The following is a 50,838-nucleotide window of genomic DNA, read 5'->3' on the forward strand; positions in this document are numbered from 1 at the left end:
CCCTGGTGTGGCAGGCCGCCGACCGCGAGAACTTCGTCCCGGACGTGCAGAAGATGCGCCGCCGGGTGGTGGAGAACATCCCCGTCACCGAGGTCGACCGGCAGCTCAAGCTCGGGCCCGGCGGCCTCCGGGACGTCGAGTTCGCCGTGCAGCTCCTCCAGCTGGTGCACGGACGGGCGGACACCTCCCTGCACAGCGGCACGACGCTGGACGCGCTGGCGGCCCTCGCCGCGGGCGGCTACGTCGGCCGCGCCGACGCCGCCCAGCTCGACGAGGCGTACCGGTTCCTGCGCTCCATGGAGCACCGCATCCAGCTGCACCGGCTGCGCCGCACCCACCTGGTGCCCGAGGAGGAGGCCGACCTGCGCCGCATGGGTCGCTCCCTGGGCCTGCGCAACGACCCGGTGACCGGGCTGCTGCGGGCCTGGAGGCGGCACGCCGCCGTCGTCCGCCGGCTGCACGAGAAGCTGTTCTACCGGCCGCTGCTCGACGCCGTCGCCCAGCTCGCCCCCGGCGAGGCCCGGCTCAGCCCCGAGGCGGCCCGGGAACGCCTGGTCGCCCTCGGCTACGCCGACCCGGCCGCCGCCCTGCGGCACCTGGAGGCGCTGGCGTCCGGCGTCACCCGCAAGGCGGCCATCCAGCGCACCCTGCTGCCCGTGCTGCTCGGCTGGTTCGCCGACTCCGCCGACCCGGACACCGGACTGCTCAACTTCCGCAAGGTCTCCGACGCGCTCGGCACCACCCCCTGGTACCTCAGGCTGCTGCGCGACGAGGGCGCCGCCGCCGAGAACCTCGCCCGAGTGCTCTCCGCCGGGCGGCTCGCCCCCGACCTGCTGATGCGGGCCCCGGAGGCCGTCGCGCTGCTCGGCGACGGCGTCGCCGGGGGACTGCGGCCGCGCGGCCGGGCCCAGCTGGAGCAGGAGACCCTCGCCGCGGTCCGGCGCGCCGACGACGCCGTACAGGCCGTCACCGCGGTGCGCGGCGTACGGCGCCGGGAGCTGTTCCGCACGGCCGCCGCGGACATCGTCGGCTCCTACGGCACCGAGTCCCAGCCCGTCGAGGCCGACCAGGGTGCCCTGGTGGACCTGGTCGGCGGCGCGGTGTCCGACCTGACGGCGGCGACGCTCGCGGGCACACTGCGGGCGGTCGTGCGGGACAAGTGGGGCGACGTCCTGCCGACCCGGTTCGCGATCATCGGCATGGGCCGCTTCGGCGGACACGAGCTGGGCTACGGCTCGGACGCGGACGTGCTGTTCGTGCACGAGCCCCGCGACGGCGTGAACGAGCGGGAGGCGGGCGACGCCGCCAACAAGGTCGTCGCCGAGATGCGCCGCCTGCTCCAGGTCCCGAGCGCCGACCCGCCGCTGCTGATCGACGCCGACCTGCGTCCCGAGGGCAGGTCCGGGCCGCTGGTGCGGACCCTGAAGTCCTACGAGGCCTACTACCGGCGCTGGTCACTGGGCTGGGAGTCGCACGCCCTGCTGCGGGCCGAGTTCGTCGCCGGGGACGAGGAACTGGGGCGGCGCTTCATCGGGCTGATCGACCCCCTGCGGTACCCGGCGGGCGGGCTCGGGGAGGACGCCGTACGGGAGATCCGGCGGCTCAAGGCCCGCATGGAGTCCGAGCGCCTGCCGCGCGGGGCCGACCCCAAGCTGCACGCCAAACTGGGGCCGGGCGGTCTCTCCGACGTGGAGTGGACGGTGCAGCTGATGCAGCTCCGGCACGGGCACGAGATCGCCGGGCTGCGGACCACGGGGACGCGCACGGCGCTGGCCGCCGCCCGGGACGCCGGGCTGGTCTCGGAGGAGCACACCGCCACGCTCGACGAGGCCTGGGTACTGGCGACCCGGGTCCGCAACGCGGTGATGCTGGTCCGCGGGCGGGCGGGCGACACCTTCCCCACCGACCCGCGCGAGCTGGCGGCCGTGGGCCGCTACCTCGGCCACGGCTCGGGCCACGCGGGCGACATGCTCGACGAATACCGCCGCACGGCCCGCCGGGCCCGCACGGTGGTGGAGGAGCTGTTCTACGCGTAACGGCTACCGCCCCCCTTGCCGCAGCTGCGGGCAATCGTGCCGCAGGGCGGCACGGGTGGGCGCAGCGGCACCCCGCTACGCCGGGCTGCGCACCGACCACCGCCGACGCCGCCGCACCTCCGGGACCACCCTGGGCAACCGGTACGGCATCCGCCCGTACCAGACGTAAGCCACCCCGTACCCGAACGCCAGACACAGCACACCCCCCACCGCGTCCAGCCAGAAGTGGTTCGCCGTCGCCACGATCACCACCAGCGTGAGCGCCGGATACACCAGCCCCAGCACTCGCACCCACGGCACCGACGCCAGTGCGAAGATCGTCAGCCCGCACCACACCGACCACCCGATGTGCATCGACGGCATCGCGGCGTACTGGTTGGACATGTTCTTCAGGTCCCCGGACGCCATCGACCCCCAGGTCTGGTGGACCATCACCGTGTCGACGAAATGCCCGCCGGTCATCAGCCGGGGCGGAGCGAGCGGATACAGGTAGTAGCCGACGAGCGCGACACCCGTGGTCGCGAAGAGCACCAGCCGGGTCGCCGCGTAGCGGCCGGGATGGCTGCGGAAGAGCCACACCAGGACACCCAGAGTCACCACGAAGTGCAGCGTGGCGTAGTAGTAGTTCATGCCCACGACCAGCCAAGTCACCGAGTTGACCGCGTGGTTGACGGACTCCTCGACGGCGATGCCCAGTTGCTGCTCGACGCGCCAGATCCAGTCGGCGTTGCGCAGCGCCGCGGTCCGCTGTTCCGGCACCGCGTTGCGGACCAGGGAGTACGTCCAGTAGCTGAGCGCGATCAGCAGGATCTCGAACCACAGGCGCGGCCGGCGCGGGGTGCGCAGCCGGGACAGGAGGCTCTTCCCCGTCGTCCCGGCGACGGGGTGCGGAACGCCCTCTTCCAGGCGTTCCCGAGTCCTCACGGTCGCGTCACCCATAGGCCTGAAGTCTGCCAGAAAAGCCTTCTCCCACCGATCATCCCTCAGGTGGAACCGACCCGCATCCGCCCCGGACCCGGCACCCCCACAGGCGTCAGGGGCGGCCGCGCTCGCCCGGCGCCGACGCGGTCGAACCGCGCACCACCAGCTCCGGCATGAACACGAACTCGCTGTGCGGCGCGGGCGTCCCGCCGATCTCCTCCAGCAGCGTGCGCACCGCCGCCTGACCCATCGCCGGGACCGGCTTGCGGACCGTGGTGAGCGGCGGGTCGGTGAAGGCGATCAGCGGCGAGTCGTCGAAGCCGACCACCGAGACGTCCTTGGGCACGTCCAGGCCCAGCTGCCGGGCCGCGCGTATCGCGCCCAGCGCCATCATGTCGCTGGCGCAGACCACCGCCGTGCAGTCCCGCCCGATGAGCGCCGAGGCAGCAGCCTGGCCGCCCTCCAGCGTGTACAGCGAGTGCTGGACCAGCTCCTTCTCCACCGTCTCGGCGCTCAGCCCCAACTGGTCCTGGACGGTGCGCACGAAACCCTCGATCTTGCGCTGCACCGGCACGAACCGCTTGGGCCCGAGGGCCAGTCCGATCCGGGTGTGGCCGAGCGAGACGAGATGGGTGACCGCGAGGCTCATCGCGGCCCGGTCGTCGGGCGAGATGAACGGCGCCTGCACCTGCGACGAGAAGCCGTCGACGAGGACGAAGGGCACGCCCTGCGCGCGCAGCCGCTCGTAGCGCTGCATGTCGGCGGTGGTGTCGGCGTGCAGCCCCGAGACGTAGATGATGCCGGCGACCCCGCGGTCGACCAGCATCTCGGTCAGCTCGTCCTCCGTGGAGCCGCCCGGCGTCTGGGTGGCGAGGACGGGCGTGTAGCCCTGGCGGGTCAGCGCCTGCCCGATGACCTGGGCCAGGGCCGGGAATATCGGGTTCTCCAGCTCCGGGGTGATCAGGCCCACCAGGCCCTCGCTGCGCTGCCGCAGCCGCACGGGGCGCTCGTAGCCCAGCACGTCGAGGGCGGCGAGCACGGACTGGCGGGTGGTGGCGGCGACGCCCGGCTTCCCGTTGAGGACCCGGCTGACGGTCGCTTCGCTCACCCCCGCCTGCGCGGCGATGTCGGCAAGCCGTGTGGTCACAGGGGTGGACTGTACCTGTCGGCCGCTCCCTTGCACACCGATCGGGCGCCGTGGGCGGCCTGTTGGACGGCCCGTCGGACGGCCCGGCGCGGGCTGCTGCGTCATCGCGCTCCCTCAAGAAAGTGGCGGCAAGAGCTTGCAGAGTCTTGCACAACCCGCCCGATACCGCTCGGGCCCCGTAAACAAGCGTCTCATGACGGTCGCCGAGAGGTCACGCCCGGATAACTTCGGAGATCTCTTGCACATTTTTGCAGCAAGACCTTTCGCCGGGCTTTCAACGCTGTTACGTTCACGTCGCCCGACGGCAGCAACGAAGCGGTCGGCGGTCGGCAGGAGCGGCGGACGGGCCCGCACCCTGCACCACACGGGCTTTCACCCTCAAGGAGAACTCATGCGGCGTGGCATAGCGGCCACCGCGCTGGTGGCGTCCCTCGCCCTGGCGGCGACGGCGTGCGGCGGAGACGGCGACAGCGACAGCGAGTCGGGCGGACCGGTCACCATCACTTACTGGGACACCTCCAACGCGACCAACGAGGCGCCGACCTACAAGGCCCTGGTCAAGGAGTTCGAGGCCGCCAACAAGGGCGTCAAGGTCAACTTCGTCAACGTGCCCTTCGACCAGGCGCAGAACAAGTTCGACACCGCCGCAGGCTCCAAGGGCGCCCCGGACGTGCTGCGCTCCGAGGTCGGCTGGACGCCCGCCTTCGCCAAGAAGGGCTTCTTCCTGCCGCTGGACGGCACCGAGGCCCTCGCCGAGCAGGACAAGTTCCAGCCCAACCTGATCGAGCAGGCCAAGTACGAGGGCAAGACCTACGGCGTCCCGCTGGTCACCGACACCCTCGCCTTCGTCTACAACAAGGCGCTCTTCGAGAAGGCCGGCGTCGAGGTCCCGGGGACCTGGGACGACCTGAAGAAGGCCGCCGCCACCATCAAGGACAAGACCGGCGCCGACGGCTACTGGGCCTCCACGGCCGGCTACTACGCGCAGCCGTTCCTGTACGGCGAGGGCACCGACACGGTCGACGCCGACGCCAAGAAGGTCACCATCAACTCGGCCGAGGCGAAGAAGGGCTACGGCACCTGGCTGAGCCTCTTCGACGGCAAGGGCCTGCACAAGGCCGACACCACCGCGGACGCCTACGCCCACATCCAGGAGGCGTTCGTCAGCGGCAAGGTCGCCTCGATCATCCAGGGCCCGTGGGAGATCACCAACTTCTACAAGGGCTCGGCCTTCAAGGACAAGAACAACCTCGGCATCGCCACCGTCCCGGCCGGTTCCACCGGCAAGGCGGGCGCCCCGACCGGCGGCCACAACCTGTCGGTCTACGCCGGTTCGGACAAGGCGCACCAGGAGGCGGCGCTGAAGTTCGTGAACTTCATGACCTCGGCGAAGTCCCAGGAGACCGTCGCCCTGAAGAACTCCACGCTGCCGACCCGCGACGACGCCTACACCGCGAAGGTCAAGGCCGACCCGGGCATCGCCGGCTTCCAGACGGTCCTGCCCGCCGCCCAGCCGCGCCCGGCGCTGCCCGAGTACAGCTCCCTGTGGACGCCGCTGGACGACGAGCTGCCGCAGATCGCCGGCGGCAAGAAGTCCCTGGACGACGGGCTGGGCGACGCCGAGACCGCGATCGCCAAGCTGGTGCCGGACTTCAGCAAGTAGCAGCACCGACCGCCGGGCCCCGCAGTGGGGGGAGGGCCCGGCGGTCACCGGCCGTGCGCCGCGTCCCGACCGCACAACCCTGACCTTCCCGATGCTCCCGAAGGTGTCGAACCATGACAGTCGCCATCGACCGCGCGACCGGCAAGCGCCGCGGTGACCGCACCCCGCGGCCCGGCCTCGGCCGGCGTCTGAAAGACGGCTACCAGAAGCACTGGTACGCCTACGCCATGATCGCGCCGGTGGCCGTCGTGATCGGCGTCCTCGTGCTGTACCCGCTGGGCTACGGCCTCTACCTCACCCTCACCGACGCCAACAGCCTCAACACGGGCCGCACCATCGGCGTCAACGAGATCGAGGCCACCTACAAGTTCGTCGGCCTGGACAACTACGCCGACATCCTGTGGGGCCCGACGGCCTACGACCGCTTCTGGTCGCACTTCATCTGGACCATCGTGTGGACGGCGGTCTGCGTCGGCCTGCACTTCTTCATCGGCCTCGGGCTCGCCCTGCTGCTCAACCAGAAGCTGCGCGGCCGGACCTTCTACCGGCTGATCCTGGTCCTGCCCTGGGCCGTGCCCACCTTCGTCACCGTCTTCGGCTGGCGCTTCATGCTCGCCGACCAGGGCATCATCAACTCCGCCCTGGACTGGCTGCACCTGCCGACGCCCGCGTGGCTGGAGGACACCTTCTGGCAGCGCTTCTCCGCGATCATGGTCAACACCTGGTGCGGCGTGCCGTTCATGATGGTCTCGCTCCTGGGCGGCCTGCAGTCCATCGACAACAGCCTCTACGAGGCCTCCGAGATGGACGGCGCCAACGCCTGGCAGCGCTTCCGCTACGTCACCCTGCCCGGTCTGCGCTCGGTCAGCTCCACCGTCGTCCTGCTCGGCATCATCTGGACCTTCAACCAGTTCGCCGTGATCTTCCTGCTGTTCGGCAACACCGCCCCCGACGCGCAGATCCTCGTCACCTGGGCGTACCAGCTCGGCTTCGGACAGCAGCCGCGCGACTTCGCGCAGTCCGCCGCCTACGGCATCCTGCTGCTGGCCATCCTGATCGTCTTCACCTCCTTCTACCGCCGCTGGCTGAACCGCAATGAGCAGCAGCTCGCGAACTGAGGCAGGAGCCGCCATGAGTACAAGCACCGCACCCATCAAGGCCCCCGCCGAGCAGGTCACCGCGTCCACCGCGCCGCCGCGCAAGGTCCGCGGCCGCGGCGAACGCAGCCGCGCCGCGTCCCTCGCCTCGCACGGCGTGCTGAGCCTCGCGAGCCTCGTCGCGCTCTTCCCGGTCGCCTGGCTGGTCTACCTGTCCCTCGGCCCGGACAAGAACGACTACCTGCACCCCGGACGCATCTGGTCGAAGATGACCTTCGACAACTATGCGTTCGTGCTCCAGGACACCAACTTCTTCGACTGGCTCAAGAGCTCGCTGATCGTCTCGCTGGGCACCACCGTCATCGGTGTGCTGGTCGCCGCGACGACCGGCTACGCGGTCTCGCGGATGCGCTTCCCGGGCTACAAGAAGCTCATGTGGGTCCTGCTGGTCACCCAGATGTTCCCCATCGCGGTCCTGATCGTGCCGATGTACCAGATCCTGTCGAAGCTCCAGCTCATCGACAACTACTTCGGCCTGATCCTCGTCTACTGCTCGACCGCGGTGCCGTACTGCGCCTGGCTGCTCAAGGGCTACTTCGACACCATCCCGTTCGAGATCGACGAGGCCGGGCGGGTGGACGGGCTGACCCCGTTCGGCACCTTCTTCCGGCTGATCCTGCCGCTGGCCCGGCCGGGCCTGGCGGTGGCCGGCTTCTACAGCTTCATCACCGCGTTCGGCGAGGTCGCCTTCGCCTCGACGTTCATGCTGAGCGACACGAAGTACACCTTCGCCGTCGGCCTGCAGAGCTTCGTCAGCGAGCACGACGCCCAGCGCAACCTGATGGCGGCCACCGCCGTGCTCGTCGCGATACCCGTCTCCGCGTTCTTCTACCTCGTGCAGAAGAACCTGGTGACCGGCCTCACCGCGGGCGGCACGAAGGGCTGACCGCCCCCCGGAAACGTCCGGCCGCGGTGCCCATCCGACCCCGCTGCACCGCGGCCGGCCGCTCTTCCCCCACCCACGCCTCCACTCCGTTCCGTTACGTACCAAGGACGACATGAGCCAGCAGCCTTCCGCCGCACCGGCCCCCACCTCCGCCGTCGCCACCGTCTCCGAGCGCCACGACTGGTGGCGGGACGCGGTCATCTACCAGGTGTACCCGCGCAGCTTCGCCGACAGCAACGGCGACGGCATGGGCGACCTGGAGGGTGTCCGCACCCGCCTGCCGTACCTGCGCGACCTGGGCGTGGACGCCGTGTGGCTCAGCCCCTTCTACGCCTCCCCGCAGGCCGACGCCGGCTACGACGTCGCCGACTACCGGGCCGTCGACCCCATGTTCGGCACCCTCCTGGACGCCGACGCGCTGATCCGCGACGCCCACGCGCTGGGCCTGCGCATCATCGTCGACCTGGTGCCCAACCACTCCTCCGACCAGTACGAGTGGTTCAGGCGCGCCCTCGCCGAGGGCCCCGGCTCCCCCTCCCGGGACCGCTACCACTTCCGCCCCGGCAAGGGGAAGAACGGCGAACTGCCGCCCAACGACTGGGAGTCCATCTTCGGCGGCCCCGCCTGGACCCGGGTCACCGAGCCCGACGGCACGCCGGGGGAGTGGTACCTGCACCTCTTCGCCCCCGAGCAGCCCGACTTCAACTGGGAGCACCCGGCCGTCGGCGACGAGTTCCGCTCCATCCTGCGGTTCTGGCTGGACATGGGCGTGGACGGCTTCCGCATCGACGTCGCGCACGGCATGGTGAAGGCCGAGGGCCTGCCCGACCTGGGATCCCACGAGCAGCTGAAGCTGCTGGGCAACGATGTCATGCCGTTCTTCGACCAGGACGGCGTGCACGAGATCTACCGGCAGTGGCGCCGCATCCTCGACGAGTACAGCGGAGAGCGCATTTTCGTGGCGGAGGCGTGGACTCCGACCGTCGAACGCACCGCCAACTACGTGCGCCCCGACGAGCTGCACCAGGCGTTCAACTTCCAGTACCTGGGCACCCACTGGGACGCCGAGGAACTGCGCACCGTCATCGACCGCACCCTCGACGCCATGCGCCCGGTCGGCGCCCCCGCCACCTGGGTCCTGTCCAACCACGACGTCACCCGGCACGCCACCCGCTTCGCCAACCCGGCGGGCCTCGGCACCCAGATCCGCCTGGCCGGAGACCGCGCACTGGGCCTGCGGCGCGCCCGTGCCGCGACCCTGCTGATGCTGGCCCTGCCGGGCTCGGCCTACGTCTACCAGGGCGAGGAGCTGGGCCTCCCGGACGTCGTCGACCTGCCCGACGAGGTGCGCCAGGACCCGGCGTACTTCCGCGGCGCCGGCCAGGACGGTTTCCGCGACGGCTGCCGCGTCCCGATCCCGTGGACCCGCGAGGGATCGTCGTACGGCTTCGGCGACGGCGGCAGCTGGCTGCCGCAGCCGGCCGGCTGGGGCGAGCTGAGCGTCGAGGCGCAGACCGGCGAGTCCGGCTCGACCCTGGAGCTGTACCGCGAGGCCCTGGCCGTCCGCCGGTCCACCGCCGATCTCGGCGCGGGCGACGCGGTGGAGTGGCTGCGCGCCCCGGAGGGCGTCGTCGCCTTCCGGCGCGGGGACTTCGTGTGCGTCGCCAACACCACCGGCGAGTCGGTCGCGATGCCCGCGTACGGGCGCGTCCTGCTGGCCAGCGGCGAGATCACCGAGGCGGCCGGCGAGGCGAAGGTGCCGGCGGACACGACGGTGTGGTGGACCCGCGCCTGACGCTCCCTCCGTACCGCTGAAGGGCCCGCCGCTTCCCCAGGGGAGTGGCGGGCCCTCGCGCGTCCGCCTGCCCGCCGGGCGACCCGGGCAAGTCCTGTGAAAATCCTTTCCGTTACTTTCGCAAGTCTTGCCGCAAGACTTGCGACAGCGCTACGGTCTCGCCGGGGTCGGACCCGATCGAGCCGTCAGCACAAGGAGTTCACGTCCGTGATACCGAGATGGCCGGTGCCTGCCACGCGCCGTACCGCACGAGTGAGACGGGTCGCGGCCGTCACCGTGACCGCGCTCGCCGCCGCCCTGCTCCCCCCGCTCGCCGCCCGGGCCGACACCCCGCCCGCGCCCCCGTCCGACGCGAAGCTGGCGAAGACCGCCGCTCGCCACGACCTGACGCGTGAGCAGTTCTACTTCGTCCTGCCGGACCGCTTCGCCAACGGGGACGCCGGGAACGACCGGGGCGGCCTGACCGGCACCCGGCTCACCACCGGCTACGACCCCACCGACAAGGGCTTCTACCAGGGCGGCGACCTCAAGGGCCTCACCGAGAAGCTCGACTACATCAAGGGGCTGGGCACCACCTCCATCTGGATGGCGCCCATCTTCAAGAACCAGCCCGTCCAGGGCACCGGCAAGGACGCCTCGGCCGGCTACCACGGCTACTGGATCACCGACTTCACCCAGGTCGACCCGCACTTCGGCACCAACCAGGACCTCAAGAACCTCATCTCCAAGGCCCACGCCAAGGGCATGAAGGTCTTCTTCGACGTCATCACCAACCACACCGCGGACGTCGTCGACTACGAGGAGAAGTCCTACGACTACCTCTCCAAGGGCGCCTTCCCGTACCTGACCAAGGACGGACAGCCCTTCGACGACGCCGACTACGCCGACGGCGAGCGCGGGTTCCCGCGGGTGGACGGCGGCTCCTTCCCGCGCACCCCGACGGTCCCGGCCGCCAAGAAGAACCTCAAGGTCCCCTCCTGGCTCAACGACCCGGCGATGTACCACAACCGGGGCGACTCCACCTGGGCCGGAGAGTCCGCCACCTACGGCGACTTCTCCGGCCTCGACGACCTGTGGACCGAGCGTCCCGAGGTCGTCGGCGGCATGGAGAAGATCTACCAGCGGTGGGTCAAGGACTTCGCCATCGACGGCTTCCGGATCGACACCGTGAAGCACGTGAACATGGAGTTCTGGACCCAGTGGGCGACCGCGCTGGACGCCTACGCCGCCAAGAAGGGCCGCGACGACTTCTTCATGTTCGGCGAGGTCTACTCCGCCGACACCTCCGTCACCGCGCCCTACGTCACCGAGGGCCGCCTGGACTCCACCCTGGACTTCCCCTTCCAGGACGCGGCCCGCGCCTACGCCTCCCAGGGCGGCAGCGCGCAGAAGCTCGCCTCCGTCTTCGGCGACGACTACAAGTACACGACCGACAAGGCCAACGCGTACGAGCAGGTCACCTTCCTCGGCAACCACGACATGGGCCGCATCGGGACCTTCCTGAAGCAGGACGACCCCGAGGCAACAGACGCCGAACTGCTGAAGAAGGACAAGCTCGCCAACGAGCTGATGTTCCTCAGCCGCGGCAACCCGGTGATCTACTACGGCGACGAGCAGGGCTTCACCGGCGCGGGCGGCGACAAGGACGCCCGCCAGCCGATGTTCGCCTCCCGCACCGCCGACTACCTCGACGACGACCAGCTCGGCACCGACCGCACCCACGCCGAGGCCGCCTACGACACGAGCGCCCCGCTCTACCGGCAGATCAGCGCCCTCGCCGAGCTGCGCAGGGCCAACCCCGCCCTCGCCGACGGCGTCCAGACCGAGCGGTACGCCGCCGACGGCGCCGGGATCTACGCCTTCTCCCGCACCGACGCCAAGACCGGCACCGAGTACGTCGTCGCCTTCAACAACGCGGACGCCGCGAAGTCGGCCACCTTCGCCACCGGCTCCGCCGACATGACCTTCCGCGGCATCTACGGCACCGACGCCACCGTGAAGTCGGGCGCCGACAACAAGGTCACCGTCACCGTCCCGGCCGGGTCGGCCGTCGTCCTCAAGGCCGCGGGGCGGCTCGCCGCGCCCGCCGCCCAGCCGACGATCACCCTGCACGCCCCGGACCCCGGCGCCACCGGCACCGTAGAGCTGAGCGCCGACGTCGCGGGCGGACAGCTCAACCGCGTCGTCTTCGCCGCCCAGACCGGCGACGGCAAGTGGCGCACCCTCGGCACCGCCGACCACGCCCCCTACAAGGTCACCCAGGCCATCGACGCGGACACCCCGGCAGGCACCGCCCTGCGCTACAAGGCGGTTGTCGTCGACTCGGCGGGCCGCACCGCGAGCGCCACGGCCGCGTCCACCACCGGCACCCCGCCCGCCGAGGAGGTGCCCACCGCCGCCTCCCGCGACTACGCGGTCGTGCACTACAAGCGCGCCGACGGGAACTACGACGACTGGGGCCTGTACGCCTGGGGCGACCTCGCCGACGGCGAGGCGACCACCTGGCCCGAGACCCACCCCTTCACCGGCCGGGACGCCTACGGAGCCTTCGCCTACGTCAAGCTCAAGCCCGGCGCCTCCGACGTGGGCTTCCTCGTCATCGACAAGGACGGCAACAAGGACGTCGCCGCCGACCGCACCATCGACGTCACCGAGACCGGCGAGGTGTGGATCGAGCAGGGCAAGGAGCAGGTCGCCACGGAGCGGCCCGAGTACCCCGCCCAGGACACCACCAAGGCCGTACTGCACTACAAGCGCGCCGACGGCAACTACGACGGCTGGGGCCTGCACGTCTGGGGCGACGCCGCGAACCCCACCGACTGGGCCAAGCCGCTCCAGCCGGTCGGGACCGACTCCTACGGCGCGGTCTTCGAGGTGCCCCTCACCGACGGCGCGAGCAGCGTCAGCTACATCGTCCACAAGGGCGACGAGAAGGACCTGCCCACCGACCAGGCCCTCGACCTCAAGGCCGACGGCCACGAGGTGTGGCTGCTGAGCGGCCAGGAGGACTACCTGCTGCCGCAGCCCGCGGGCTCGGCCGCGGCCGTCGACCTCACCACCTCCAAGGCCATCTGGATCGACCGGAACACCGTCGCCTGGAACGGCTCCGACGGCGCCGCCTCCACCCAGCTGCTCGCCTCCCGCACCGGCTCCATCACCGCCGAGGGCGGCCGGCTCACCGGCGACGACCAGCAGTGGCTCCGCCTCACCAAGAGCGCCCTCACCGACGCCCAGAAGGCGAAGTTCCCGCACCTGAAGGAGTACACCGCCTGGTCGGTCGACCCACGCGACCGCGACCGGGTCCGCGAGGCCCTGCGCGGCCAGGTCGTCGCCGCCCAGCGCACCGCCACCGGCGCCCTGCTCGCGGCGACGGGCGTACAGACCGCGGGCGTCCTGGACGACCTGTACGCGGGCCGGGCGACCGGGGCCGACCTCGGCCCGGTCTTCCACCACGGCCGCCCCACCCTCTCCGTGTGGGCGCCGACCGCGCAGGACGTGAAGCTGGAGATCGGCGGCCGCACCGTGCGGATGCGCCGGAACGACGCCACCGGCGTCTGGTCCGCCACCGGTCCGAAGTCCTGGAAGGGCAAGGCCTACCGGTACGCCGTCAAGGTGTGGGCGCCCACCGCGGGCGAGGTCGTCACCAACAAGGTCACCGACCCGTACTCCCTCGCCCTGACCACCGGCTCCGAGCGCAGCCTCGTCGTCGACCTGGACGACCGCTCCCTCGCCCCGCGCGGCTGGGAGCACTACCGCAAGCCCGAGGCCGTCCCGCTGCGGGACGCGCAGATCCAGGAGCTGCACATCCGCGACTTCTCCGTCGCCGATGCGACCGCCGACGCGGACCACCGGGGCACCTACCTCGCCTTCACCGACGAGAAGAGCGACGGCTCCAAGCACCTGCGCGAGCTGGCCGAGGCCGGCACCTCCTACGTGCACCTGCTGCCCGCCTTCGACATCGCCACCATCCCCGAGAAGAAGTCCGAGCAGACGGCGCCCGACTGCGACCTCGCCGCCCTCCCGGCCGACTCCGAGAAGCAGCAGGGGTGCGTGACGAAGGCCGCCGCCAAGGACGCCTTCAACTGGGGCTACGACCCGTACCACTACACGGTCCCCGAGGGCTCCTACGCCACCGACCCGGAGGGCACCGCCCGCACCGTCGAGTTCCGCAAGATGGTCAAGGCCCTCAACGACGACGGCCTGCGTGTCGTCATGGACGTCGTCTACAACCACACGGCCGCGAGCGGCCAGGCGAAGACCAGCGTCCTCGACCGGATCGTGCCCGGCTACTACCAGCGGCTGCTCGCCGACGGCTCGGTGGCCAACAGCACCTGCTGCTCCAACACCGCCACCGAGAACGCCATGATGGGCAAGCTCGTCGTCGACTCGGTCGTCACCTGGGCCAAGGAGTACAAGGTCGACGGCTTCCGCTTCGACCTCATGGGCCACCACCCGAAGGCCAACATCCTCGCGGTCAGGAAGGCGCTGGACGAGCTGACCCTCAAGAAGGACGGCGTCGACGGCAAGAAGATCATCCTGTACGGCGAGGGCTGGAACTTCGGCGAGGTCGCCGACGACGCCCGCTTCGTCCAGGCCACCCAGAAGAACATGGCCGGCACCGGCATCGCCACCTTCTCCGACCGGGCCCGCGACGCCGTGCGCGGCGGCGGCCCCTTCGACGAGGACCCCGGCGTCCAGGGCTTCGCCTCCGGCCTCTACACCGACCCGAACTCCTCGACGGCCAACGGCACCGAGGCCGAGCAGAAGGCCCGCCTGCTGCACTACCAGGACCTGATCAAGGTCGGCCTGACCGGCAACCTCGCCGGCTACTCCTTCACCGACACCGACGGCAAGGAGGTCAAGGGCTCCGAGGTCGACTACAACGGCGCCCCCGCCGGATACGCGGCGGCACCCGGCGACGCCCTCGCCTACGCCGACGCGCACGACAACGAGTCCCTCTTCGACGCGCTGACCTTCAAGCTGCCGAAGGACACGTCCGCCGACGACCGGGCCCGCATGCAGGTCCTCGCCATGGCGACCGCCGCCCTCTCGCAGGGCCCGGCGCTCTCCCAGGCGGGCACCGACCTGCTGCGCTCCAAGTCGCTGGACCGCAACTCCTACGACAGCGGCGACTGGTTCAACGCCCTGCACTGGAACTGCGCCGACGGCAACGGCTTCGGCCGGGGACTGCCGCCCGCCGCCGACAACCAGGACAAGTGGTCCTACGCCAAGCCCCTGCTGGGCGCGGTGAGCGTCGGCTGCCCGCAGATCAACGGCGCCTCGGCGGCGTACCGGGACCTGCTGAAGATCCGTACCGGCGAGCAGGACTTCTCCCTCGCCACGGCCGCGCAGGTGCAGTCCCGGCTCTCCTTCCCGCTCTCCGGCAAGGACGAGACACCCGGCGTGATCACCATGCGCCTCGGTGACCTCGTCGTCGTCTTCAACGCCACGCCCGAGCGGCAGGAGCAGCGCGTCGGGGCGGCGGCCGGAACCGGCTACCGGCTGCATCCGGTGCAGGCGGCGGGGGCGGACGCGGTGGTGAAGGAGTCGGCGTACGCGGCGAAGACCGGCACGTTCACCGTGCCGGCCCGTACGGTCGCCGTCTTCCAGCGGGCCGGCTGACGGCAGGAGGTCTGCGGTTAGGGTGAGCCCTGCTGTCCACGCCAACGGGAGGGCTCATGCCGCAGATCACCGTCGACTACTCCGACCGGCTCGCCGGCGACTTCGACCGGCCCGCCTTCGCGCGGGCCCTGCACGAGGCCGTCGTCGAGATCGCGGCCGCGAAGCCGCCGGCCTGCAAGACGCAGTTCCGCCGCACCGAGGACACCGTGGTCGGTCCCGACGCCGAGGGGCACGCCGTCGTGCACGTCACGCTCGGGCTGCTCGCGGGCCGCACCGACGAGACCAAGGTGCGGCTGACCGAGGCCGTCCTGGAACTGCTGCGGCAGTACGCAAAGCCGGGCGACGGCCTCGCCCTGCACGCCTCCGCCGAGGTCCGCGACCTGGACCCGTCGTACCGGAAGTTCGAGAGCTAACCGGCGAGTGCGATCAGCCGGCCGACCAGGTCCTCGAAGGGGCCGTCGGCCGGCTCGTCCGCGAGGACGCGGCGCAGAAGCGCGCCCATCTCCTCGTCGTAGGCGGCGCTCACCGCCAGCAGCGCGGCGAAGTCGTGCACGAGCTGCGCCTCCAGCTCGGCGCGCGGGATGCGGCGCCCGTCCAGCCAGAGCAGCGCGGTCGACTCGGCGAGCGAGATCCAGGAGCGGACGACCAGTTCCAGCCGCGCGGGCGGCTCGGTGACGTCCAGGTGCGAAAGGATCTGGACATACGCGGCCTGCCGTACGGAGTCCACCAGCGCGTTGGTCGTGGTCGAGCCCACGGCCGGGCCGCCGCGCATCAGGGCCGAGAAACCCGGGCCGTGCTCGTCGACGAAGTCGAAGTAGCGGCCCATCACGCGCAGCAGCCGGGCGCCCAGCGGGCCCTGGCGCGGCTCCGCGAACCGGTCCGCCAGATCGTCCGCGGCGCGCTGCAACGCGGCCTCGTACAGGCTGAGTTTGCCGGGGAAGTAGTGGTAGACCAGCGGGCGCGAGATGCCCGCCGCCGACGCTATCTCGTCGATGGAGACCTCGTCCGGCGAGCGGCGGCTGAACAGATCGAGCGCGACGCCGATCAGCTGCTGCCGCCGCTCCTCGACGCCCATTCTGCGGCGCACCCCGGTAGTCATACGAACACCTTACCGATCGAATCCGGCCTTGAACGGGCCGGACCGGGCATCGGCATTCTTCGGTGTTCAGATGTCGAGCACGAGCCGGGTGCCGAGGCACCGGGACACGCAGATGAGCATCGAGTCGCCGCGTTCCGAGTCGGTGAGCAACTCGTCCCGGTGGTCGATCTCGCCCTCCAGTACCTTCTGTTGGCAGGTCCCGCACCAGCCCTGCTCGCAGGAGTACGGGGTGTTCGGCAGCTCGGTGCGCACGGCGGCCAGCACCGAGGAGCCGCCGGGCACGGTCAGCGTGCGCCCGCTGCGGCGCAGCTCGACCTCGAACTCCGTGTCGCCGTCCGCCGTCGTACGCGGCGCGAACCGCTCCAGGTGCAGTGCGGCGCCCGCCGGGAGGCGTTCCGCCACGGCCGCCATCAGGCCCTCCGGACCGCAGCAGTACACGGCCGCCCCCTCGGGGAGGTCCGCCAGGAAGGCGTCGAGACGCGGCCGCCCGTCCTCCTCCTCGGCGACGACGGTGACCCTGCCGCCGTCCGGGTCCAGCTTCCCGATCTCCTCCAGGAACGGCATCGACGCCCGCGTCCGTCCGCCGTACAGCAGCCGCCAGTCGGTGCCCTCGGGCAGGGCCCGCAGCATCGGCAGCAGGGGCGTGATGCCGATGCCCCCGGCGACGAACGCGTAGGCGGGCGCCCCGACCAGCGGGAAGCGGTTGCGCGGTCCGCGCACCTCCAGTTCGGTGCCCTCCCGCACCTGCTCGTGCACCTCGCGCGAGCCGCCCCGCCCGTCCTCGACCAGCCGCGCGGCCACGGTGTACGACGAGGTGTCCTCCGGGTCGCCGCACAGCGAGTACTGCCGTACGAGCCCCGAGGGCAGCACCACGTCCAGGTGGGCGCCCGGTTCCCAGCGCGGCAGACCGGTCCCCTCCAGGCGCAGCCGCACCACCCCGTCGGCCACCCGCTCGTGCGCGGTCACCAGCAGGGTCAGCGCGCGGGAGCGGGGCCGCCCGGAGACCGGCGGGTCCAGCGCGGGCAGCGGCCACAGCGGCGAGCCCTGGACGCGGCGCCGCAGCGCCCGGCGGACGACGAGCGCGGCACCGGCCGTACCGGCGGCGAGGAGCAGGGCCGTCGTCCGCCTCGGAGTCGGCCTCGGGCTCGGGTACGGGCTCGGGTACGGGCTCACGCGGCACCTTCCTGGGACTTCTCGGCGGCCGAGGCGGCCACGGCGGCGGGGGAGGTGGCGAGGTAGGCGACGGCCTGCTCGGTGGAGCACTCCTTGGAGGGGTGGTAGGCGCGGCTCAGATAGCCGGGTATGGAGCGCGTGATCGCGCCGGTCGAGGGCAGCAGGCCCTGCCGGCCGCGCCGGTGGAAGTCCCGGAAGCCGGCCCTGCCGTCGACGAGCGTCGGGTCGTTCGCCATGAAGAACCGGGTCCCGCGCTGCCACAGGAACACCAGCGCCGTGAACGCGGTCGCCCAGGTCCGCACCCGCCGCGCGTAGTCCCCGTCCACGTGCACGAACAGGTCGAAGGCGACGGACCGGTGCTCGACCTCCTCGGCGCCGTGCCAGCGCAGCAGGTCCAGCATGGTCGGATCGGCGCCCCGCCGGTCGAGCGCCTCGGCGTTCAGCACCCAGTCGCCGAGGAAGGCCGTGTAGTGCTCGATCGCCGCGATCAGCGCCACCCGCTCCATCAGCCACCAGCGGCGCGGGCGGCCCGGCGGCAGGGTGCGGTCGCCGAGCAGCTTCTCGAAGAGCCAGTCGACCTGCGCGGTGTACGGCGTCGGGTCGAGCCCCTGGTCCCGCAGGTGCGGCAGCACCTCGTCGTGGGCCTGGGAGTGCATCGCCTCCTGCCCGATGAACCCGATGACGTCCTCGCGCAGCCGCTCGTCCCGGATGTACGGCAGCACCTGCTTGTAGACGTGCACGAACCACCGCTCCCCGGCGGGCAGCAGCAGGTGCAGCACGTTGATGGTGTGGGTCGTGAACGGGTCCCCCGGCACCCAGTGCAGCGGGGTGTCCTCCCAGGCGAAGGACACCTTCCGGGCCTTGAGCGGGACATGCTTGTTAGACATGGCGTCAATGTACTGACGGGTAAGGCCCGGCGGAACCCTCCTGCCGGTACTTGTTGACGCCAGTGTCAGCTCAGTCGGTGGTGGGGGCGGGTACGGGGGAGCGGGTCCTAGCGCAGGCCGCCGATCGTCCGGCCGCCGTCCAGCGTGCCCTTCAGCTCGGCCCGCGCGCCCTGCTCGGCCTTCGCGGTCAGCAGGTTGCCGTCGGCGGAGTCGCTGATGCCGCCCGTGGCCTCGATCGACTCGGTGTCGGGACCGCCCGCCGCCAGCAGGTACCAGTGCCCGCCCTCCGACTTCCACAGCACCCCGGCCAGCACCTGCGGATCGCGCTCGCCGCACGCCGGCACGTCCTGCGCCTTCGCCGCCACCGCGCCCTGCACGCCGCCCGGCGTCCGGAACTGCGCCAGCACCCGGGCCCCTTCGCCGCGCCAGGTCTCGGCGCGGGTGCACACCCACGCGCCCGACCCCGTCCCGTCGGGCAGCGGCTGCGTCGCGAACTCCCAGGCGTTCACCGACCGCACCCCCTGCCCGCGCACCGCGCCCAGCGAGCACGCGTACGGCGCCCAGGCATCCAGCGCCTTCGCCCCCGACGCGTCCTTCGCCGCGCCGGGGCGCCCGCTGGTGAGCCGGGCCGGCACCAGCTCGCCCAGGTCGGTCACCACCCGGGTGTCCGAACCGTCGGTCAGCTCCAGCGCGTTCCACGACGTACAGGCCCCGGACTGCTGCTGCACCGGGCTGGCCAGCGGGGACGTCACGCCGTCGGTGAGCGTCAGCTCCCTGGCACCGGAATCCGGCTCGACGAGGTCGCGCGCCGCCGCCTTGGTCACCCAGGGCGCCGTCAGATACCGCACGTTGCCGTCGGCGCGCCCCAGCACCACCGCGGTGGCCGCGGCCCGGCCCGCCCCGTCGGTCCGCGCGAAGTCCAGGGCGGCACCGGCGGAACCGTCCTTCGGCTCGGCGTACCGGACCAGGCGCAGACCGTCGTGCAGGATCACCACCCGCGCGGTGTCGACCTCCCCCGCGTACAGCAGCTGCGGCGGACCGGCCGGACCCCCGGTCTGGGTCCCCGGCGTCGCGGACACCCCCACGCTCTCGCCGGGCCGGGCCCAGACGGCCAGGGCGCGGCGCAGCAGTTCCTCGTCGCCGGTGAGGCCGCCCCGGGCCGGCCACACCGAGAAGTCCGTGCGCGCGGACGTCTCCCAGGCGGCCGGCGCGGCCTTCGTCAGCCTGCCCGGATCGAGCGCGGCCTCGGCCGCCGGGTTCTGTGCGTACGGCGGCGCCGCGGCACCGTCCGGGCCCCAGCCGTCCCCGGGCAGGCCGAGGAGCGCCCCGCACACCACCAGCGCCGCCCCGGCTACCAGCGCGGCCTTCGTGTGCTGCCGCCGGCGCAGCAGATCGGTCGGCCGGGCCTGCAACGAGCAGGGGTCGAACTCGGGGGAGCCGAGCAGCCCGTACTGACCCGGCACCCCGTCGGCCTCGCGCAGCGCGCCGTCCGGGTCGGCGACCCCGGCGGCCCGCAGCACCTGCCGCACCCCGTCGTCGGGGAGCCGCTCGAGACCGCGCAGCACGTACGCCGCCCGGCCCGGACCGGAGAGCTCGGACAGCCGCTGGTCCAGGGCGAGTTCGTCCGCGCCGCCCGAGCGCGGGAAGAGCTTGAGGCCCCTGACGTGCGGCAGCAGCGGCGGCAACTGGGACCGCCGGGGCCACGCCCGCCGCCGCAGCGGGAGCCCCGCCTCCAGCGCCGTACGCACCACCCGCAGCCGGACCAGCGCGTACCCGGGGTCGACCTCGCGGCCGGTGGACTGGGCCGGGATCACCGGGGTCGTCGTCCGGTTCCGGGGCAGGGCGCGCTGGGTGAGGGCGTGCGCGGACAGGACGCGGCGGCCCCGGCCGAGACCCGGCGGCAGCACCAGATAGGCCAGCCGCGCCAGGCGCGGATAGTGCTCGACGAGCGCGGCCTCGGCCTGTTCGACGTCGACGACCGGGTCGGCCGAGGAGGCGGAGGACGGTGCGGGGCGCGGGGCGACATCCTGTGGCTGCACGTTCAGCAGAACGAGCGAACGGGGCGATGGTCACCGTGCGAGGCCGCCCCGGGGCGCGGGGGTGCGGGACTCCGCTACTCCTCCGGCTCCACCAGCAGCCGCGCGTAGTTGGCCATCGACCTCTGGTAGCGCGGCAGATGGGGTGCCAGCGCGCCGAGCACCAGGGACAGGCCCTCGCGGTCGCGGCCCATGCTCGACAGGCAGAGCGCGAGCGCGGCGCGCACGGCGTCGTCCAACTCGTCCGACGGGGCGACCAGTTCCGGCGAGAGCAGCTTCACGCCCTCCTCCGGATGCCCGGTGTTGCGCAGCGAGCTGGAGAGCTGGATCTTCGCCCGGCGCCCCTTGTAGGCGCTGGCCTCGCCGAGCCCGCGCTCCAGCGCCTCGCGGTACAGCGGCACGGCCCTCTCGGAGTGGCCCGTCGAGTCCCAGGCGCAGGCCCGCTCGAACAGGCCGAGGGGACTGTCCGCGGGCAACTCGTCGGCGAGGGCGTCGACGACCGCCCGGAAGTCGGCGGCGTCCTCCTCGGCGTAGTCGTCGAACGCCGCCCAGGCGGCCGTCACACGCTCTTCCCAGTCCTGGTCCACGGGGCCACTCTCGCACGGCGTCCGCTCGACGGCACCCGGGTTACTGAGTGCTTCGCGCCCCGCGCCCGTATCGATGGCGGGAGCCCCTCGCCGGGGCTCCGTGCGGCATGTCGCCGAAGCGGACCGGAGGAACACATGAGGCTGACCCGACCGATGCTCGCACCGGCCGCCCTGGCGGCGGTCCTGGTGCTGACGGGCTGCGGCGCCGGCGGGGACGGCGCGGACACCGTGCCCGCGACGGCGACCGGCAGCCTGGAACACCTGGCCGCCGAGGCCGAGTGCACCCCGAACATGCAGACCGACGCCGACACCATCCGCCAGGCCCTGTGCGGGAAGGGCGACGAGAAGTACGTCCTGGCCACCTTCTCCACCGACCGCGGACAGCGCGAGTGGATCAACACGGCCAAGGACTACGGCGGCTTCTACCTCGTCGGCCGCAAATGGGTCGCCGTCGGCCACGAGGACGTGGTGGCCGACCTGCGCGGCACACTCGGCGGAACCCTGGAGCAGGGCGTCCAGCACGGGGGCGGCGGCGCCGGGCACCCGGCCGGGCACGGCGAGCACGCCGGGCATTCCGGCTGACCGGACGCGGACGCGCGAAGGGGGCCGGTGACGGAAATCCGTCACCGGCCCCCTCCTTGCCGTCGGGCCGGTACCGCTACTGGCAGTCCTCGCCGCGGTTGATGCAGTCGACCACCTCGTTCATCAGGTCCTCGTCCATGACGTTGATGAAGTCGTTGTGATCCGTGATCGGCTTGTGCAGCTGCTCCGGGAAGCTGTCCACCGCGTACGGGTTCTGCACCTGGCCGTTCTCGACGGTCGGGGTGGGAATGTCGTACGCGAGGCGGATCTGCAGCTGGGGCACGGCCTGGAAGCCGTTCGCGCAGCTGCCGTCCTCCTGGACGAACGCCATGTGGTCCCGGTGGTTGGCGCTGTCGATGTTCTGGCCGTCCCAGCAGCTCTGGAAGTTGACCGTGCGCAGCACCTGGCTGCCGTCGGGGCACAGCGGGTACTTGTCCGTCACCTGCCGGTCCTCGAAGCCGGAGCAGCTCCACGAGGTGTTGGCGTTGGCGTCGCCGTTGGTGAAGGACTTGGCGTCACCGGTGATGACACGCAGGAACTTCGGCATCGCGACCACGTCGCCCTGCCGGCTGCCGACGAACCTGATCTGGGCCTCGGCCGGCTTGAGGATCTTGCCGATGTTGCCCTCGGCGCCGCCGCCCTGGTCGTTCGCGTCGAACTCCTGCGTACCGTCCTGGAGGCGCAGCACCGGCCAGTAGTACGTGGACTTGTCGCCCTGGTTCTGGCACGAGGTGTCCGCGTTGGCGAGATCCTCGTCGCTGGAGAAGGCGTCGTTGTCCTGGTTGCCGACGTAGTCGTGCGTGTGGTGCGCGCCGTTGTCGACACCCGGGGCGGCGATCAGGTTGTCGCTGTTGAACAGGTTGTTCTCGTTGACGCCGCAGTCCGTGGTGAAGCTGCCGGTGGAACCGCCGTCGCCGTCGGCGGCCAGACCGTTGCGGCTGTTGCGGGAGTTCGGCTGGACGTCGTTGATGTCGACGAAGTCCTCGGCGACCGGGCCCGCGACGCCGTTGCCGTTGTCGTCGTTGCCCTCCTGGTCCTGGCCGTCACCGTTCTGGCCGCCGTTCTGGCCGTCGTCCTGACCGCCGCCGTTCTGGCCGCCGCCGTTCTGCTGGTCGGCGGGACGCCCCTGGCAGCCCGCCAGCTCGTCCAGGTTGTCGTCGGCCTTGCCGCCGGCCCGGTTGATCTCCAGCTGGATCCGGTCGATGATCGCCTTCCGCCGGTCCTTGAGCGGGCCCAGAATGGTGTTCTGGACGAACTGCGCGTCACCCGCCTGCGCCCGCCGGGTGGTGGCGAGGCGCTGGTAGGCGTTGGTGATCTGGCTGTCCATCGTGGCCAGTTCGCCGTCCACCTCCCCGCGCGCCCGGTCCGGCACGTCACGGATCTTCTGGCCGACGTCGGGGCAGTCGATCGTCGCGACCTGCGCGCCGGCCGACCTGGTCCGGTTGTGACCCCCGTGGTCCTCGTGCGCCGAAGCGTAGAAGTTGGCCCAGACCAGCCCGCCCCCGCCGACCGCCAGGGCCGCCGCCCCGGCTACGATCTTGGTGGCCAGCGGCGTACGGCGTTTTCTTGTGTTGCGTCCCATGGAACTCCTCAAACTTCCTTGCGGGGGCATCGCTTGCGGGGCATCGAGGGCGCCCGACAGGAGTGAAGCGGCTCCCATCCATACGGAAGCCGCTCCAGAGGTGTTCACCCGTCTCGGGAATTGCCGGGGCCGGTGGGGCCCCCGGGACGCGTCACAGGGTCAGCGGCCGCGGTCCAGATACGCCAGAACCGCCAGGACACGGCGGTTGTCGTCGTCCGAGACCTCCAGGCTCAGCTTCGCGAAGATGTTCGCCGTGTGCTTCGCGATCGCCCGCTCGGTGACGACGAGCTTGCCCGCGATCGCCGCGTTGGTCCGGCCCTGCGCCATCAGCTCCAGCACCTCCAGCTCGCGGGGGGTGAGCCGCTCCAGCGGCCGGTCCTCCGCCGCGCGCCTGCTCAGCAGCTGCTGGATGACCTGCGGGTCCATCGCCGTGCCGCCCGCCGCCACCCGCCGTACGGCGTCCACGAACTGCTCCGCGTCGAACACCCGGTCCTTGAGCAGGTAGCCCACCCCGCCCCTCCCGTCGGCCAGCAGCTCGCGCGCGTACAACTGCTCCACGTGCTGGGACAGGACCAGCACCGGCAGCCCCAGCCGGTCGCGGCGGGCCTGCAGCGCGCACTGCAGGCCCTCGTCGGTGAGTGTGGGCGGCAGCCGCACGTCGACCACGGCGACGTCCGGCTGCAGTTCGGCCAGGGCCCGGGACAGCTCGGGGCCGGTCTCGACGGCCGCGGCGATCTCGAAGTCGTGGGCCTCCAGGAGCCGGACCAGTCCGTCGCGCAGCAGGAACAGGTCTTCGGCTAGGACAACGCGCAAGGGATCTCCATGGTGACCATGGTGGGGCCGCCCGCGGGCGAGCTGACGGCCAGGACGCCGTCGAATGTACCGAGTCGGCGCTCCACCCCGACCAGGCCCGAGCCCGCTCCGATCGACGCACCGCCCTTGCCGTTGTCGGTGACGGAGAGCCGCAGCCGCTGCTCCGTGTAGTGCAGGTCGATCCAGATCCGGTCGGCGCCGGAGTGCTTCACGGCGTTGGTGAGGATCTCGCTGACCGCGAAGTACGCGGCCGACTCCACGGGCGCGTCGGCGCGGCCGGGCAGGTCCACGTCCACCTCGACGGCGACGGGCAGCCGCAGTGCCAGGGCGCGCACCGCGTCGCCCAGGCCGCGTTCGGCGAGCACCGGCGGGTGGATGCCGCGCACCAGGTCGCGCAGCTCGGTCAGGGCGTCGGCGGAGGACCGCCGGGCCTGTGCGAGCAGTTCCCTGGCCTTCTCCGGGTCCTTCTCCAGCAGCGCCTCGATGGTGCCCAGGTCCATGCCCATGGCGACCAGCCGGGCCTGCGCCCCGTCGTGCAGGTCACGCTCGATGCGGCGCAGTTCGGCGGCGGAGGTGTCGACGGCGTCGCGCCGGGTCTCGGTCAGCACCCGCACCCGCTCCGCGAGTTCGCCCTGGCCGGAGCCGAGGACCGCGCCGGTGAGCCGGAAGTGGGCGTGCAGCACGAGCGGGGTGAGCCAGAGGGCGGCGGCGAGGAGCGCGGCGCCGAGCCCGGCGGCGAAGAGGGCGGAGGTCTGGTCGGTGACCTTGACGAAGCCGTACCAGTACCCGTCGGGCAGTACCCGCCACAGCCCGGCCGCGATGGCGAAGCCCTCCAGCGGGTAGAGCGGCAGGGCGAAGGCGAACAGCGCCGTGACGAAGCCCGCCGTCATGTCGACCGGCAGCCACCCGATGTCCCGCCAGGTCGCCGGGTCACGCAGCATCCCGAAGGTGCGGGCCCACGGATTGGCGTCCGCGGGCAGCGGCCGGTACACCCGCGGGATCCGCACCCCGCCCCACTCGGCGGCGAGCAGCCGGCGCCGGTCCGCGAAGGCCCGTACCCCCGACAGCACCCACGGCGTGGTGACGATGCCGACGCCGATCGGGATCAGGGCGATGGAGACGAGGGCGAGACAGAAGCAGACCACCGCGCCGGGCAGGGAGATGAACATGAGTGCCAGTCCCCGCGCGCCCGACAGGGCGACGTTCCGTGCCCGCCCCCGTGCCCGTGGCCCCTGTGTGCTGCTCTTCGTCTCGATGCTCATGGCATCAGTCTCGCCGAGGCGGCCGGGGCGGGTCACGGGGCCGGGCACCCGATCAGGGGGTGGTGTCAGATACACCTCGGCCCCCGCCGGGCCCGGTGGCGGCGTCGGCGGCGTCGGCGGCGAGGATCTTCGCCTCCGTCTCCGGGTCCAGGCCGACCGGTGGCCGGTCCGGGCGGCGGGGTGCCGGGCCGCCGAGGCCCCGCAGCCAGGCCCAGGTGTCGGCCACGGTCTCGCCGGCCGGGCGGCAGGTCAGGCCCGTCGCCAGGGCCCGGGAGACGTCCGCGCCCTGCAGGGCGTCGTGCAGGTCGCTGCCCGGGGGTGTCCACACCGGCAGCTGCCCCCACGGCTCGACACCGGCGGCCAGGACGGTCTCGGGGGCGGTCCAGCGCAGCCGTGCCGCGCCGCCGGTGACCGCGGCGCACGCGTCGAGCAGGTCGCCCATGGTGGTGTGCCCCGGCGGGGAGGCCAGGTTGTACGGCCCGCTCAGCTCCCGCTCCACCGCGCCGAGCACCCAGGCGGCGAGGTCACGGACGTCGACGTACTGCAGGGGCAGGTCCCGCGGGCCGGGGGCGAGGACCGGGCCGCCGCGGGCCGTGCGGTTCAGCCACCACGGCAGCCGGCCGATGTTCTCGTACGGGCCGAGGATCAGCCCGGCCCGCACCAGCACCGAGCGGTCCGCGCCGAAGGCGTCCAGGACGGCCAGCTCGGCGCCCCGCTTGTCCCGGGCGTAGTCGCTCTGCCCGGCGTCCGCCGAGGCGCCCCCGACGAGCGGGGCGTCCTCGGTGTACCCGGCGGGCGGGGCCCAGGCGTACACCGAGCAGCTCGACACGTACACGTACCGTCCGGCGCGGCCGCGCAGCAGCCGCGCCGCGTCCCGCACCGCGCGGGGCGCCGCCGACCAGGTGTCGACGACGGCGTCCCACGTGCCCTCGGCCAGGGCGGCGAGCCCGTCGGGCGCGGTGCGGTCGCCGTGCAGCGCCCGCACTCCGGGGGGCGGGGCGTGCCGTCCGCGGTGCAGGACGGTCACCTCCCAGCCGCGGCCGAGCGCCGCCTCGACCACGGCCCGCCCCACGAACTCCGTACCGCCCAGCACCAGTAGCCTCATGCCGTCACTGTGCCGGGTGCGGCGGCGCGGGCTCAGCGCCCGGTGGGCGGCGTGTACTTGTAGCCGACGCGCCGCACGGTCTGGATCGTCTGCCGGTGCTGCGCGCCGAGCTTCCGGCGCAGCCGGGCCACGTGCACGTCGACGGTGCGGCCGTCGCCCACGTGGCCGTAGCCCCACACCGTGGTGACCAGCCGGTCGCGGGTGTGCACCCGGTGCGGATGCGCGACGAGGTGCGCGAGGAGTTCGAACTCCAGGTAGGTCAGGTCCAGTTCACGACCGTCCACGGCGGCGGTGCGTCGCACGGGGTCGATCCGGACGAGCGGGTCCTCGCCGTCCGCGTGCGACGGCCCGTGCGCCGGTCCGGCCACGTCCAGGGGGCGGAACGGCGGCTGCCGGTCGGCGGGGACGAGCACCAGGTAGCCGACCATCGGCGGCCGGCCGGGCAGCGCGGGCAGCGCGTGCGGGGGCGCGGGCAGCCAGGTGGCGCCCGGCGGCAGCAGGTCCGAGACGTCCACCACCTCGTCCCGGTCCACGGCGCGCAGCCGGTGCCGGGAAGCGGTCCCGCCCGGAAGGGCGGAGGCGGCGGGGCCCGAGGGGTGGGGCTGGGCGGAGGAGTCGAGGGTGACGGTGGACAGGGAACGGGTGGTCGCCATGAGACGTCAGCTCTTTCGCGCGAGAGGTTCGTCGGGAGGGGCGACGGGCGCGAGTTCGTGGTCGGGCGCGTCGCGGGACGTACGTCGTGCGCACCGGCGGCAGGCGCGAAGGCCTGGGAGATGTGGCTCGCTAGCGGGCCGGCGCGATCGTCGCGCGGCAACACACCCGGTCGAAGTCGTCGTGCTGACGGGAAGGCCAGAAGGGCTCAAGGTCGTGGCGACCCGTCGCTGCGTACTTCCGGAAGCTGGCCATGGGCCCATTGAAGCAGACGGCGGCGGGGGAGAGGAGAGGCCTCTCAGTGCGTGGACGCCGACTGGCCGGAACCGGCCGCCCGAGCGGTCATCCCACCAGCCGTTTGCGCCAGTTGAGCGGGGACACGGTGATGGCCCGGCCCGGATCGCCGTTCCACTCCGTGGACAGTCCGGACCCCGCGAAGGCGGCCACGACCTCGTGTCCGACGGCCGTGGTCGTCTCCTCGGAGCCGTCGAAACCGCCGTAGTACAGCATGAGTCCGTGCCCCTCGGCGGCGGCCTCGGTGCTCTGCTGGTGGAAGAAGACGAAGCCCCGGGCGCCCTCGCGTTCCGCGGCGATCTCCGCCGTGCCGCAGCCTCGGCAGCAGGCGAAGTTCTCCCGGGCGGTGACCCCGGCCGCGTCCAGGGCCTCGAAGACCCGGGTGAGGCGGTCCGGGTCGGTGGGCTCCGCGCCCCAGGTGTCCTGCTCGGCCAGCCGCTCCAGCCACAGCCGGTCCACCAACTGCCGGGCCTGGGCGGGGGAGACGGGTCGGTCGCCGTACTCGCCGCCGACGAGGTGGTCCTCCGCGATCTCGGACAGCGTCCGCCGGCTGTCGTAGCCGCAGCGGAGCCGCTCGCGCACCCGCGGCTCGACCTGCTCGCGCACCTCGTCCGGCAGGGCGGGCACCTCGGCCCGCGGCGGGACGGGAATCGGCTCCCAGCCGACGCCCGCGTCCCAGCCGGCCTCCCGGCGCGCCCAGCCGGTCAGGAGGTCGGCCACGCGGTGGGGGTCGTCGAGGTCGGTGCCGAAGAACGCGTCCGCCGCGGCCCGGTGCTCCAGCCGGTAGCCCCCGCCGTCCGCGCCGTCCGCACCCTCTTCGTGCCACACCTGGGCGAACACGTCGGGGACGTCCGGTATCCGCTGCACCACCAGGAAGCGGTCGCCGGCCCGGCCGATGCGCGTCACCAGTTCCCGCAGCTCCGCCGCCCGGATCCAGGTGTGCGTCTGCCAGTTCTCCGTCTCGACCCGGATGGCGAGGTTCCCGTCGTTCTCCATGGGCCCCACCCTGGCACGCGCCACTGACAACGCGGCCGGGGGCGGCGGCGGCCCGGGGTCAGTCAGACCTGGCCGGCCTTCTCCAGCGCCGTGCAGCAGGTGTCCACGAGGAGCCGCGTCACGACGTACGGGTCGACGTTGGCGTTGGGGCGGCGGTCCTCGATGTAGCCCTTGCCGTCCTTCTCGACCTGCCACGGGATGCGCACCGAGGCGCCGCGGTCGGAGACGCCGTAGGAGTACTCGTTCCACGGGGCGGTCTCGTGCAGGCCGGTCAGGCGGTCGTCGATGCCGGCGCCGTAGTGCTTGACGTGGTCCATGGGCTTGGAGCCCTCGCCGAGCGACTCGCAGGCGGTGATGATCGCCTCGTAGCCCTCGCGCATCGCCTTGGTGGAGAAGTTGGTGTGCGCGCCCGCGCCGTTCCAGTCGCCCTTGACCGGCTTGGGGTCCAGGGTGGCGGAGACCTCGAAGTCCTCGGCGGTGCGGTAGAGCAGCCAGCGCGCCACCCACAGCTGGTCGGAGACCTCCAGCGGGGCCAGCGGGCCGACCTGGAACTCCCACTGGCCGGGCATGACCTCGGCGTTGATGCCGGAGATGCCGAGTCCGGCCTTCAGGCAGTTCTCCAGGTGCGCCTCGACGACGTCGCGGCCGAAGATCTCGTCCGAGCCGACACCGCAGTAGTAGCCGCCCTGCGCGGCCGGGAAGCCGCCCTCGGGGAAGCCGAGCGGGCGGGCGCCCTTGAAGAAGGTGTACTCCTGCTCGATGCCGAAGACCGGCTCCTGCGCGGCGAAGCGCTCGGACAGCTCGGCCAGCGCGGCGCGGGTGTTGCTCGGGTGCGGCGACATGTCCGTGTCCAGGACCTCGCACAGCACCAGGATGTCGTCGCCGCCGCGGATCGGGTCGGGGCAGGAGAAGACCGGCTTGAGCACGCAGTCCGAGGAGCTGCCCTCGGCCTGGTTGGTGGAGGACCCGTCGAAGCCCCAGACCGGGAGGGCGTCCAGACCGGCGGGGGCGGCCGTGACGATCTTCGTCTTGGAACGGAGCTTGGCCGTCGGCTCGGTGCCGTCGATCCAGATGTACTCGGCCTTGAAGGTCACGGGGGCCACATCCTTCGGGGTGGGTCTCGGCGCACTCGCGGGTGCTGCGGCGCTGGGGCGGCAGGGGTGCCGCGGCTACTGCCGTGCAGCGTGCCAACGGGCGATTTCCCGGCCGTTGCCCGTATGTGAACCCCGTGTTACCCGGGCTCGTTGTGGTGCGGCTCACGCCCGTCGTCCGCGGCGGCCTCCCGTACGCCGGTCAGGAAGCCCCTGATCGCCGCCAGTTCCCGCTCGTCGTAGCCGCGCAGCAGCTCCACCGCCCGCCCGATCAGCGGCCCGAAGTGGGACCAGCCCAGTGCGACGGCCCGCTCGTCCACCTCGACGGTGACCCTGCGCCGGTCCCGTGCGTCGCGCACCCGGCGCACGTGCCCGGCCCGCTCCAGCCGGTCGACCAGCGCCGTCGTGCCCGCGGAGTTCAGCCCGAGGGCGGCACCCAGGTGCCCGGCGGTGGTCGCCTCGCCCGCCCGAGCGGCGTCCATGAGCGCGATGAGCGCGCGGACGTCGGTGGGGTGCATGCCGTTGCGCTGCGCGAACCGCGCGCTGTGCGCGCCCAGCTCGACGGTGACCGCGCGCAGGAGATGCACGATCTCCAGCTGTGGCTCCGGCTCCGGCGCTCCCTGGTCGGTCATGGGGGCCGCCCTTCGTCATCGTCTCGCTCGACAAGTATCTCGTTCAGCGAGAGAATACCGGAAGGGCAGGAACAGGGAGCAAGCGAAACAGGGGGCACCGCTCATGAGCGCTCGCGGACCGCACGACGCCGGCCGATTTCACGACGCCGGCCGTTTCCACGACGCCTACGGCAAGGTCATGGCCAAGTGGCCCACGGGGACCGAGTCGGTGACCGTCCCCACCCCCTTCGGCGAGACGCAGGTCCACCTGACCGGCCCGGCCGACGGCCACCCCCTCGTGCTGCTGCCGGGCGGCGGCGCGGCGACCTCCGCGTCCTGGTACGCCCAGGCCGCCGAGCTGTCCCGCACCCACCGCGTCCACGCAGTCGACCTGATCGGCGCGCCGGGCCGCAGCACACCGGCCGGCGACCGCCACCCCCGTACGGTCGCCGACCTGGCCGGCTGGCTGGACGCGCTCCTCGACGGCCTCGGCATCGCGGAGACCGACCTCGGCGGGCACTCCTACGGCGCCTGGATCGCCCTGCACCACGCCCTGCACGCGCCGGGCCGGGTACGCCGCCTGTTCCTCCTGGACCCGACCCAGTGCTTCGCCGGGTTCAAGGCGGCCTACCTGCTGCGCGCGCTGCCGATGCTGCTGCGGCCCACGCCCCGCCGGGTCCGCGCCTTCCTGGAGTGGGAGACCGGTGCGGCCCCGCTGGACGCGGACTGGCTCGCCCTCCAGGAGGCCGCCGTCGGCTTCCCCGGGCGCAGGCCGGTCACCGGACCGCGCCCGGCCCCGCAGGCGCTGCGCGCCCTGGACGTGCCGGTCCTGCTGCTCCTGGCCGGGAACAGCAGGACGCACGACGCCGCCCGGGTGGCGGCCCGGGCGCGGACCCTGCTGCCGCACGTGGAGACGGAGATCCTGCCGGACGTGTCCCACCACGCGCTGCCGCAGTCCGCGCCGCCCGGCCTCGGCCGCCGCCTGGGCGACTTCCTCACCGGGCCCGCCGGCTGAGCCTCAGCCGACCTTCTCGATCAGCGCCCGCCGGATCAGGAACTTGCCTTCCTCCCGGACCTGTTCGAACGCCGCGTTGTTGAGCAGGGCGCAGCTTCCCGAGACCGAGTTCACCTCCACGGTCGTGGACTTGCCGTTGTCGAGGTTGGTCACCTTCAGCTTGGTGCCCACCGGGAACTGGTTGCTGGAGGCGGCGGGCGCGCCGCCCTCGCCGGAGAGGGTGACGGTGGAACCGGCGCAGACCTGCTCACCGGCCTGCGCGGCGCCTCCGGCCTGGTCACCGGCCTGGTCCCCGGCTTGGTCACCCGCCTGGCCCCCGGTGTCCTGCCCGGCCTGGGGGTCCTGAGCCGACTCCCCGACCGCGCACCCGGACGCCGCCTGCTTGCGCTCGATCTCCGCGACGACGGCCTCGCGGTTCTCGATCCGGGCCTGCGACTGCGCGTCGGGATTGGCCCGCTGGCCCTCGATGAACCGCTGGTTGTTGCCGAGCGCGGTGGCCAGACCCTGGCAGACGCCCGAGTCCTGGGCGGCCTTGGTCCGCGCCTCCTGGGTGGTCTGCGCGGCGTTCGACGCGTTCGCCGCGAGGAAGGCGCCGCCACCGGCCACCGCGGCGGCGCCGACCAGCAGCGCGATCTTCTTCTGCGTACCGAGAGTTCTCCTGCGCGACATGCGCGCCTCCTGAAGAGGTAGGGGAGCGTACGCCGCTATGTACGAGATACCGAACGGAGTTACTCACCGGTCGCGTCGATGCGCGCGCGTAACCTGCGTCACACGGTTGAGGCCCGCTCTAGCGGGACAGGGCGTCCCGGACCGCCTCGTCGGTGCGGCCCACCACGGCCGTTCCGTCGTCCGCCGTGATGATCGGGCGCTGGATCAGCTTCGGGTGCTCGGTGAGCGCGGTGATCCAGCGGTCGCGCGACGCCTCGTCACGGGGCCAGTCCTTCAGGCCCAGTTCCTTGGCGGCCGCCTCCTGGGTGCGGGTGATGTCCCACGGTTCGAGTCCGAGCCGGGTGAGCACCTCGCGGATCTCGTCCGCGCTCGGTACGTCCTCCAGGTAGCGGCGGACGGTGTAGTCGGCCCCCTCCGCGTCGAGCAGGCTGATGGCGCTGCGGCACTTCGAACAGGCCGGATTGATCCAGATCTCCATGCCGGACACGGTAGCCGGAGGGTGCCGAAAACTCGTTCACCACGTGGGTCCCAGCGGCCCCGAAAGGCCTTGTGGGCAGGGGCTTTTGTCAGTGGTGGGCAGTAAAATAGAAGCAGTGTTCGAGGGTGTCGCCGGGTGGTCCGGACGGCGCCCTGACCGCGACAGGAGGATGCCTGTGCCCGCTGCCGCACTGAAGCCGAAGCCGTTGCCCACCCAGTCCACCGCCAAGCGGCCCGTCCTGCTCGACCTGCCGTACGAACCCGTGGAGAAGCGTCCGCTGCCGGCTGGCCGCCCCCGCGAGTGGTACGTGACGCACAACCGCCGGCTCAAGGCGATGCGGCTCGCCATCGCCCTGCTCGACTCCGGCGTCTACCTGCCCAACCAGGCGCGCAACGAGAGGATACGGAGCGCTGCCCTGACCATCGGGGTCCACCCGCCGTCGGACACGACGTGCCACATGGTGCGGGCGTTGATGCGGTACTCGCGGTGAGCCGGACGCCGGGCGCCCTTCTTCGCCGAGGGCGCCCGGCGTTCGACGACCTGCCCTACGCCGACAGCTCCCGTTCCAGCGGCGTCCGGAAGCGGGGGGTGATCCGGGCCGTGCCCACCCAGGACGCCAGGCGCTCGGCCTCGGCCGCGATCGCGCTCTCCGCGTCGCGGCCGATGCCGTCGTCGTCCAGGATCCGCCAGACGATCCCGCCGTCGGCGCGCTGCGCCCAGCCGCCGACCACGCGCCCGTTCCACCACACCGTCGGTCCGACGTTGCCGCTGCGGTCGAAGAGCATCGGCCGCAGCCCGGGGGCGAGGTACCAGTCCCGCTGCTGCCAGCCCATCGCGGTGGGATCCAGCGCGGGCAGCAGCGCCGCCCACGGTTCGGCGGGCCCGGCGACCGGGCCGGTGTCACCGGAGACGACGTACCCCGTGCCCTCGTCCAGCGAGACCGCCTCCGCGCCGATCGCGGTCAGCGCGCGGCGCACCTCCGTCACCCGCCACCCGGTCCACCACTTGAGGTCGTCCTCGGTCGCCGGACCGCATGCCGTCAGCCACCCGCGCATCAGCTCGGCCTGGGCCTCGCCCGGGTCCAGCTCGGGATGCTCGGGCGCCGGTGCCCAGCGGAACTGGCTGGACGTCCACGAGCCCAGCGGCCGCCCCCGCACCACCTTGCCCTCCACGCCCAGCACCCTCAGCAGTTGGGTGGAGACGGTGTGCACCCCCTCGTAGCTCTTCCCGGCCGCGTAGACGTACTGCTCCTTGAGCCGCGGCTCGTCGCGGGCCAGTTCGGCCGCCGTGGCCTGGCCGCGCCGGGCCAGCGCGGCCAGTGCGGACTCCTCCACCTCGGCCAGCCAGGCGGCGTCCGGCGCCCCGGCCGCCGCCATGTTCTTGAGCAGTCTGGCCCGCTCCCGGGCGGCCACGGTGCGGCCGGTGGAGGCGTGCACGACCGCCGTCAGCCCGGTGGGGAACACGAACACCGTGTGCCGCATGCCGTGCATCCGGACCAGCGTCCCGTCCTCGTACAGCGCCCGCTCCGTCTCGCCCACGGTCTTCGCCGCGTCCGCCAGCCGCGCGCCCACGGCCAGGTGCACCGCCGCCGGGTCCGTGCCGTGCAGCGCCACCAGCGAACCGGCGACCTCCTCGGGGCTCCCCGCCCGCGCGGCCCCCGCCAGCCGCTGCCGCAGGGCCAGCCGGTGCCGCCGTTCGGCCGTCCCGATGTGCCGTCGTCCGCCGTCATCCATGGGGCCCTCCGCCCGTCGTCGCGTCCGTAGCGTCCTCGGTACGGACATCGTGCCCGACGCCACTGACAGGCGGCGGCGCACGGCGGTCAGAGTCCGGGCGCGCCCCACACCGGGAACCAGCGGGCCAGGTCGCCCTCCACCGGCAGTTCGTCGGCGAGCACCGCCCGTATCCGCAGCTCCAGCGCGTTGTCCCGCTGCCGCCGCCCGCCGGGCAGGGGCGCGAAGGGGTAGAAGGTGCCGCGCTTGTACAGGTAGACGAGGGCGAGCCGCCGTCCGTCGTCGTCCACGAAACCGGCCAGGGAGCACAGCAGCCGCGGGCCGAACCCGCCCGACTCCAGGGTGCTGTTCACCGCGTGCAGGTCGTTCACCAGAAGGGGCAGCTCGCCCGGGGAGCGCTGCGAGACGAGCCAGGAGTAGCCGTAGGAGTCGTGGGTCAACTCGACCGGGGTGCGGCCGGCGTCCGCGTCCAGCAGGGCGCGGATCTCGCGGTGCGTGCGCTCGAAGGCGGCGCCCTCGACCGTCGCGAAGCACACCGCCCCCTGCCCGGTGGGACGGAACCCGGCAGCGGCCTCCAGGCCCACCGCCGCCGAGGGCAGCGCGAAGAGCCGGTCCAGATCAGGGGCCACGGCCCTGGAGCGGCCGAGCAGGATGTCCAGCAGTCCCATGCCCGCGCCTCAGGCCTTGCCGGGCGCCGGTGCCTCGCCCAGCTCGCTGGAGATCCGGCCCAGCTGGTCGAGCCGCTGCTCCAGGCTGGGGTGGGTGGCGAAGAACCGGCCGAGGCCGGGGTCGCTGCCGAAGGCCGGGGTGAAGTAGAAGGCGTTGAAGGCCTGCGCCGTGCGCAGGTCCTTGGTCGGGATGCGGGCGATGTCGCCGGTGACCTTGGTGAGCGCCGACGCCAGGGCCGAGGGGCGCCCGGTGAGCAGAGCCGCGGCCCGGTCGGCCGCCAGCTCCCGGTACCGGGACAGGGCCCGGATCAGCAGGAAACTGAGCGCGTACACGGCCGCCGAGACGCCCATCACCACCGCCAGGACCGCCATCGTGTTCTGGTCCCGGCGCCCGCCGAAGAGCTGGGAGTAGAAGGCGAACCGCACGATCAGCCCCGCGATCACGCCCAGGAACGAGGCCACCGTGATCACCGCGACGTCCTTGTGCGCCACGTGCGACAACTCGTGCGCGAGCACGCCCTCCAGCTCCGCGGGCTCCAGCCGCCGCAGCAGCCCGGTGGTGACACAGACCACCGCGTTGTCCGGATTGCGGCCGGTGGCGAAGGCGTTGGGCATCTCCATCTCCGACACCGCGACCACCGGCTTCGGCATGTCGGCCATCGCCGCCAGCCGGTCCACCACCCCGTGCAGCTCCGGATACTCCTCCCGCTCCACGACCCGGCCGCGCATCGCGAACAGCGCGATCCGGTCGGAGAACCAGTACTGCGCCCCGAACACCAGCGCCACGATCACCACGACCAGGACCCAGGACTTCAGCAGCGCGATCAGCGCGGCGACGAAACCCACGTACAACAGGCCGAGCAGGAAGAGGGTGACCCCCATGCGCACGGTCAACCGCCGGTCGCTCCGGAAGCGGCTCTGCATCTGTACCACCTCACAGTCGGGCACTCGTCCCGCTGTCCAGTGTGCACCCGGCGCCCTGGAGGTCAGGCGGGATCGAGCGCCGACAGCCGCCGGGTGATCCGGTCGAACAGCTCCGTCAGCGGTTCGCCGACGTCCCGGCCGAACTCGGTCAGCCCGTACGTGACCTGCGGCGGCGTCGTCGGCTCGACCTTCCGCCAGACCAGACCGTCCTCGACCAGCGCGCGCAGGGTCTGGGCCAGCATCTTCTCGCTGATGCCCCGGATGCTCTCGCGCAGCTCGTAGAACCGGAGGTCGTTGCGGCGCAGGGAGATCAGCACCCAGACGCCCCACCTGCTGGTCACGTGGTCGACCACGTCCCGCGCCAGGCAGTCGGTGTGAAACACGTCATACCGCTCGCCGGTCTCGACCCGTCTGTGCTGCACGCCTTCCGTCATGTCATGAGCTTACCTCCAGGTATGCCCTTACCAAAAGTTAGCCGCCGCTCCTAGCGTGAACGCCCTCGGAGTACTTCCGAGCATTCTTGGGCACATCCGACAAGGAGCTGATCATGATCGTGGTGACCGGGGCGACCGGAAACATCGGCCGGCCGCTGACGCGGGCGCTGGCGGAGGCGGGCGAGCAGGTGACGGCGGTGTCCCGGCACCCGGCGGCGGTACCGGACGGCGTCCGCCACCAGATGGCCGACCTCGCCGAGCCGGCCGGCCTGCGGCCCGCGCTGGCCGGGGCGAAGTCGCTGTTCCTGCTGCTCTCCGGCGATCTGCACGCCCTCGGCGCCAACCCCGCGGACATCGTCGCCGAGGCCGCGGACAGCGGGGTCCGCCGCATCGTCCTGCTCTCCACGCTCGGCGTGGTGACCAGGCCCTTCGGGGCGACCCGGATCGCGATGCGCGAGCTGGAGGACACGGTGCGGGAGTCCGGCCTTGAGTGGGCGCTGCTGCGGCCGGGCGGCTTCGCCTCCAACGCCCTGTGGTGGGCCGAGTCCGTCCGCGAGCGACGGGTCGTCGCGGCGCCCTTCGGCGACGTCGGGGTGCCGGTGATCGACCCGGCCGACATCGCGGCGGTGGCGGCGGCCTGCCTGCTGGAGGACCGCTACACCGGCGACGCATACGAGCTGACCGGCCCGGAGGTGATCACTCCGCGCGGGCAGACGGAGGCCCTCGCCGCAGCGCTCGGCTCGCCCGTGGCCTTCCACGAGCTGACCCGCGACGAGGCCAGGGCCGCCATGGCCCGGAGCATGCCGGCCGAACTCGCCGACGACACCCTGGACATCGTCGGCAACCCGAGCCCGGCCGAGCAGCGCGTCAGCCCGGACGTCGAACGGGTCCTCGGCCGCGCCCCGCGCCCGTTCGCCGACTGGGCCGCCCGCAACGTCACCGCGTTCCGCTGAGCCCCGGGGCACCAGGACAGGCCCTAGTAGGGCGCCCGGAAGTTGATGTAGCCGAGCAGCACGATCACCGCGGCCACACAGCCGAGCACCACGGCGGTGGACACCCACGACGACCGGCGCCGTGAGCCCACGTGGTCGGGGTCGGCGCGGAAGGGGACCGGGCCGGGCGGGTTCTCCTTCCAGCGCGCGGCGAGCATCCGGGCGCGCGCCGAGGGCTCCTTGTGCTCGGCACCCTCCGCCCACCTCAGGTCGTACTCGCGCTCCTCGTCGTCGCGATCCGGCATCTCCGGCACTCTCCCCGTCCCCCCGACATCAACCTGACTCGAACAACCGTGTCAGTAGACATGATCCCGGCCCGCCCGCACCCTGTGAAGGGTTTTCGGCCACGCACGACGGCGCCCCCGCCCTCAGGTGGAGGGACGGGGGCGCCGGGCGGCCGGTGGGAGGGCCGGGGTCGATCACACGTCGAAGTACATCTCGAACTCGTGCGGGTGCGGACGCAGCTGCAGCGGCGCGATCTCGTTGGCGCGCTTGAAGTCGATCCACGTCTCGATCAGGTCCGGCGTGAACACGTCGCCCTGGAGCAGGAACTCGTGGTCGGCCTCCAGGCGGTCGAGGACCGCGCCCAGCGAGGTCGGGACCTGCGCCACGTTCGCGTGCTCCTCGGGAGCCAGCTCGTAGAGGTCCTTGTCGATCGGCTCGGCCGGCTCGATCTTGTTCTTGATGCCGTCCAGGCCCGCCAGCAGCAGCGCCGAGAAGGCCAGGTACGGGTTGCCGGAGGCGTCCGGGGCGCGGAACTCGACGCGCTTGGCCTTCGGGTTCGAGCCCGTGATCGGAATGCGCATCGCGGCGGAGCGGTTGCGCTGCGAGTACACCAGGTTCACCGGCGCCTCGAAGCCCGGCACCAGGCGGTGGTACGAGTTCACCGTCGGGTTGGTGAAGGCCAGCAGCGACGGGGCGTGCTTGAGGATGCCGCCGATGTAGTAGCGGGCGGTGTCCGACAGACCGGCGTAGCCCTGCTCGTCGTAGAAGAGCGGCTCGCCGCCCGACCACAGCGACTGGTGGACGTGCATGCCCGAGCCGTTGTCACCGAAGATCGGCTTCGGCATGAAGGTCGCCGTCTTGCCGTTCTTCCAGGCCACGTTCTTCACGATGTACTTGAAGAGCTGGAGGTCGTCCGCGGCCGCGAGCAGCGTGTTGAACTTGTAGTTGATCTCCGCCTGGCCGGCGGTGCCCACCTCGTGGTGCTGGCGCTCGACCTTGAGGCCGGACCGCTCCAGCTCCAGGGAGATCTCGGCGCGCAGGTCGGCGAAGTGGTCGACCGGCGGGACCGGGAAGTAGCCGCCCTTGTAGCGGACCTTGTAACCGCGGTTGTCCTCGATCGCACCGGTGTTCCAGGCGCCGGCCTCGGAGTCGATGTGGTAGAAGGACTCGTTCTCGCGGGTGGCGAAGCGGACGGAGTCGAAGACGTAGAACTCGGCCTCCGGGCCGAAGAACGCCGTGTCGGCGATGCCCGTGGAGGCCAGGTAGGCCTCGGCCTTCTTCGCCACGTTCCGCGGGTCGCGGGAGTACTGCTCGCCCGTGATCGGGTCGTGGATGAAGAAGTTGATGTTGAGGGTCTTGTCCCGGCGGAACGGGTCGACGCGCGCGGTGGACAGGTCCGGGCGCAGGGACATGTCCGACTCGTGGATGGCCTGGAAGCCGCGGATCGAGGACCCGTCGAAGGCCTGCTCGTCGTCGGGGTCGAACGCCTCGGCGGGCAGCGTGAAGTGCTGCATGACGCCCGGCAGGTCGCAGAACCGGACATCGACGAACTTGACGTCCTCGTCCGCGATGAACTTCTTGACGTCGTCGGCGTTCTGGAACATCCAGCTCCTCCTACTCCCGACCGTCCCGCCGGGTTGGTAGATCGTTCGTGCGGCCATTGCGGGTGGCACACGCTTCCTCGACCCTAGGGACGGGTGATTTCTCGGGCGTGACCCATTTGTTTCGCAGAAGTTAACCGGCTCCCTCCCCACCCTAGGCCGGATCGGGGGCCCGCACACCCCGCCGTTCCCGGTACGTATACGGGCGCAGTACCGTGTTCGGGTGGACAACAGGCAAGCAATCGGATCATGGCTCTCCGGCCCCCGCGCGGCCGTCGAAGAGGCCGGCGCCGATCTCGGACACCGCGGCGAGCAGCTCGGCCTGCCCGAGGAGGGACCGGGTTCGATCGCCCGCCCGGGCAGGCGGCTCGGCGCCCTGGCCGTCGACTGGGCGCTGTGCTCCCTGATCGCATACGGCCTGATCACGGGCAGCTACGGGCAGACGGCGAGCAACTGGGCCCTGCTGATCTTCTTCGTGCTGAGCGTGCTGACCGTCGGCACGGTCGGCTTCACCCCCGGCAAGCGCCTGTTCGGCCTGCGCGTCGTGGACCTCGCCACCGGCCGCCCCAGCCCGCTGCGCGCCCTGCTCCGCTCGGTCCTGCTGTGCCTCGCCCTCCCGGCGCTGATCTGGGACCGCGACGGCCGGGGACTGCACGACCGGCTGGCGCGCACGGTGGAAGTCCGGATCTGACCCCGCCGCGCGCCTTACGTCTCGCACGCCAAGACGCCGGTACGGCGATGGGGGCGGCCCGATCGCTCGGGCCGCCCCCATCGCCGTACCGGCGTTTCAAGTCCTACGGGTCGGCGCTGGTCAGCGCTGCTTGGGGTTGCCGCCCCTCGGCATCCGCATGCCCTTCGGCATCGGGCCCTTGGGCATCGGCATGTTGCTCATCAGGTCGCCCAGGGCGCGCAGCCGGTCATTGGTCACGGTGACCTGCGGGCCGCTCAGGACGCGGGGGAGCTTGAGCATGGTCGTGCGCAGCTTCTTCAGCTCGACCTGCCCCTCGCCGGTGCCCACGAGCAGGTCGTGCACGGGGACGTCGGCGACGATGCGGTTCATCTTCTTCTTCTCGGCCGCGAGCAGGGACTTCACCCGGTTCGGGTTGCCCTCCGCGACCAGCACGATGCCGGCCTTGCCGACCGCGCGGTGCACCACGTCCTGGTTGCGGTTCATCGCCACCGCGGGGGTCGTCGTCCAGCCCCGGCCGATGTTGTCCAGTACGGCCGCCGCGGCGCCGGGCTGTCCCTCCATCTGCCCGAAGGCCGCCCGCTCGGCCCGGCGCCCGAAGACGATCGCCGTCGCGAGGAAGGCGAGCAGCAGGCCCAGGATGCCGAGATAGATGGGGTGACCGATCCAGAAACCGATCGCGAGGAGGACACCGAAGACGACGATGCCGACACCCGCGAGCACAAGACCGATCTTCTTGTCGGCCTTGCGGGTCATCTTGTAGGTCAGAGCGATCTGCTTCAGTCGCCCGGGATTCGCAGCGTCCGCTGCAGGTTCCTTCCTCGCCATGGCACGAAGTCTACGTGCCCCCGAAGGCGCCGACGACGGCAGTGCCCGGCAGTGCGCGGCCGTGCCCGTCGGGGGGAGGGGCGGGGCGCGGTCAGGGGCGGCCGGTGACGGACTGCCGCAGCGCGCGCTCGGTCTCGATCCGGTCCTTGGCGCGGCGGCGGTCCTCCAGGACGGAGTTCCAGGCATTGCGCCGGGCGGTGCGCTGGCCGCCGCTCATCAGCAGCGACTCGACGGCCCGCAGGGCGGTGGTGAAGGACGGGATGGCGGTGGCGCGGACGGCGGTGGGGCGAACGGGCGCGGCCTGCATCGTGGAGGTCCCCCCTCGGTACGGCTCCGGGTACGGAGACGGGTGTACGTGGCGGTGTACGTGCTGTGATTCCAGGGTCACTGATTGGTGTTACCAGGGCGTGACCCGCCGGTCAAACGCACATGAAGCCGCGTCGCCGGGTCCTGGAACGGGCTCGCGGCCCCGACCGATGCCCTCATCAGCGAGGACGGTCGGGGCCGCGGCACATCGGCCATTACTGGCCAGTAGTGACTTGTGCGGGAATTCACACGGTGGCGGACCGGCGCTGCTCCATGGCCATTCCGTAGAGCCGTCCGGCCCGGTACGACGAGCGGACCAGCGGGCCCGACATCACGCCGGAGAAGCCGATCTGCTCGGCCTCCTCCTTCAGCTCCACGAACTCCTGCGGCTTGACCCAGCGCTCCACCGGGTGGTGGCGCACGGACGGACGCAGGTACTGCGTGATGGTGATCAGCTCGCAGCCGGCCTCGTGCAGCTGCTTCAGCGCCTCGCTGATCTCCTCGCGGGTCTCGCCCATGCCGAGGATCAGGTTCGACTTGGTGACCAGGCCGAAGTCGCGGGCGTCGGTGATGACCTTCAGCGAGCGCTCGTAGCGGAAGCCCGGGCGGATGCGCTTGAAGATCCGCGGGACGGTCTCGACGTTGTGCGCGAAGACCTCGGGGCGGGACTCGAAGACCTCCCGGAGCAGCTCCGGAACGGCGTTGAAGTCCGGGGCCAGCAGCTCGACCTTGGTGCGGCCGGCCTCGCGGCCGGAGGTCTGCTCGTGGATCTGGCGCACCGTCTCCGCGTACAGCCACGCGCCGCCGTCGGGGAGGTCGTCGCGGGCGACGCCGGTGATGGTGGCGTAGTTCAGGTCCATGGTGACCACGGACTCGCCGACGCGGCGCGGCTCGTCGCGGTCGAGCGCCTCGGGCTTGCCGGTGTCGATCTGGCAGAAGTCACAGCGCCGGGTGCACTGGTCGCCGCCGATGAGGAAGGTCGCCTCGCGGTCCTCCCAGCACTCGTAGATGTTGGGACAGCCGGCTTCCTGGCAGACCGTGTGCAGGCCCTCGCTCTTCACGAGGTTCTGCATCTTGGTGTATTCGGGGCCCATTTTCGCCCGGGTCTTGATCCACTCGGGCTTGCGCTCGATGGGGGTCTGGCTGTTGCGGACCTCAAGGCGCAGCATCTTGCGTCCGTCGGGTGCGACTGCGGACACGACCGGCTCCCTAGCGTTTGATTCTTCGGCGTTCTTCAGGGTACGCCCGTTGATTTGTTGGTCGGCGTTGGTGCTGGCCTTGCTGGGGGCTGCCGCCCCCAGGCCCCCGCTGTCGGCCTGAACGGCCTCGTCCTCAAACGCCGGACGGGCTGGAAATATGCCCGGAGTTCAAGCTGCCGGGGCCTTCTCGATCACCCTCGGCTTCAGTTCCGCGTTCTCCAGGATGTCGCGGAGGTGGCGTTCGGCCACCGGGAGGACCTCCTCGATGGTCACGTCGCGGCCGAGTTCGTTCGCCAGGGACGCGACGCCCGCGTCGCGGATGCCGCAGGGGATGATCTTGTCGAACCACTTGTTGTCGGGGTTCACGTTCAGGGCGAAGCCGTGCATCGTGACGCCCTTGGCGACCCGGATGCCGATGGCGGCGATCTTGCGGTCCTCGCGGCGCTGGCCCGCGTTGGACGGGGCGTACTCGGGGCCGTTGAGGCGGGGGTCGAACTCGTCGTCGTTCAGGCGGGGGTCGAAGTCCAGGGAGAGGCCGCCGAGAACGGGGCGCTGCTCGACCGGGTCGCCGAGGACCCAGACGCCGCTGCGGCCCTCCACCCGGGAGGTCTCCAGGCCGAACTCCGCGCAGGTGCGGATCAGGGCCTCCTCCAGGCGGCGGACGTGGGCCACCACGTCGACCGGGCGCGGGAGCTTCTGGATGGGGTAGCCCACCAGCTGGCCCGGACCGTGCCAGGTGATCTTGCCGCCGCGGTCCACGTCGATCACCGGGGTGCCGTCCAGCGGACGCTCGCTGTCCTCGGTGCGCCGGCCGGCGGTGTAGACCGGCGGGTGTTCGAGGAGCAGCACGGTGTCGGGGACCTCGTCGACGAAGCGCGCGGCGTGCACCCGGCGCTGTTCGTCCCACGCCTCCTGGTACTCGACGCGATCGGCACCGAACCCCATCCGGACGAAGTGCAGCTCACTCACGGCACGTGCCTCCCTGCAAGGTCGTAAGGCACGAAGCGTGCCCACGCCACTGTACGACCGACCATGCGTCGTCAGTCGGGCGGGCAATTCTCACACGATCGGATGAATGTCGGGCGAATTGTGCGATCGGGTGCTTACTCTCCGCTACATTCGCGCCGTTCACGAGGCCATAAGGGCTGCTCACAGGCGCTCCGGGCAATCGAACGCCCGGAAGGCAGGAGACCGCACCGCACCATGACGGAACGACCCGCGCAGCGCACCCCCAACCGCCAGCTCGCCGCGCTCATCGCCGAAGCGGGGTTCTCGAACGCGGGTCTCGCGCGTCGCGTCGACCAGCTCGGACTCGAACACGGCCTGGACCTGAGATATGACAAGACGTCCGTCACCCGGTGGCTGCGCGGTCAGCAGCCCCGCGGCACCACCCCGGCGCTGATCGCCGAGGTCTTCACCCGGCGCCTGGGCCGCCGACTGACCGCCCAGGACCTCGGCCTGGACGCCTGCGCGCCCGTCTACGCGGGGCTGGAGTTCGCCGGGAGCCCGGAGGAGGCGGTCGACATCGTCGGCGGACTGTGGCGCAAGGACTCCGGCAGCCACGCCGAGCTGCGGAAGATCGCCTTCACCCCGGCCGGACTCGTCGTGCCCAGCCGCGACTGGCTGATCGGCCGCCCCGACGACAAGGTGGCCCGCGTCGAGGTGCCCGTCCGCATTCCCGCGCAGGGCCGCCCGGCGACCCCGCGGCTCGCCGTCCCGCTCGACCCGTCCAGGCGCCGGGCCCCGGCCGAGCGCGGCCCCGGCCAGAAGGTCAGCGGGGGCGACCTCGCCGCGCTGCGCTCCGTCGGCGAGCTGTTCCGCAGCCTCGACGACCGCTACGGCGGCGGACACGCCCGCCAGGCCCTCGTGCGCTACCTGGAGCACGAACTGGAACCGATGCTGCGCGGCACCTACGGCGAGCAGACCGGCCGCCGCCTCTTCGCCGCCGCCGCCGACCTGACCCGGCTCGCCGGCTGGACCTCGTACGACATCGCCGCGCACGGCCTCGCCCAGCGGTACTTCGTGCAGGCGCTGCGGCTGTCGCAGGCGGCCGGGGACCGGGCGTACGGCTCGTACGTGCTGGTCACCATGAGCCGGCAGGCCGTCTACCTCGGCCACGGGCGCGAGGCCGTGCAGCTCGCGCGGGTGGCGCAGCAGGGCGTGGGGACCTCCGCGCCGCCGGTCGTGCAGACCCTGCTGCACGCCGCCGAGGCGCGGGCGCACGGCCTGCTCGGCGAGGTGCGGGCCTGCACCGCGGCCCTGGTGCGGGCCGAGCGGGCGCTGGAGGCCGCCCGGCCCGGCGACGAGGTGCCGCACTGGGCGCGCTTCTTCGACGAGGCGCAGCTCGCCGACGAGTTCGGGCACTGCCACCGCGACCTGCAGCAGTTCCGCGCCGCCGCCCAGCACGCGGAACGCTCGCTGCAACTGCGCGCCCCCGTCTACGCCCGCAGCCGGCTGTTCTGCCGGGTCGTCCTCGCCACCGCCCGGCTCGGCCTCGGCGAGCTTGACCAGGCCTGCCAGCTGGCCGCCGAGGCGGCGGGGCAGGCGGCCGAGATGCGCTCGGTGCGCGCCGTGGAGTACGTCCGCGACTTCGAGCGCCGCCTGGAGCCGTACCGGGACGCCGCCCCGGTCCGGGGGTACCGGGACAAGGTGGCCGCCCTGGGGTAGCGGCAGCGGTGGCGCGCCGGTCCGGAGCGGGCCTAGGGGGTGTCGTTTGGATCAGGCCGGCCGCGGCCGGCAGTGCCTTGTGGCCGACCCCGCGACCCCGGCAAGATCCAAACGACACCCCCTAGGCCGCGTGTGCCGTCGGCGTCGGCTCCGCCGCGTGCATCGGACGGCCCGCGCCCAGGTCTCTCAGGATCGCCTCGGAGGCCCGGTGGCCCGAGTGCAGGGCGCCCTGGGCGGTGCTGGTGTCGCGGTGGTCGCCGCACACGTACAGCCCGGCCAGCAGCCGTACCGGCCTGCGCGGATCGTGCGGCGGGCGCATCGCGGGCACCGCCTCGGGCGTGTGGTGCACGGCGAGGGTCTCCCAGCGGGTGGTCGGGGTGCCGTAGAGGCGGGACAGGTGGATGCGTACGGCGGTGTCGAGGTCGGGCGGGGGCGGGCCGAGGACCGTCGACGAGACCAGGGCGCGGCCGGCCGGCGCGCGGGACGGGTCCACCTGGCTGACCTGCGCCGTGTGGGCCACCGGGCCGCCCCGGTCGGCGTCGAGCAGCAGGGCCGCGCCGGTCGTCGGCGGCTCGTCGGTCGTGTGGTGGACCACCGTCACCGGGTGGAAGTCCGGCACCCGCAGCCCCGGCAGCAGTCCGGCCGCGGCGCGGGCGTCGGTCGCCACCAGCACGGCCCGGCAGCGGATGACGCCGTGCTCCGCGGTGGTCACCGCGTTGGTCGCGACCGAGGTGACGCGGACTCCGGTGTGCACGGTGCCCGGCGGCAGCGACCGCGCCATGTGCTCCGGCAGGGCCTCGGCGCCGCCCTCGGGGAGCGCGAGCCGTCCGCCGGCGAAGGCGCGCAGCGCGAGGTCCGCGCACCGGCTGGACGTCGTGAGGTCCGGGTCGTACAGCAGGGCGGCGAGCAGCGGGCGCAGGAAGCCGTCGATCGTGCGGGCCGGCAGCCCGCGGGCCGCCAGTGCGCGGGCGGCGGGCAACTCCGGCCGGGCCAGCAGCCGTTCGGCCGGCGTGTGCGCGAGCCGGGCCAGCGCGGCACCGAGCCGGGCCTGGTCCACGGCGGTGCCGAGCGGGGCGCCGGCGCGGGTGCGGGGCGCGGTGGCGGGCCTGCCGGACGCGCCGGACGTGCCGGGCGCGTTCATCGTGCGCCGGGGCGCGGGCATCGAGCGAGGGGCGCTCGCGAGGGCGCGCACCGCATTCAGTGCGCCCCGTGCGCTCCGTACGCCCGACGGGGTGCCCGCGTGATGGTGGCGGCCCTCGCTGTGCAGCAGGACCCCGGGGGCGAAGGGCAGCAGCGCGAGGCCTTCGAGCCCGGGGGTGCGGCGCAGTTCGGGATACGCCGTGGACAGCGGCTGTCCGATTCTGTCGAGCCGGAAACCGTCGACCTTCTCGGTGGCCATCCGGCCGCCCACCGCATGGGCGGCCTCCAGGACCGTGGTCGTCACTCCTGCGCTGGTCAGCCGTTGCGCCGCGGCGAGTCCGGCGATCCCGGCCCCCACGACGACGACGTCCGCCTGGTACGCGGGCTCAAGCACGTGCCCCTCCTCGTGGTTGCGCGGCCGCTGGAGACGTCATGCCCCCAACAGGCTTGAGGAATACTCGAGTTCGAGACGAGGTTAGGGCGCGAAACGGTCAACGGGAATCACCCGGGGGCAGCACACGGTCGCACGGCGGTCGCATATGGGTGTGATATGGCCGCCGAGTGGTCGGAGTGGGGTGGTGCGTGGTGGTTGTGGCGGTGCGTGGGCGTGCGTGGTGGTGCGTGGGCTTGCGTGGCCGTGCGTGGTGGTGTCTGGGTTACAGGGCTGCCCGGATCGCCCCGTCGATCTCCGGGAACGCGAAGCGGAAGCCCGACTCCAGGAGGCGGGCCGGGAGGACCCGGGCGCTGCCGAGGACGTCGCCCGCCATCTCGCCGAGCGCGGCACGCAGGACCGGCGCGGGCACGGCGAACGGCGTCGGGCGGTGCAGCACCCGGCCCATGGCCACCGTCACCTCACGGTTCGTCACCGGCTGAGGGGCGGTCAGGTTGAAGGGACCGGAGAGGTCGTCCCGGTCCAGGAGGTGCCGGATCGCCGCCACCTCGTCGTGCAGCGCGACGAAGGACCAGTACTGCGACCCGTCGCCCATCCGCCCGCCGAGCCCCGCCCGGAAGAGCGGGAAGAGCCGTCCCCAGGCACCGCCCCGGCGCGCCACGACCAGGCCGGTGCGCGTGAACACCGTCCGTACGCCCGCCTCCTGGGCGGGGGCCGCCGCGGCCTCCCACTCCACGCACAGGCCCGGCAGGAAGCCCTCGCCCGGCGGGGCGCTCTCGTCCACCGGGCGGTCGCCGGTCTCCCCGTAGTAGCCCATCGCGCTGCCGTTCACGAAGACCCGCGGCGGCCGCTCCAGCGCGGCGACGGCCTCCGCGAGCGCCGTCGTGCCGTGCACCCGGCTGCTGCGGATGCGGGTCTTGTACGCGTCGGTCCAGCGGCGGTCGCCCACCCCGGCCCCGGCCAGGTTGACCACCGCGTCGCAGCCCTCCAGCCCGGCGGCGTCCACCCGACCGTTCTCGGGGTCCCAGCGGACCTCGTCCGGGCCCTCGGGCGCGCGCCGCACCAGGCGCACCACCCGGTACCCGTCCGCGGTCAGGGACCGCGCCAGGGCGCCGCCGATCAGACCGGATGCTCCGGCCACCGCGATGCGGGGACGGTTCCCGGGCGGGCGTTTGTTGTTCGTGTGTCCGTCGTCCGTGCGGCTGTCGTCCGTGTGTCCGTCGTTCATGTGGCTGCCGTCCGTGTGTCCGTCGTCCGTGTGGCTGTCGTCCGTGTGCCTGCCGCCCATGTGGCTGCCGTCCATGTGTCCGGCGGTCACCCGCCGCCCACGTGCCCGTCCTCCAGGGGTTCATCCTGCCGGGTGGCCCCGGAAAATCCCCGGACCCGTCCCCGGCACCGCGTCGTACAGTGATCGCCATGCCAGCCCCGCACATACGCCGCGCCAGGTCCGAGGACGAGCACCCACTGCACCGGATCGACGTCGAGACCTGGTCCTACCTGCACGCCGTCTCGCCCCCGCCGGGACCCGACGACCCCTTCTTCCGGGACACCTGCGGGCCCGACGCCCATCTGGTCGCCGAACTCGACGGTGCCGTCGTCGGCTACGTCCGCCTCGGATTTCCCACCCCGCTGGCCTCCAACACCCACGTCCGCCAGATCCGCGGGCTCGCCGTCGCCGGCGCGGCCCGCGGCCACGGCGTGGGGCGGGCACTGGTCCGGGCCGCCGTCGAGGAGGCCCGGCACGAGGGCTTCCGCCGGATCACCCTGCGGGTCCTCGGCCACAACACGGCCGCCCGGGGCCTCTACGAGTCGGAGGGCTTCGCCGTGGAGGGCGTACAGCCCGAGGAGTTCCACCTCGACGGCCGGTACGTCGACGACGTGCTGATGGGACAGATGCTGACCGCGCTCACGACGTGACCGGCTCGCCCGTGTCCACCGCCTGCGTGGCGTCCGCCGCGTCGCGTGCCTCGGGGGCCACCTCGGCCGCCGTCAGCACGTAGCCGGTCTCCGGGTCGGAGGTGGAACGGGCGAACACCACCCCGTACACCCGGCCGTCGGTGGTCAGCAGCGGGCCGCCCGAGTTGCCGGGGCGGACCGTGGAACGGACCGAGTAGATCTCCCGGGTCACGTTCTCGTCGTTGTAGATGTTCTGGCCGGTGGCGCGGATCCGGTTGGCCACCGTCGCCGCCCGCAGATCCAGGTCGCCGTTCTGCGGATAGCCCGCCACCACCGCGGCGTCGCCCCGCGCGGCGTCCTCGTCGAATCTCAGCACCGGCGCGCTCAGGTCCGGGACGTACAGCACCGCCACGTCCTTGTCCGGGTCGAACAGCACCACCCGCGCCTCGTGCGCCGGGCCCACGCCGCCGATCCGTACGGTCGGGGCGTCGATGCCGGCCACCACGTGGGCGTTGGTCATCACGTGCTCCGGCGCGTACACGAAGCCGCTGCCCTCCCGGCCCTGGGTGCCGCTCACGCCCTCCACCTTCACCGTGCTGAGCGTGGCCGCGCGGGTGGCCGCGGGCGTGACGCTGTCCCCGGAGGGCTCGGCGACCTCGGCGGCCGACTCGTTCTCGAACGGGTTGAAGACCTGCGGGAATCCGGCGTCGGCCAGCGCGGACGTCGCCCGGGAGAACCACGCCGGGGTGGTGTCCGGCATCACCCGCTGCACCGCGCCCAGCAGCGTCGAGTCCCGGATCGCCGAGGTGAGCAGCGAGGACGAGGAGGCCGCGAGGACGCTCGCCGCCACCCACGCCACGATCAGCGCCGCCGCGGAGTTCGCCACCGCGCCGCCGATCCCGTCGGCCACCCGGAGCGGGCCCGCGGTCAGCTCTCCGCGCAGCCGCAGCGCGAGGCGTCCCGCCAGTTCGTGGCCCGCCATCGCCGGCAGCAGCACGGTGACCACCGCGACCACCGTCGCCGCCGTCGAGCCCCGCTCCACCAGGTCCATCACCCACGGCAGGACCCAGACGCCGAGCGCCGCACCGCCCACGAAGCCCGCCAGCGACACACAGCCGGCCACCAGGCCGCGCCGGTAGCCGGAGGCGGCGTAGGCCAGCACCACCAGCGCCAGCACGATGTCGAGCAGGTCCACGCGAACCGCCTTTCTGCCGGGTCCCGGGACCCTCAGTACGTGCCGTACCGGGCCGATGATCAGCCTGGTGTGCACCGCTGTCCGGAAAGCGGCCACCTGTGCGAGTGGGTGTGCGGGCCGGTCAAGGGTGAAACGCCGTGCACCGGGACGATGGTTCCACCGGGTGGCACAGCACACATCGCGGACAGAGGGGATCCGCCGGACAGTAGGACCATGCGAGTCTTCCGAGGACCGCGCCGGGCCCGGGAGCGACGGGCCGGCCGCATACCCGGTGCCGTGCGCATGCCGACCGCGGCACGGGCGCTGCTCGGCGCCCTGCCCGGGCTGGCCGCCGTCGCCGCGCTCTTCCTGTGCGCGAACGGGGTGGAACGGGCGGCCGACGCCGACGCCGAGGCCGTTCCGGCCGCCGCCACCGACCGGTACGCCGCGCCCCGGCCCGACATCGTGCCCCGGTCGGTCTGGCTGGGCGACGCCGCCCGCGCCCAGCCCGCCCCCCGCTACGACGACAAGGTGGTCGCCGTCTTCGTCCACCACACGGACACGCCCAACGGCTACGACTGCGCCGACGTGCCGGCCATCCTCCGCGGGGTGTACCAGGGCCAGACCGGTGCCCGGGACTGGGACGACATCGGCTACAACTTCGTCGTCGACCGCTGCGGCACCGTCTACGAGGGCCGCGCCGGGGGCATCGACCGGGCCGTCACGGGGGCCCACACCCAGGGCTTCAACCACCGCACCACCGGGATCGCCGCCCTCGGCACCTACACCGCCGGGGTGCCCGTGCCCGACGAGCTGACCGACGCGATCGCCGCCGTGGCCGCCTGGAAGCTCGGCGAGACCGGAACCGACCCGCGGGCGAAGGTCGCCCTGGTCTCCAGCAACGGCCTCAGCCGTTACGCCGCGGGCGCCACCGCCAGGCTGCCCGCCGTCGCGGGGCACGACGACGGCTACCAGACCAGCTGCCCGGGCGCGGCTCTCACCGCTCGCCTCGCGGACATCCGGGACACGGCGGCCCGCCTCCAGGGCCGGGCCTGACCGGCCAGGGCGGGCGGTGCGCGCTTGGGTCCGCGCGTCACTCCGGTCCGAACCTCGCCCACAGGCGGGGCAGGCGCTCGGCGAGGGCGCGGTCGTTCTCCAGGTCGATCGGTGCGCCCAGCGGTTCGGGGGGTGCGGGGGCGATGCCAAGGTCCGGGGCGACGGTGCCGGTGAGCTGCTCGTAGGCCTCGTCGGCCGCGTAGCCCAGCTCCTCGCCGTCGCCGTCCAGCTCCTCGTCGAAGTCGTCCAGCAGTTCGGCGAGCGAGTCGGGCTCGTGCACCGCGCCCTCGTACACCTCGCGGCCCTGGCCGATCAGCCAGCAGCGGAAGAAGTCGAAGGCGTCGTCGCTGGCGCCGCCCAGCAGAATCCACGCGGCACCCCACAGGTCCCAGGTGCAGGCGCGGTTGTAGCGGGCCTCGAAGTGGCGGGCGAAGTCGAGCACCAGGTCCGGGTCCATGCCGAGCAGCCGCTCCACGAGCAGGTCGGCCTGGTCCTCGGAATCGCCGTCCGCGCGCTGCCGGGCGGCGTCGATCAGCTCCCAGAACTCCGTCTCGTCCATCACGGGTCCAGCATCGGCCCTGGGCGGGGGCGGCGCACGCGGAGTGCGGCGGATCGTTATGCGCGGGTGTGGTGGGGGTGCGCGTGGCGCGGTGTGTCCGGTGGGTGGGTCGGGGTCGGGTCGGGGGGTGTCCGTCCTCGGAACGGCCCCGGAACCGGCGGCGACCCAGGCCAACAAAGTTGTAGCCCCAACCCCCGCCGGC

General features: G+C 72.5%; 46 protein-coding genes (1 of these 46 only partly in view). 15 read left to right on the top strand and 31 right to left on the bottom strand.

Translation table 11 applies throughout. From position 1 onward, the window contains the following. Positions 1-2,036, top strand: the 3' portion of a protein-coding gene (locus ACH4D3_RS09865) for a bifunctional [glutamine synthetase] adenylyltransferase/[glutamine synthetase]-adenylyl-L-tyrosine phosphorylase (protein ID WP_398318763.1). It extends 976 nt beyond the left edge of the window; only the last 2,036 of its 3,012 coding nucleotides appear in the window; its start codon lies off the left edge, out of view; the stop codon is at positions 2,034-2,036. Between the two features lie 75 nt (positions 2,037-2,111). Here ACH4D3_RS09865 and ACH4D3_RS09870 read toward each other — a convergent pair whose 3' ends face one another. After that, complete coding sequence (locus tag ACH4D3_RS09870; RefSeq protein ID WP_398318766.1) at positions 2,112-2,975, bottom strand: phosphatase PAP2 family protein; 864 nt, start codon at positions 2,973-2,975, stop codon at positions 2,112-2,114. 94 nt (positions 2,976-3,069) lie between these two features. Beyond that, positions 3,070-4,104, bottom strand: coding sequence for a LacI family DNA-binding transcriptional regulator (locus ACH4D3_RS09875; protein ID WP_003976582.1), 1,035 nt, complete (start codon positions 4,102-4,104; stop codon positions 3,070-3,072). A gap of 391 nt (positions 4,105-4,495) precedes the next feature. Between ACH4D3_RS09875 and ACH4D3_RS09880 the strand changes: the two genes are divergently transcribed. The 6 genes from ACH4D3_RS09880 (at position 4,496) to ACH4D3_RS09905 (ending at position 15,640) form a co-directional block, all read left to right on the top strand. Next, a complete protein-coding gene (locus ACH4D3_RS09880) occupies positions 4,496-5,767 on the top strand; it encodes an extracellular solute-binding protein (protein ID WP_398318769.1) in 1,272 nt (423 codons plus the stop codon). 113 nt (positions 5,768-5,880) lie between these two features. Next, positions 5,881-6,885, top strand: coding sequence for a carbohydrate ABC transporter permease (locus ACH4D3_RS09885; RefSeq protein ID WP_385360597.1), 1,005 nt, complete (start codon positions 5,881-5,883; stop codon positions 6,883-6,885). A gap of 13 nt (positions 6,886-6,898) precedes the next feature. Further along, entirely contained in the window at positions 6,899-7,810 is a 912-nt protein-coding gene (locus ACH4D3_RS09890) for a sugar ABC transporter permease (RefSeq protein ID WP_398318773.1), read from the top strand. 112 nt (positions 7,811-7,922) lie between these two features. After that, positions 7,923-9,605 carry a glycoside hydrolase family 13 protein gene (locus tag ACH4D3_RS09895; protein WP_398318776.1) on the top strand — a complete coding sequence of 561 codons (1,683 nt, stop codon included), beginning with the start codon at positions 7,923-7,925 and terminating at the stop codon, positions 9,603-9,605. Positions 9,606-9,812: 207 nt separating this feature from the next. Further along, on the top strand, positions 9,813-15,227 hold the full coding sequence (pulA, locus tag ACH4D3_RS09900) for a pullulanase-type alpha-1,6-glucosidase (protein ID WP_398318779.1): 5,415 nt from the start codon (positions 9,813-9,815) through the stop codon (positions 15,225-15,227). Positions 15,228-15,283: 56 nt separating this feature from the next. Continuing rightward, positions 15,284-15,640, top strand: a complete 357-nt coding sequence (locus ACH4D3_RS09905; RefSeq protein WP_161377262.1) for a 5-carboxymethyl-2-hydroxymuconate Delta-isomerase — start codon at positions 15,284-15,286, stop codon at positions 15,638-15,640. Here the strand turns inward: ACH4D3_RS09905 and ACH4D3_RS09910 are convergent. The 5 genes from ACH4D3_RS09910 to ACH4D3_RS09930 all read right to left on the bottom strand — a co-directional run bounded on the left by ACH4D3_RS09910 (position 15,637) and on the right by ACH4D3_RS09930 (position 21,009). Further along, entirely contained in the window at positions 15,637-16,326 is a 690-nt protein-coding gene (locus ACH4D3_RS09910) for a TetR/AcrR family transcriptional regulator (protein WP_398318782.1), read from the bottom strand. The genes ACH4D3_RS09905 and ACH4D3_RS09910 overlap by 4 nt on opposite strands. A gap of 66 nt (positions 16,327-16,392) precedes the next feature. Continuing rightward, a complete protein-coding gene (locus tag ACH4D3_RS09915) occupies positions 16,393-17,439 on the bottom strand; it encodes a PDR/VanB family oxidoreductase (protein ID WP_398318959.1) in 1,047 nt (348 codons plus the stop codon). Between the two features lie 56 nt (positions 17,440-17,495). Continuing rightward, complete coding sequence (locus ACH4D3_RS09920; protein WP_398318785.1) at positions 17,496-18,386, bottom strand: metal-dependent hydrolase; 891 nt, start codon at positions 18,384-18,386, stop codon at positions 17,496-17,498. Between the two features lie 107 nt (positions 18,387-18,493). After that, positions 18,494-20,425, bottom strand: coding sequence for a hypothetical protein (locus tag ACH4D3_RS09925; protein ID WP_398318788.1), 1,932 nt, complete (start codon positions 20,423-20,425; stop codon positions 18,494-18,496). Between the two features lie 74 nt (positions 20,426-20,499). Further along, the gene (locus ACH4D3_RS09930) at positions 20,500-21,009 is read right to left on the bottom strand and encodes a tetratricopeptide repeat protein (RefSeq protein ID WP_398318791.1); all 510 of its coding nucleotides are present in this window, start codon (positions 21,007-21,009) and stop codon (positions 20,500-20,502) included. 135 nt (positions 21,010-21,144) lie between these two features. On the opposite strand from ACH4D3_RS09930, the gene ACH4D3_RS09935 reads away from it, so the two are divergent. Continuing rightward, positions 21,145-21,591: a hypothetical protein gene (locus ACH4D3_RS09935; RefSeq protein ID WP_398318794.1), complete on the top strand. Its 447-nt coding sequence runs from the start codon at positions 21,145-21,147 to the stop codon at positions 21,589-21,591. 76 nt (positions 21,592-21,667) lie between these two features. Here ACH4D3_RS09935 and ACH4D3_RS09940 read toward each other — a convergent pair whose 3' ends face one another. From ACH4D3_RS09940 to ACH4D3_RS09975, 8 genes are all read right to left on the bottom strand, one after another. Continuing rightward, complete coding sequence (locus ACH4D3_RS09940) at positions 21,668-23,173, bottom strand: DUF1996 domain-containing protein (RefSeq protein WP_398318797.1); 1,506 nt, start codon at positions 23,171-23,173, stop codon at positions 21,668-21,670. A gap of 159 nt (positions 23,174-23,332) precedes the next feature. Beyond that, positions 23,333-23,986 carry a LuxR C-terminal-related transcriptional regulator gene (locus ACH4D3_RS09945; RefSeq protein ID WP_398318800.1) on the bottom strand — a complete coding sequence of 218 codons (654 nt, stop codon included), beginning with the start codon at positions 23,984-23,986 and terminating at the stop codon, positions 23,333-23,335. Next, the gene (locus ACH4D3_RS09950; RefSeq protein ID WP_398318803.1) at positions 23,971-25,248 is read right to left on the bottom strand and encodes a sensor histidine kinase; all 1,278 of its coding nucleotides are present in this window, start codon (positions 25,246-25,248) and stop codon (positions 23,971-23,973) included. Before ACH4D3_RS09950 ends, ACH4D3_RS09945 begins: the two co-directional genes overlap by 16 nt. A 52-nt stretch (positions 25,249-25,300) precedes the next feature. Continuing rightward, a complete protein-coding gene (locus tag ACH4D3_RS09955) occupies positions 25,301-26,353 on the bottom strand; it encodes an SDR family oxidoreductase (protein WP_398318806.1) in 1,053 nt (350 codons plus the stop codon). Between the two features lie 32 nt (positions 26,354-26,385). Next, a complete protein-coding gene (locus tag ACH4D3_RS09960) occupies positions 26,386-27,006 on the bottom strand; it encodes a winged helix-turn-helix domain-containing protein (RefSeq protein WP_398318809.1) in 621 nt (206 codons plus the stop codon). Between the two features lie 340 nt (positions 27,007-27,346). Further along, positions 27,347-28,294 (bottom strand): DUF6891 domain-containing protein, encoded by a 948-nt coding sequence (locus ACH4D3_RS09965; protein ID WP_398318812.1) that lies wholly within the window; start codon positions 28,292-28,294, stop codon positions 27,347-27,349. A gap of 62 nt (positions 28,295-28,356) precedes the next feature. Continuing rightward, positions 28,357-29,388: a glutamine synthetase gene (gene glnII, locus ACH4D3_RS09970; RefSeq protein WP_398318815.1), complete on the bottom strand. Its 1,032-nt coding sequence runs from the start codon at positions 29,386-29,388 to the stop codon at positions 28,357-28,359. Positions 29,389-29,525: 137 nt separating this feature from the next. Then, on the bottom strand, positions 29,526-30,017 hold the full coding sequence (locus ACH4D3_RS09975) for a MarR family transcriptional regulator (RefSeq protein WP_398318818.1): 492 nt from the start codon (positions 30,015-30,017) through the stop codon (positions 29,526-29,528). Positions 30,018-30,120: 103 nt separating this feature from the next. Here ACH4D3_RS09975 and ACH4D3_RS09980 point away from each other — a divergent pair, with 103 nt between their 5' ends. After that, positions 30,121-31,011 carry an alpha/beta fold hydrolase gene (locus ACH4D3_RS09980; protein WP_398318821.1) on the top strand — a complete coding sequence of 297 codons (891 nt, stop codon included), beginning with the start codon at positions 30,121-30,123 and terminating at the stop codon, positions 31,009-31,011. A 3-nt stretch (positions 31,012-31,014) separates the two neighbouring features. On the opposite strand, the gene ACH4D3_RS09985 is transcribed toward ACH4D3_RS09980, so the two are convergent. Together ACH4D3_RS09985 and ACH4D3_RS09990 are read right to left on the bottom strand one after the other, a co-directional pair. Then, entirely contained in the window at positions 31,015-31,680 is a 666-nt protein-coding gene (locus ACH4D3_RS09985) for a hypothetical protein (RefSeq protein ID WP_398318824.1), read from the bottom strand. Positions 31,681-31,798: 118 nt separating this feature from the next. Further along, positions 31,799-32,158, bottom strand: a complete 360-nt coding sequence (locus tag ACH4D3_RS09990) for an arsenate reductase family protein (protein ID WP_361007309.1) — start codon at positions 32,156-32,158, stop codon at positions 31,799-31,801. A gap of 175 nt (positions 32,159-32,333) precedes the next feature. Here ACH4D3_RS09990 and ACH4D3_RS09995 point away from each other — a divergent pair, with 175 nt between their 5' ends. Next, entirely contained in the window at positions 32,334-32,648 is a 315-nt protein-coding gene (locus ACH4D3_RS09995; RefSeq protein WP_003976610.1) for a hypothetical protein, read from the top strand. Positions 32,649-32,703: 55 nt separating this feature from the next. Here the strand turns inward: ACH4D3_RS09995 and ACH4D3_RS10000 are convergent, their stop codons facing one another. The 4 genes from ACH4D3_RS10000 to ACH4D3_RS10015 form a co-directional block, all read right to left on the bottom strand. Beyond that, positions 32,704-33,891 carry a winged helix DNA-binding domain-containing protein gene (locus ACH4D3_RS10000; RefSeq protein WP_398318828.1) on the bottom strand — a complete coding sequence of 396 codons (1,188 nt, stop codon included), beginning with the start codon at positions 33,889-33,891 and terminating at the stop codon, positions 32,704-32,706. Positions 33,892-33,977: 86 nt separating this feature from the next. After that, a complete protein-coding gene (locus ACH4D3_RS10005) occupies positions 33,978-34,556 on the bottom strand; it encodes a hypothetical protein (protein ID WP_398318831.1) in 579 nt (192 codons plus the stop codon). Between the two features lie 9 nt (positions 34,557-34,565). Further along, positions 34,566-35,480: a zinc metalloprotease HtpX gene (gene htpX, locus ACH4D3_RS10010; RefSeq protein ID WP_398318834.1), complete on the bottom strand. Its 915-nt coding sequence runs from the start codon at positions 35,478-35,480 to the stop codon at positions 34,566-34,568. Between the two features lie 62 nt (positions 35,481-35,542). Continuing rightward, positions 35,543-35,914: a helix-turn-helix domain-containing protein gene (locus ACH4D3_RS10015; protein ID WP_127893504.1), complete on the bottom strand. Its 372-nt coding sequence runs from the start codon at positions 35,912-35,914 to the stop codon at positions 35,543-35,545. A 113-nt stretch (positions 35,915-36,027) separates the two neighbouring features. On the opposite strand from ACH4D3_RS10015, the gene ACH4D3_RS10020 reads away from it, so the two are divergent. After that, entirely contained in the window at positions 36,028-36,867 is an 840-nt protein-coding gene (locus ACH4D3_RS10020) for an SDR family oxidoreductase (protein ID WP_398318837.1), read from the top strand. A 23-nt stretch (positions 36,868-36,890) separates the two neighbouring features. On the opposite strand, the gene ACH4D3_RS10025 is transcribed toward ACH4D3_RS10020, so the two are convergent. Together ACH4D3_RS10025 and glnA are read right to left on the bottom strand one after the other, a co-directional pair. Further along, positions 36,891-37,151, bottom strand: a complete 261-nt coding sequence (locus ACH4D3_RS10025) for a hypothetical protein (protein WP_398318840.1) — start codon at positions 37,149-37,151, stop codon at positions 36,891-36,893. A gap of 174 nt (positions 37,152-37,325) precedes the next feature. Next, positions 37,326-38,735, bottom strand: coding sequence for a type I glutamate--ammonia ligase (glnA, locus tag ACH4D3_RS10030; RefSeq protein WP_127893506.1), 1,410 nt, complete (start codon positions 38,733-38,735; stop codon positions 37,326-37,328). A 220-nt stretch (positions 38,736-38,955) separates the two neighbouring features. On the opposite strand from glnA, the gene ACH4D3_RS10035 reads away from it, so the two are divergent. After that, on the top strand, positions 38,956-39,423 hold the full coding sequence (locus ACH4D3_RS10035) for an RDD family protein (protein WP_398318843.1): 468 nt from the start codon (positions 38,956-38,958) through the stop codon (positions 39,421-39,423). 120 nt (positions 39,424-39,543) lie between these two features. Here the strand turns inward: ACH4D3_RS10035 and ACH4D3_RS10040 are convergent, their stop codons facing one another. From ACH4D3_RS10040 to lipB, 4 genes are all read right to left on the bottom strand, one after another. Continuing rightward, complete coding sequence (locus ACH4D3_RS10040; protein ID WP_398318846.1) at positions 39,544-40,248, bottom strand: DUF4191 domain-containing protein; 705 nt, start codon at positions 40,246-40,248, stop codon at positions 39,544-39,546. 91 nt (positions 40,249-40,339) lie between these two features. Continuing rightward, on the bottom strand, positions 40,340-40,555 hold the full coding sequence (locus ACH4D3_RS10045; protein ID WP_361007328.1) for a hypothetical protein: 216 nt from the start codon (positions 40,553-40,555) through the stop codon (positions 40,340-40,342). A 244-nt stretch (positions 40,556-40,799) separates the two neighbouring features. Next, positions 40,800-41,753: a lipoyl synthase gene (gene lipA / locus ACH4D3_RS10050; RefSeq protein WP_398318849.1), complete on the bottom strand. Its 954-nt coding sequence runs from the start codon at positions 41,751-41,753 to the stop codon at positions 40,800-40,802. Positions 41,754-41,921: 168 nt separating this feature from the next. Further along, positions 41,922-42,722: a lipoyl(octanoyl) transferase LipB gene (lipB, locus tag ACH4D3_RS10055; RefSeq protein ID WP_398318852.1), complete on the bottom strand. Its 801-nt coding sequence runs from the start codon at positions 42,720-42,722 to the stop codon at positions 41,922-41,924. A 234-nt stretch (positions 42,723-42,956) separates the two neighbouring features. On the opposite strand from lipB, the gene ACH4D3_RS10060 reads away from it, so the two are divergent. Beyond that, positions 42,957-44,420 carry a regulator gene (locus ACH4D3_RS10060; protein WP_398318855.1) on the top strand — a complete coding sequence of 488 codons (1,464 nt, stop codon included), beginning with the start codon at positions 42,957-42,959 and terminating at the stop codon, positions 44,418-44,420. Positions 44,421-44,541: 121 nt separating this feature from the next. Here the strand turns inward: ACH4D3_RS10060 and ACH4D3_RS10065 are convergent, their stop codons facing one another. Both ACH4D3_RS10065 and ACH4D3_RS10070 read right to left on the bottom strand, forming a co-directional pair. Next, a complete protein-coding gene (locus ACH4D3_RS10065; RefSeq protein ID WP_398318858.1) occupies positions 44,542-45,954 on the bottom strand; it encodes an NAD(P)/FAD-dependent oxidoreductase in 1,413 nt (470 codons plus the stop codon). A gap of 262 nt (positions 45,955-46,216) precedes the next feature. Beyond that, positions 46,217-47,254: a TIGR01777 family oxidoreductase gene (locus ACH4D3_RS10070; RefSeq protein ID WP_398318861.1), complete on the bottom strand. Its 1,038-nt coding sequence runs from the start codon at positions 47,252-47,254 to the stop codon at positions 46,217-46,219. Between the two features lie 113 nt (positions 47,255-47,367). On the opposite strand from ACH4D3_RS10070, the gene ACH4D3_RS10075 reads away from it, so the two are divergent. Continuing rightward, positions 47,368-47,868, top strand: coding sequence for a GNAT family N-acetyltransferase (locus ACH4D3_RS10075; protein ID WP_398318864.1), 501 nt, complete (start codon positions 47,368-47,370; stop codon positions 47,866-47,868). Here ACH4D3_RS10075 and ACH4D3_RS10080 read toward each other — a convergent pair. Then, entirely contained in the window at positions 47,858-49,042 is a 1,185-nt protein-coding gene (locus ACH4D3_RS10080; RefSeq protein ID WP_398318867.1) for a MarP family serine protease, read from the bottom strand. The two genes, ACH4D3_RS10075 and ACH4D3_RS10080, sit on opposite strands and share 11 nt — an antisense overlap. 108 nt (positions 49,043-49,150) lie before the next feature. Between ACH4D3_RS10080 and ACH4D3_RS10085 the strand changes: the two genes are divergently transcribed. Then, positions 49,151-50,077 carry a peptidoglycan recognition protein gene (locus ACH4D3_RS10085; protein ID WP_398318962.1) on the top strand — a complete coding sequence of 309 codons (927 nt, stop codon included), beginning with the start codon at positions 49,151-49,153 and terminating at the stop codon, positions 50,075-50,077. Positions 50,078-50,114: 37 nt separating this feature from the next. Here ACH4D3_RS10085 and ACH4D3_RS10090 read toward each other — a convergent pair whose 3' ends face one another. After that, positions 50,115-50,636: a DUF4240 domain-containing protein gene (locus ACH4D3_RS10090; RefSeq protein WP_398318965.1), complete on the bottom strand. Its 522-nt coding sequence runs from the start codon at positions 50,634-50,636 to the stop codon at positions 50,115-50,117. Positions 50,637-50,838 lie beyond the last annotated feature (202 nt).

Source organism: Streptomyces sp. NPDC018026 (genome assembly GCF_044327745.1).
Classification (GTDB): domain Bacteria; phylum Actinomycetota; class Actinomycetes; order Streptomycetales; family Streptomycetaceae; genus Streptomyces; species Streptomyces rubrogriseus.

Excerpts from the sequence above, each read along its gene's own strand:
- ACH4D3_RS09910 (WP_398318782.1), bottom strand. The coding sequence starts at position 16,326 with ATGACTACCGGGGTGCGCCGCAGAATGGGCGTCGAGGAGCGGCGGCAG.
- ACH4D3_RS09895 (WP_398318776.1), top strand. The coding sequence starts at position 7,923 with ATGAGCCAGCAGCCTTCCGCCGCACCGGCCCCCACCTCCGCCGTCGCC.
- ACH4D3_RS10005 (WP_398318831.1), bottom strand. The coding sequence starts at position 34,556 with ATGGGACTGCTGGACATCCTGCTCGGCCGCTCCAGGGCCGTGGCCCCT.
- ACH4D3_RS09990 (WP_361007309.1), bottom strand. The coding sequence starts at position 32,158 with ATGGAGATCTGGATCAATCCGGCCTGTTCGAAGTGCCGCAGCGCCATC.
- ACH4D3_RS10000 (WP_398318828.1), bottom strand. The coding sequence starts at position 33,891 with ATGGATGACGGCGGACGACGGCACATCGGGACGGCCGAACGGCGGCAC.
- ACH4D3_RS10045 (WP_361007328.1), bottom strand. The coding sequence starts at position 40,555 with ATGCAGGCCGCGCCCGTTCGCCCCACCGCCGTCCGCGCCACCGCCATC.
- glnA (WP_127893506.1), bottom strand. The coding sequence starts at position 38,735 with ATGTTCCAGAACGCCGACGACGTCAAGAAGTTCATCGCGGACGAGGAC.
- ACH4D3_RS10090 (WP_398318965.1), bottom strand. The coding sequence starts at position 50,636 with ATGGACGAGACGGAGTTCTGGGAGCTGATCGACGCCGCCCGGCAGCGC.
- ACH4D3_RS09950 (WP_398318803.1), bottom strand. The coding sequence starts at position 25,248 with ATGAGCATCGAGACGAAGAGCAGCACACAGGGGCCACGGGCACGGGGG.
- ACH4D3_RS09905 (WP_161377262.1), top strand. The coding sequence starts at position 15,284 with ATGCCGCAGATCACCGTCGACTACTCCGACCGGCTCGCCGGCGACTTC.
- ACH4D3_RS10025 (WP_398318840.1), bottom strand. The coding sequence starts at position 37,151 with ATGCCGGATCGCGACGACGAGGAGCGCGAGTACGACCTGAGGTGGGCG.
- ACH4D3_RS09975 (WP_398318818.1), bottom strand. The coding sequence starts at position 30,017 with ATGACCGACCAGGGAGCGCCGGAGCCGGAGCCACAGCTGGAGATCGTG.
- ACH4D3_RS09985 (WP_398318824.1), bottom strand. The coding sequence starts at position 31,680 with ATGTCGCGCAGGAGAACTCTCGGTACGCAGAAGAAGATCGCGCTGCTG.
- ACH4D3_RS09880 (WP_398318769.1), top strand. The coding sequence starts at position 4,496 with ATGCGGCGTGGCATAGCGGCCACCGCGCTGGTGGCGTCCCTCGCCCTG.
- htpX (WP_398318834.1), bottom strand. The coding sequence starts at position 35,480 with ATGCAGAGCCGCTTCCGGAGCGACCGGCGGTTGACCGTGCGCATGGGG.
- ACH4D3_RS09955 (WP_398318806.1), bottom strand. The coding sequence starts at position 26,353 with ATGAGGCTACTGGTGCTGGGCGGTACGGAGTTCGTGGGGCGGGCCGTG.
- ACH4D3_RS09920 (WP_398318785.1), bottom strand. The coding sequence starts at position 18,386 with ATGTCTAACAAGCATGTCCCGCTCAAGGCCCGGAAGGTGTCCTTCGCC.
- ACH4D3_RS09960 (WP_398318809.1), bottom strand. The coding sequence starts at position 27,006 with ATGGCGACCACCCGTTCCCTGTCCACCGTCACCCTCGACTCCTCCGCC.
- ACH4D3_RS10040 (WP_398318846.1), bottom strand. The coding sequence starts at position 40,248 with ATGGCGAGGAAGGAACCTGCAGCGGACGCTGCGAATCCCGGGCGACTG.
- ACH4D3_RS09870 (WP_398318766.1), bottom strand. The coding sequence starts at position 2,975 with ATGGGTGACGCGACCGTGAGGACTCGGGAACGCCTGGAAGAGGGCGTT.
- ACH4D3_RS10020 (WP_398318837.1), top strand. The coding sequence starts at position 36,028 with ATGATCGTGGTGACCGGGGCGACCGGAAACATCGGCCGGCCGCTGACG.
- ACH4D3_RS09885 (WP_385360597.1), top strand. The coding sequence starts at position 5,881 with ATGACAGTCGCCATCGACCGCGCGACCGGCAAGCGCCGCGGTGACCGC.
- ACH4D3_RS10015 (WP_127893504.1), bottom strand. The coding sequence starts at position 35,914 with ATGACGGAAGGCGTGCAGCACAGACGGGTCGAGACCGGCGAGCGGTAT.
- ACH4D3_RS09965 (WP_398318812.1), bottom strand. The coding sequence starts at position 28,294 with ATGGAGAACGACGGGAACCTCGCCATCCGGGTCGAGACGGAGAACTGG.
- ACH4D3_RS09890 (WP_398318773.1), top strand. The coding sequence starts at position 6,899 with ATGAGTACAAGCACCGCACCCATCAAGGCCCCCGCCGAGCAGGTCACC.
- ACH4D3_RS10060 (WP_398318855.1), top strand. The coding sequence starts at position 42,957 with ATGACGGAACGACCCGCGCAGCGCACCCCCAACCGCCAGCTCGCCGCG.
- ACH4D3_RS10070 (WP_398318861.1), bottom strand. The coding sequence starts at position 47,254 with ATGGACGGCAGCCACATGGGCGGCAGGCACACGGACGACAGCCACACG.
- ACH4D3_RS09935 (WP_398318794.1), top strand. The coding sequence starts at position 21,145 with ATGAGGCTGACCCGACCGATGCTCGCACCGGCCGCCCTGGCGGCGGTC.
- ACH4D3_RS10075 (WP_398318864.1), top strand. The coding sequence starts at position 47,368 with ATGCCAGCCCCGCACATACGCCGCGCCAGGTCCGAGGACGAGCACCCA.
- ACH4D3_RS09940 (WP_398318797.1), bottom strand. The coding sequence starts at position 23,173 with ATGGGACGCAACACAAGAAAACGCCGTACGCCGCTGGCCACCAAGATC.
- ACH4D3_RS09980 (WP_398318821.1), top strand. The coding sequence starts at position 30,121 with ATGAGCGCTCGCGGACCGCACGACGCCGGCCGATTTCACGACGCCGGC.